Consider the following 56215-nt stretch of genomic DNA (forward strand, 5'->3'; position numbering starts at 1 on the left):
AGCGGATTGAATCACTGCGCGATCGCGTGAACGCCAGTTTGCGGACCCGTTTGCAAATCGATCGGGAAGAGGAGAGCGGCAAGTTCATCTACCGCCTGTTCGACCCGGAGACCGGCGAGGTCATGCGGCGCTGGCCGCCCGAGAAGTATCTCGACCTGATCGCTTTCCTGAAGGATCAGCAGGGCGGCGTGGTCGATGAGCGGGTCTGACCTGTCGGCAGATTTGATCTGGCGCATCGGCAAAAATTAACCATGCGTCCCGCTGACGGCCCCATGCCGTTCGGCGTCAAAATGATTCAATATACTGATTTACAACAAGATTGAGCGTTCTGGCCAAATTGGCCCATGGATTGCTCCTGTATGCGATGAGCGGCCGTCGAATGCGGCGCAGAATTGCAATCGGGAGAAGACCAATGGCGCTCAGCGTCCACACGAACACCTCGGCGATGATCGCCCTGCAAAACCTCAACAAGACCAATGAGGACATTCAGGGCGTCCAGAACAGAATCAATACCGGCCTGAAGGTCGCCGGCGCAAAAGACAATTCCTCGGTCTACGCGGTGGCCCAGGGAATGCGCTCCGACATCGGCGCCTACGGCTCGGTCAGCTCCTCTCTTGATCGCGCCGTCTCGATCGGCGACGTGGCCATGGCGGCCGGCGAGTCCATTTCGGACCTGCTGATCCAGATGCGCGAGAAGGCGACTGCTGCGCTCGACCCGTCCATCGATACCTTCTCCCGCCAGGCCTATGACAGTGATTTCAAACAATTGCTGGATCAGGTCCGGGTGGTCCTGAATAATGCCGAATTTGACGGCGCCAATCTGCTGGATGGCTCCCAGACCAATGGCATCGCCTTCCTGGCGGATGCGGACGCGACGCGCTCGGTCACGCTGGGCGGTCAGAACATGTCCATCTCCGGCTCCATCGTCACGCTGGCCAACAATGCCAGCCTGGGCACAGTGACGCTGTCCGCCAACGTGCTGACCGCGATCCAGACCAGCCTCGACAATGTGAACCAGGCGCTCGCCAATCTGGGCTCTGACCTGAAGAAGATCGAGGCCCACCGCACCTTTGTCGGCAAGCTGACCGACAGCCTGACCAAAGGGGTGGGCAATCTGGTCGATGCCGACCTCGCCAAGGAATCCGCACGCTTGCAGGCCCTGCAGGTCAAGCAACAGCTCGGCGTCCAGGCGCTTTCGATCGCCAACTCCGAGCCGCAGATCATCCTCAATCTCTTCGGCGGTTAAAGCCGGTCCTGACTTCACCACAACGGCGAACCGTCCGACTTCTCCCGATGTCGGGCGGTTTGTTGTTTTCAGGGAGGCGTGGACTCAGCACACTCTGGGCTGAGCCTCAGGGAGCAGATGCATGAGCGATTGCTTTATACCGTATGGGCGTCAGTGGATTGATGATGCGGACATCGCTGCGGTCACAGCCTGTCTGCAATCGGATTATCTGACGACCGGGCCTGCCGTTTCCGCCTTTGAGGCAGCCTTCGCCCAAACGGTTCAGGCGTCGCATGCGCTCAGTTGCCATTCGGCGACCGCGGGGCTGCATCTCGCTTATGACGGACTGGGCCTGAAACCGGGCCAGTGCGCGATTGTGCCGTCCATCACCTTTGTCGCGACCGCCAACGCGGCGCGGTATTGCGGCGCCGATGTGATCCTGGCCGATGTGGACCCGCACAGCGGGTTGATGACGCCGCAAACACTGCAGGCCGCACTCGCCGAGCTTCAGGGGCGGAGCGGCCTTGTCGCGCCCGTGCATTTGGCGGGGGTGCCCTGTGACATGCCTGCGCTGAGCGCGCTGGCGAAAGAACAGGGACTGGCCGTGGTCGAGGACGCCTCCCATGCCGTTGGCAGTCTGGATGAAAGCGGCGCGCCGACCGGTGCTTGCGCGCATTCGGATGCGGCCGTGTTTTCCTTCCACCCTGTCAAGACACTGGCCTGCGGGGAGGGGGGTATGGTCACAACCCAAGACGCCGAGCTGGCGGACATCCTTTCCCGGACGCGCTCACATGGCGTGGTGCGTGATGCGGCGCAGTTCGAGCGCGCTGAAGGCGCGGACGAACCCTGGTGGTATGAGATGCAGACGCTGGGCTGGAACTATCGCATGCCGGACATCAACGCCGCTCTGGGTCTGTCGCAGCTGAACAAGCTGGACCGGTTCGCCGGACGTCGTCGGCAGCTCTCGCAAAACTATGACGAGTTGCTTGTGGAGCTGGCGCCCCATGTCCTGGCGCCGGCCGGGCGGCCGGGCGTTGATCCGTGTCGCCACCTTTACAATGTACAGATCGATTTCGCGGCGTTCGGATTATCCCGGTCACAGGTCATGACCGGCTTGCGCGAGTACGGCGTGGGAACCCAGGTTCACTACATCCCGGTTCACCAGCATCCCTATTACAAGGCGCTGTACGGTGAGAAGGCATTGCCGGGCGCCGAGCTCTATTACGAACGGACCCTGTCACTGCCGCTTTACCCGTTGATGGCGGATGAGGATCCCGAACGGGTGGTGCGTGCGCTCGGAAGGGTGCTGGGGCTCTAGGCCGGTCGCTTTTCCATCAGGGCCCAGGTGGGATTGTCGAGACCGCTTGTGCGCTTCCACGCAAAGCCGTCCGCCACGACTTCAAGATCGGAAAAGCGATCCATGAAGAAGCCCGCGAAGTCGCGCTTCCACAAATGGTCCGTCATGCCGCGATAAACCAGCTCGACCGGATCGGGATTGAAGTATTCCGACACCAGAATGAAGCGCTTGGACACGCGATACATTTCGTCCGCGACCTGGCCCAGATTGTCCGGATGGACGTGGATAAGCACCCCATTGGTGAAGACCAGATCCATGCTGGCGTCATCAAAGGGCAAATCCTCGCCGCGACCGGCGCGGATATGGCTCCCGGGCAGGACGCCGTCCTTGATTACGGTTTCACGGGCGCTGTCATTGGGTTCAATCGCAAACAGCTCGGCGTCGACCAGCCGTTGAAGCGCGCGCTGGTTCAGGCCCAGATTGCAGCCGACTTCGCAAATGGTCTGCGGCTCGCGCGTGCCGAAAGCGTCCAGCCAGCGCGCCCAGAGGCGTGTCCGCGCACGAATGCGGAACTCTTCGGGGCTGCAGCGTTGAGTGTATTCGTCGCCAAACTCGCCTGACCAGGTGTTCACAGGATCATGGGTCATGAATCAGGCCTTCAGAGCGAGTTTTTCATTGAGAATGGTCTGGAGCGCCCGGGCGTCGAGACGCTCGGGATTGGAGTCAGACTGATATTCAAAGCCTTCCGCCACCGGAACGGCGCCGTCGGCGAACCATTCCGCGCGCAGGCGTTCGGAATTGTGCGGCAGGATCACATAGCGATCCTCCAGCTCAACCGTGGCGCGGGAATCGTCGGCGGGCACCATGACTTCGTGCAGCTTTTCGCCCGGGCGGATGCCAACCATCTTGTGCGGCAGGTTCGGTGCGATCGAGCGCGCCAGATCTACTGTGCTCATGGAGGGGATTTTCGGCACGAAGACTTCGCCGCCCTTCGCCATTTCCAATGCGGAAAGCACGAAGTTCACACCCTGCTCGAGCGTGATCCAGAACCGGGTCATGCGCTCATCGGTGATGGGCAGATGGTCCGCGCCTTCAGCCACGAGCTTCTTGAAGAAGGGCACGACCGAGCCGCGCGAGCCGACCACATTGCCGTACCGCACGACGGAAAAGGTGGGGCCGTCCTCACCGCCCATGTGCTGGGCGGCGGTGAAGATCTTGTCGGACGCCAGCTTGGAGGCGCCATAAAGATTGATCGGGCTGGCCGCCTTGTCGGTCGACAGGGCGCAGACATGCTGGACGCCGCGCTTGATTGCTGCGCGCACCACATTCTCGGCGCCGAAGACATTGGTGCGCATGCATTCGAACGGATTGTATTCTGCGATCGGCACATGTTTCAGCGCCGCGGCGTGCACAACCACGTCAACGCCGCGCATGGCCATATCGAGCCGGCCTTCATCGCGCACATCGCCGATAAAGTAGCGCATGAAGCGGTATTCTTCAGGGCTGAAGCGCTGCGCCATCTCGTACTGCTTCAGCTCGTCGCGCGAGAACACGATCAGCTTCTTGGGCTTGTACTCATTGATCACGGTCTGGACGAAATGGTGCCCGAAGGATCCGGTCCCGCCCGTGATCAGGATGGTCTTGCCATTCAGGTCGATACGGGGCGTGCGGAAGTCGCGGCCCAGAAACAGGCGATCCACGTCTTCGGACGCGCGGTTCGAGTTGTTCGGCGGCTGGCTCATCGACAACGACTTTCCATAATTCATGGATCACAATTCAGGCCACGATCAGGGGCGTCGGTTAACGGCCCGTTAGGCGGGTAAAACTGATACTCGGATTCGAAGGAAGCGACAGCTTTCCAGCCTTTGGGGGATAAGATGGGCGCGACGGTGATCGTACAGGCGGGAGGCGGGCTCAACGCTCTGCCCGATCGCGAGCTCATCTTTCTGGGTGCAAGCTCGGCCCTGAGCCATGTTCTGGATCGGGCGCGTCGCATTCCAGGCGCCGACCTGGTGGTTTGCGCTGTTCCCGATGACCGCGAGCATGATCTGGTGGCTGAAGAGGCGGCCGATTGCGCGGTCATGGTGGTGCGTGGTCCCGCAGCGGATCCGTTGGGGTTGATGGCCCAGGCGGCGCGTGAAGCCGGCGCTGAAACAGTGGTGCGCGTCACAAGCCAGTGTCCGGTGATCGATCCGGTGATCGCCGGCGGCGTGCTGGGGCTGCTGACCGACGCCAAGGCGGATTACGCCTCCAACACCATGCCGGCGCGTTTCCCGCATGGGCTCGATTGTGAAGCCTTTCCGGCGCTGCTTCTGGATGAGGCGGACCGCAAGGCGGATACCCTGGCCGAGCGACGGTCCGTGACCGGCTGGATGCGTCGTCATCCGGGGTTGACCCGGGCCAACCTTACCGGGCCGGGCGGCGGGCTGGAGCATTTGCGCTGGATGCTTGAAACGCCCGAAGACGCCGATTTCCTGCAGGCGCTGTTTGATGCGCTGGGCTCTAAGGCCGCCTCGGCGACAGCGGCGGAAATGGCGGCTCTGTGCCTGCGTCGGCCCGATCTGAGCGAGATGAATGCGGATCGCGTCGATTATGCCCGTCTCGTGTCGCCGGAGCGGGCCAGCGTCGAGACGCGTCCGATGCGGTTTCCCTTCGCCGCATAAAAGCTTGCCGTCCTGTTTACGCTAAATCCTAACGATTTGTTTGCTCGCCGGGCCGTATTCTGCGTTGCGATGCAATAGGTGCGTCGTTTGTTTGGGTTTCGGGCTTACGGCTATGGTCATTTCGTCCAACCTTCTTGGCGCCTGGTATGGCGCGCAAAGTGCGGTGGCGCTGTCGCGGACGACAGCGGTCAGCACCTCTGCGAGCAACGCCCAAAGCGCCAGCCAGTCCCGCAACTCCGATGTCCTGCCGCCCTGGGATGCCCGCGGCGAGATCGTCGCGCTGGACGTGCTCAAGCGCAGCGCCCTCGGCAATGGGGTGTTTTTCGACAAGAAGCTGGGTGATTTCGCCGATCTCGATGTGGGCGATGACGAGAAGCAACTCTTCGCCATGTATCAGGGCCTGCGCCGCTTGCAGGCTTTGGGCGCGGAAGCGGCTGAAAAATCCACTCTCGATACCCGCCGCGATTTTCTGGACCGTCGCTTCCAGGAAGGCCTGGATCAGCTGAGCAGCTTCTTTGCGGATCTCGATCTTGAGGGCGTCAGCGTTCTCAAGGGCGAGGAATTATCGAAGGCGGAAAGCTCGCTCGCCATTTCACGCGGGACCTCTGAATACACGACGCCGATCATTCACTCAGGCGCGTTTGACGCCGAGGTGGCGAATTTCCAGGGTGATATCTCGTTCACGATCAACGTCAAGAAGTCCGGGGTGAATACGCCGATCGCCATTGATCTGGCGAATATGGGCGCAACCCCGCGCACACTCGACAACGTCGCCGACCACATCAACACCGAGCTTGAGGCGGCGGGCATGCTCAGCCGCGTCGAACGCGTGAAGATCGGCGAGAAGGACGAGAACGGGATCATCCCGGGCGATAATTTCGGCTTCAAGATCAAGGGTATCCTTACCGAGACCGTGAGCTTTGAGCCGTCGGCGGGCAATCCGGCTGTTTATATGGCGGGCGTGTCCGGCGATCGGGAAGGCGCGGGCGGCCAGCTGACCAAATATGTCGATATCGCTGGCGGCGGCACAGCCGCGTTCATGCGCCGGATCGAGGCGGATGGCAGCGTCACCGAATCCACCGTCGCTGTGCCAGGCGGCGAAGAGGGGGAAACCGAAACGCGCACCTCCACCGACTCCAATCCGCTGCGCATCCTGGATTCGGTCCAGGGCCCGGACGGGGGGCTGTACATGGTCGGTTATGCCGAGAATGGCGTGGCCGGTCAGTCCATCAAGGGCGAGCAGGATCTGATCCTGATGCGCTATGACACCACTGGCAAACAGGTCTGGGCGCGTACGCTCGGGGCAGCCGGCAGTGCGGAAGGCGCCTCGATCGCCCTGGATGCGAACGGCAATGTCGTGGTCGCCGGCTCGGTCGAAGGCGCTCTGGGCGATACGACCGAACTGGGCGGCTCGGACTCCCTCGTTTCGAAATTCTCCGCAGACGGCGTCGAGCAATGGACCAAGCGCTTCGGCGGCAACAAGGATGACAGCGCGACGGCGGTCAGCGTCGGCGCAGACGGCACGATCTATGTAGCCGGGCAGACCAATGCGCCTCTGGGCGGGGTCACCAATGCAGGCGGCACGGATGGCTATGTGCGCGCCATCGATGGCGACGGCAATGTGGTCTACACCCGCGCCGCGGGCGCCAGCGCCGGCACCGACAGGGCCCAGTCCATCGCCCAGGCATCGGATGGCGGCCTGATCATCGCCAGCGAGGTGGAGGGTCGCGCTGTGCTGACAAAATACGCCGCCGGTGATGACGGTACGGGCGCTGCGGTCTGGTCCATGGATCTGGGCGATCTTGAAGGCGGTCGGATCGGCGAAGTCACCGTGGGCGATGACGGGGCCATCTATCTGGCCGGGTCGGCGGGCGGCGCCTTTGCGCCATCCGCTCCGCTCACCGCCAATTCGGGCGGGCGTGACGCCTTCCTGATGAAGATCACCGACGGGCCCACGGCGAATGTGGATTTCACCACCTTCCTGGGCTCGGCCGAAGACAATTCCGCCAGCTCCGTGACGGTCAATAACGGCGTGGCCTATATCTCGGGCAAGACCTCAGGCGCGTTGCCGGGCCAGACCCAGACCGGTGACCGCAATGCCTTCGTGGCCGGCTTTGACACCACGAGCGGGGCCGTCACCTTCACCCAGCAGCTGTCTGGCCGGGGCGGTCTGGCCGAGGCGAATGCGGTGGTGGTCGATCCCACAGGGGACAATTCGCTGGACAAGCTGGGCTTCCCGACCGGTGAAGTGCGTTACGCCGACAGCCGTGTGATCACAGCGCGCTCGAGTGTGCGCGAAGGCGACCATTTTTATATCTCTGTCGATGGCGGCCGTAAGAAGAAAATCTCCATCGACGCCGACGAGACCATGCGGTCGCTGACCTTCAAGCTGAACGCTGTCCTGGTGCTGGATGGCACGTCTGATGTGCGCCGCTCGTCCAATGGCGACATGCTGCGCATCAAGCCGCGCGAAGGCGTGAAGGTTGAACTCTTTGCGGGCGATGACGGTCGGGACGCGCTGTCCGGGCTTGGCTTGCCCGAAGGGTCGATCATCGGCAAGGCGTCGCTGCTGGACAAGGAAGAGAGCACGTCCGATGCGCCGGAGATCTTCGCCATGGAGCTGCCCGCTTCCATGTCCATTTCTTCCAAGGAGGGCGCAGCCAAGGCGCTGGAAGCGCTGAGCAAGGCCCAGTCCGTCATTCAGCGCGCCTATCGCGACCTGACGACGGACCCGGCGCTGAAGGCGCTGCTGGAGGGCCCGCAAGCGGGCAAGCGCGGCGGGACCGCGCCGGCCTATCTCACCGCGCAGGTGGCGAATTACCAGGCGGGTCTGGATCGTCTTCTGGGCGGCAGCGGCAGCACCACGCTGGGCCTGTTCTAGAGAGCCAGCATTGCGATACAAAAAAGCCCCGGAGCTTGGCTCCGGGGCTTTTTTGATAAGTCGTCCGCTCAGACCGTCTGATTATAGGCGAGGGCGGAGACGCTGGCGCTGGCGGCGCCCGGGCCATACCCGACCTGGGATTGTTTCTGGCGCGCGGCTTCATCCGCAATCGCCTTCACAAGCCCTTCGGTCAGGGTCTTCAGCGCTTCCACCGCATCCCCATTCCGCGCCAGGGCCGCCTCGAACGTCCGGGTGGAGGCCTTCAGGCGCGCCTTGAGCTCGGGATCCAGGCCGCCCAGACGTGAGCGATCCTTGCTGGCGAGCTTGGTTTCGGTGCGATACAGCGTGGCGAGCTTGGTCTTCTCGGCCTGGAAATCGACGGCCTTGTGCGGCATGTGCGCTTCAAACAGCTCGGTTTCCTGGTCCAGCAGCTCGGTCAGGCGACCGGTCAGCTGGATCAGCGCCTTGGCGCGTTCAGTCGGATTGGCGGCGGCCAGTTCGGTCATCATTCGCCTCCTTCTTGCAGGGCGAGCATTTCACGCATCACGGAGTCGGCCAGGCCGATGCCGCCTGCCTTCGCCATCACCTTGGCGTATTCTTCATTGAGCATGGACTTGAAGGCGCTTTCACCCGGCCCGCCGCCAAAGGTGGACTCGGTGGTCTCCCCCAGCATGTGCTCCATCATCTGCGCCAGGAAGACCGCTTCGAAATCCTCCGCGGTCTTGCGCATCTGTTCGGGCGTCTGCGCGCCGTTCGGCCGTGATGTCGATCCCGGCCCGCGGGCTGCGAGCAGGGCGTTCTGCATCTGGGCGTCCAGCATTCCGTCCATTACAGCACCTCGATCTCAGCTTGCAGCGCGCCGGCCGCCTTGATGCTTTGCAGGATGGTGATCATGTCGCGCGGGCTGACTCCGAGGGCGTTCAGGCCGTCCACGAGTTCACGCAGGCTGACCGTGCCATCGAGGACGCCGAACTCACGCAGCTCTTCCTCGGCGGTGATGTTGGTGCGCGGCACTTCAATGGCCTCGCCGCCTTCTGCGAAGGGCAGAGGCTGGCTCACTTCCGGGCTTTCGGTGACGGTGATTGTCAGGCCGCCCTGGGCGATGGCCACGGTGGAGACACGGACATCCTCGCCCATCACGATCGTGCCGGTGGATTCGTCGATCACCACCCGGGCGCGCATATCCGTCTCGACGCGCAGCTGCTCGACTTCGGCCAGCAGCGCGACCATGTCGCCCTCAAAATAGAGCGGGCGGGTCAGCGCAACGGTGGAGGGGTTCTGCGCCGCAGCCGCTTCCGCGCCCAGATAGGCGTTGATCGCCTGGGCCATGCGGCGGGCCGTCGTGAAATCGGGGTTGCGCAGGGCTAGCCGGATCTGCGCCTGACCGGCCAGATCCCATTCCAGTTCGCGCTCGATCACGCCGCCATTGGCGATCCGGCCATTGGTGGGCACGCCGCGGGTGATGGAAGCGCCATCGCCTTCAGCCGCAAAACCGCCGACCGCCAGCGAGCCCTGGGCCACGGCGTACACATCGCCATTGGCGGCCATGAGCGGGGTCGCGATCAGCACGCCGCCCTGCAGGCTGTCTGCGTCGCCCAGTGCCGAGACGGTCACGTCAACGCGAGAGCCCTGCATGGCGAAGGGCGGCAGTTCGGCAGTAACGATTACGGCGGCGACATTGCCGGTCCTCAGATCGGCTTCACGCACATTGATGTTGAAGCGCTCCAGCATCGAGTTCAGCGCTTGCCGGGTGAAGACGGCGTTGCGCAGCGTATCGCCCGAACCGTCGAGCCCCACGACGAGGCCATAACCGACGAGCTGGTTGTCACGAACGCCCTCCACATCCGCAATATCCTTGATTCGCGGATTGGCCTCGGCGAGCGGGGCCATAAGGCAGAACATCAGGGCGAAAGCGACGAAAAGGCGGGTCATGCTGGCGGAGTTCTCCGACATGGAAAGTTTCTACATCTGTCCCATTGCGAGAAACATGCCAGTTCGTTTGGTCTTAAGTGATTGATTTTTTGTGCCGACTGGTGGGTAAAGCTTGCCTCCCAATCAGCCTTTCCTGCGCGCTAGGCAAAACATGCCCATAGGCGTCGTTTAAGCAGTCATTAAGTTTGATTAAGCACACTGAAGACATGCTTTGAGAGGATTCGAAGGGCATCATGAAGGTCAATTCTTCCCGGCCCGTTCAGGGCGCGTCGAGCGCGAAGCGCAAGGACGCCGCATCAAGCGCTTCGGGATTCGCGCCCGAGAGCACGACTTCGTCAGGCGGCGCGGTGTCGACCACGGCGCTCAGCAGCGCTTCTGCCATTGGTTCGGTGGATGCACTGCTGGCCCTGCAAGGCGCAGGCGATTCCCTGTCCGGCAAACGTCAGGCGACTGAACGCGCCTTTTCCCTGCTCGACATCCTCGACGATCTCAAGCTGGCCCTTCTGGATGGCGTCCTGCCCCAGGAAACGCTGGCGAAGCTCATGGAAACCCTTCAGAGCCGCCGTGACGCGACTCACGATCCGCGCCTGGAAGCGGCGCTGGATGAAGTGGAGATCCGAGCCGCGGTCGAGCTGGCCAAGCTAGGCGCCTGATCTCTTTGTGACTAAGGCGAATGCGTTCGTCACATCTTGTTCATGGCGCTGTTGAAATTACTCCGCAACCGTATGAGCAGATTGACTTGACCTTGACGGTCGATATTCTCCGCCGCGCTCAGGCCGGCGGGGGCTGCATACGGAGACGGTCTCATGAGTGTTATGGATTCAAGCATCGAGCTGCCGACGGGTTACCGTCCCAGCGAGTCCGAACCCTTCATGAATGAACGCCAGAAAGAATATTTCCGGCGCAAACTTTTGGCTTGGAAGGACGAAATCCTTCGCGAGAGCCGTTCGACCCTATCAAATCTTCAAGAAGATATCGGCGCCTTGCCCGATCTCGCGGACCGGGCGTCCACCGAGACCGATCGCGCGCTCGAGCTCCGGGCTCGGGATCGACAGCGCAAGCTGATCTCGAAGATCGAAGCGGCCCTGCGCCGGATCGAGGAAGACGAGTACGGCTATTGCGAGGAGACGGGCGAGCCGATCTCTCTGGCGCGTCTGGATGCGCGTCCGGTCGCCACCTTGAGCCTGGAAGCCCAGGAGCGTCATGAACGCTCTGAACGGGTCCATCGCGACGACTAGCGATCAGTCTCTAACGTCAGACGGCTTCAGCGCTCTGCTCGGGCGCCTGTTTCAGAAATTCCAGCGCGTCTTCGGCGTTCGGGAAAGCGCGCGCCTCAATGCCCGAGGTGTTGAGCACCTTGGTTGCGCGCGCCGACACCACAAAAGTCTGTGCATTGAAGACATAGGCGAGTCTGACCCGACGCGGGAAATGCTTAATGGCGTATTCCAGCCGCTCGTTGAACTCTGTGAGCGTGTAGCTGATCTGAGACTGGCTGTGATCAAACAGCACTCCTGTCCAGTGCCGTTCAATCTCCAGACGCTTGCAGATCTGCACCAGACCGGGCTCGGTCTGGGCGTTGGTTTCAAGCCCGGTGATGTTGTATCGCAAGACCCCGATCTCCGGCATTTCAATGCGTTCAAAGGAGTAGGGTGTCATTCTGGATCTATCCGTCTGGCCGCTTGCGATTTCGAAAGAAGTCTTAATCCAGACCTTCTTGATAAAGCCTTACAGTGAATGGACTTAGCGACGTTCTATCAGCGCTTGCATGAAAAAAGCGCACCCCGCGAGGGATGCGCTTTTGAGGGGGCTTGAGAACGGCCGGACTACCTAGTCGAGTATTTTGGGCTGAACCGGACTTGCAGCCTGCACCGGGGCGGCGCTGCTGATCTCTTCCCCGGATGCAAAAGCCAGAGCGCTTTCGAAACCACCGAGCGCTCGCGCGTTCAGTCCGGCCGACTTCATCAGGCGTGTGATGTAGGCGGCGTGGATCAGATTGGTCTGGTCGTAGACATAGGCGATCCGCAAGGACGGGGGCATGCCTTCGCTCAGGATCTCGGCCACCTTCGCGAACTGGCTGACGGTGTGATCAAACCGGCAGCCCTGATAGTTCATGATCAGGCCTTCATACTCGTTATCACGGATACGGGCGCACAGCTTGGGCGCATTGGAGAGGCTGTCCTGAGCCTTGTTCAGGCCGGTAATGTGAATGCTCAGGACGCGTCCATCCGCATAATCACGACGTTCGAGCGACAGGGTCATGTGCGCTCCCTAAAACGGCCAGAGCAGGTTGTAGAGCTCCTGGCCCACGGGCGGACGCTGCATCTCTGAGATGTGTCCACGACCGCCATAGGAAATCCGCGCTTCGGCGATCTGCTGGTGATCAATCGTATTGTCCGCGGCGATGTCCTGCGGACGGACAATGCCGGAGATCAGCAGCTCGCGCACTTCATTGTTGATGCGCACTTCCTGGCGTCCATGGATGACCAGATTGCCGTTCCACAGAACGTCGACCACGATCGCGGCGGCGGTCATGGTGATGCTTTCAGAGCGATTGATATTGCCGGCGCCCTGAGTGGAAGAATTTGATCCGAAGCTCGCCAGGCTGGCCGGGTCCACCGCATCGTTGAAGAACTGGTCCAGAGCGGCCTCGCCGCCAAAGAAGTTCGTCAGGTTGGAATCCTCGGATGTGGCGCGCGAACGTGTGGTCTGATTGGAGACCTGTGCGCTGTCGGAGATGTCGATATTCACCGTCAGGATGTCGCCCACATGGGCGGCGCGAGGGTCGCCAAAGAAGGTGGTCGAGTTGGTCGCCCGCCAGAGTGAGTTGGGATTGCTGCTCTGCGCACGAGCTTCGGCGATGGCGCGAGCGCGGGCCAGCCGTGCCGCTTCGGCCTGTCCTGCCGTCGGGCCGTTGGCGCCGGACTGACCCGTCAGCGCGGCGGCGTTGTCGATGTCGTTCATGGGCGGGGTCTGGCCCACATAGGACAGCCGGTCCGTGGTGGCGCAAGCCGACAGGGAAAGGGCGCCCAGAATGGCGGCGCTGCTCAACAGGAGACGTTTGGGAAACATGGCTCAGGACTCCACGGATGAGGCGCCGGAACGGCCGCCGAGCACGCTGGCGCGGCCCGGGCCTTCGACCCAGGCTTCGACCGTGCGGTTCGATTGAAGATTGACGAAGCGAATGAACTGGCCTTCGCCGCCGTTTTCCAGCGCGCGGGCTTGCGCGCTCAGGGTCAGCGGGCCGACTTCGTACACGAGAGAGACCAGCTCGCCGCGTTCCACAACGACAGGCGGTTCCACATCATAGCTGCGCACCGGGCGGTCCGGGCTCAGCGCCCGTTTGGCGGCCATCCCGATCAGGGAGTCCTGGGCCAGAATGATTTCGCCGCGCACCTGGCTCTCGGGCAGGCGCACCCAGTCTACATCCGCTGCGGTGATGGTGTCGCCGCGTGCAATGGTGCGGTTCAGGACCGGCACGTCAGCGACGCGCTGCGCTCGCCCGGACACGGTCAGGGTCTCACCGCCCGGATAGGGCGCGATCTGAGCGCGGAACAGGTTGGAGCCGGCGTCATGGTCGAAACTGATCAGCTCGGGGCCGCCCAGCGTGTCGAGCGGCGCATAAAGGTCCTGACGCAAGTTCGACAGGTTGACCGCAAAGGCGTGGCCGGTTTCCACGAACAGGGCCTCTTCCACCATGGCCGTGATCTCAGATGTGCTGACCGTACGCGCGGCGCGTTCAACGGTGACGCGCAGGACGCCGCCGGCATTGGCCCAGTGCAGTCCTTCGCGGGCTGCGGCGTTTCTGACGAAATCAGGATCCAGCGAGATCGACCGGCCCGGCGCGGGCGCCCGGGCCAGCTGAACGTCGCCTGCGTCGCCGGCCATATCGAACAGGTCGGACAAGGTGATGACGCCGTCTGCGCTGACCAGGCGCTCCTTGAGCACCACGGACGCGGCCGTGTCCTGGGCCTGCGCCGCGCCGGAGGACAGCGCCAGAATGAGAGCAAGGGTGCGAAGCATGATCTATCGCGTCCTCAGCGCAGGTTCGAAGAGGTGGCGAGCATTTCGTCCGCGGCAGTGATCACCCGGGCGTTCATTTCATAGGCCCGCTGCGCCTGGATGAGCGAGGTGATCTCGGTCACCGCGTCGACATTGGAGACTTCCACAAAACCCTGGCGAACCTGACCGAAGCCGGGATCGGTGGGGGCGCCCAGATTGGGCGCGCCGGACGCGGCGCTCTCCAGCAGCAGGTTATCGCCGATCTGCTCAAGCCCGGCTTCGTTGGGGAAGGTCGCCAGTTCAATCTGTCCGACGACCTGAGGCTGGGGTTGTCCGTCGAGCAGGACCTGCACCTGACCCTGGGTGTTGATCGCCACCTGGCGCGCTTCTGCGGGCACCACGATGCCGGGCATCACCGTATAGCCGTCGGCGGTGACGATCTCGCCATTGGGGCTGAGCGAGAAGTTGCCGGCGCGGGTATAGGCGTCATTGCCGTCCGGCATTTGCACGCGGAAATAACCCTGGCCGGAAATGGCGACGTCATAGCGGTTTCCGGTTTCACTCAGGCCGCCCTGTTCAGCGATGCGATAGACCGAGCCGGCGTTCACGCCCAGGCCGACCTGAACGCCGGTGGGCACGATCGTGCCGGCGTCCGACGAATTGGCGCCCGGCTGGGAGACGGTCTGGTACAAGAGGTCCTCGAACTCCGCGCGCTGACGTTTGAACGCGACGGTGTTCATGTTGGCGAGGTTGTGAGAGATCACCTCGACGGCCAGAGACTGGGCTTCCATCCCGGTGGCGGCGGTAGACAGTGCGCGCATGCGAGCGCCCTCCTTCAGAATAGAAAATTATGGCCGGCCGAGGCGATCAATCGCCTTGCGGCTGAGCTCGTCGGCATCCTTGATCATGCGGGTCACCGAGGCGTAGGCCCGGCTCACTTCCATCATGGTCGTGATTTCCAGCATGGGGCGAACATTGGAGCTTTCGAGAAAGCCCTGTTTGATCTGGGGCAGGTCTTCGATGACGCGCTCGGCGTCTTCCGGCGCCACATAGCGATTGTCGCCGGTCTTGTTGAGCACGCCCTGGTCGGCGAATTGAGCCACGCCCACCTGGGCGATCTGCTGGCCGTTCTGGGTGATCACGCCGCTCTCGCCGATGGTGATCTGACCGGCTCTGGGATCCAGCAGGATCGGTGCGCCGTTATTGTCCAGAACCCGTGCGCCATCGCTGGCCACCAGCTCGCCCTGGGGGCTCAGGGTAAAGGCGCCGTCCCGGGTGAAGCGCTCTCCCGCGTCGGTTTCCAGCATGAAGAAGCCGTCGCCCTGAAGCGCCAGGTCCAGAGGCCGGCTGGTGTGGGTGAGGGCGCCCTGGCTGAAATCGCGGCCCATCGCCCATTCATCGACGAATTTGGCGCGGTCCGGGCCGTCCTGATGACGGGCGCGCATTGAGGTGTCCGGCTCGAGCATCATGCGCTCGGCCTTGAAACCCTGCGTGTTGGCGTTGGAAATGTTGTTGGCGACCACATCCATCTGCCGACGCAGGGTCAGCTGGCGGGTCAGTCCGATCAGCATGGTGTTGTCCATCGCCTGTAGTCCTTCTGAACGCGATTGCTGCGGCTTCTGGCAGCATCACCAGACTCATGGCAAACACCGTGCCATGGTTAACGCATTGAAAAATATAGAAGCGATTGGTGGGCGCGGTGGTTTGGGCGGCGAGGCTTGCCTGCTGGCGCTGCATCGAGGGGAAAAATCTGCCCACTGGCGCCGTTTCCAAACGGATCGTTAACCGCAGCACTGATTAATCGTTGGCGGAACTGTGCAAATCCGCAAGCCAAGGGAATCAGCTTGATGGCTGAAGACACCGAAGACGAAACCCGCGAAGACGGCGTTGAAGGCGAAGAAGGTGAAGAGGAAGCCAAGAAGGGCGGCCTCAAGAAGATGATCCTGTTCATCGGCTTGCCGGTGATCCTCGTTATCCTGGCCGGGGTGGCGGGCGCCTTGTTCTTCCTGGGCGGCGGCGAGGAAGAAGTCGTCGCTGAAGGCGAGCATGGCGAAGCCCATGGTGAGGCGTCGGCGGATGGCCATGGCGATGGACATGCCGAGGAAGAGGCGCATCTCGCCGAACTGTTCCGGTTTGAAGAGCCGCTGATCGTGGACATGTCCGGCCCGGACAATCGCTCAGTGCTGCTCGAAGTGCAGATCGCGCTCGCCTATTCCGACCACGATGTGGGCGAAATGCTGGCGCGCGAGGACGTCCAGATGCTGCTGCGCGACGAATATGTGGAATTCTTCCGGGCCTTGCGGGTGGAAGACATTGACGGTTCGACCGGATCACACCGCATTCGGATGGAGTTGATCCGGCGCACCAATTTGGTGCTGGCCCCGAAAACTGTGGACGGCGTGCTGCTGCCCAGTTTCGTGATGCAGCAATAGCGGAGTTCGGAATTGAGCGACGAAATCGATCAGGATGCGATGGCGGCTGAATGGGAGGCCGCGGCAGCGGGCGAACAGCCTGATTTCGACTCCCTGGGCGATGACGGCGACGACCTGGCCTCTGAATGGGAGGCGATGGTCGACGGGGATGGTGAAACCTTTCTGCCGTCCCAGCAGTCTTCCGGCCCTGAGCGCATCCTCAATCAGGAAGAGATCGACTCCCTGCTCGGGTTCTCGGTTTCCGATGATGACGCCAATGAGCGCTCGGGCATCCGGGCGATCATCAATTCGGCGCTGGTGTCCTATGAACGCCTGCCGATGCTGGAGATCGTCTTTGACCGCCTTGTGCGGCTGATGACGACCAGCTTGCGCAACTTCACCTCCGACAACGTGGAAGTGAGTCTGGACAATATTTCCTCGATCCGCTTCGGGGACTATCTGAACTCGATCCCGCTGCCGGCCATTCTGGCGGTGTTTCGCGCCAAGCAGCTCGACAATTACGGCCTGCTCACGGTGGACTCCAACCTGATCTATTCGATCGTGGACGTTCTGCTGGGCGGACGCCGCGGCACTTCCGCCATGCGGGTCGAGGGCCGCCCCTACACCACCATCGAACGTACGCTGGTGCAGCGGATGATCGAAGTGGTGCTGGCCGATGCGCGTCAGGCGTTCGCGCCGCTGACCGAAGTGGATTTCGATCTGGATCGGGTCGAGACCAATCCGCGTTTCGCCGCCATTGCGCGTCCGGCCAATGCCGCCATCCTGGTCAAGCTGCGGATCGACATGGAAGACCGCGGCGGACGCATCGAGCTGTTGCTGCCTTACGCGACCCTCGAACCCATCCGGAAAATGCTGCTGCAGCAGTTCATGGGTGAGAAGTTCGGCCGCGACAATATCTGGGAAAGCCACCTGGCGACCGAGCTGTGGTCCACCAAGATGGAGGTCAGCGCGGTCCTAGACGAAATGCGCAAGCCCTTGGGCGAGGTGATGAATCTCAAGGTGGGCGACACGCTGATGCTGGATGCCGGCCCCGATGGATTGATCGAGCTGCGATGCGGCACGGTTCCTTTGGCGCACGGCCATATGGGCCGAATCGGGCACAACATAGGCGTTCGTCTGGATCGCCCGCTCAGCGCGACGGCGAAGAAAAGTTTGATGGGGTTCTCATGACGCTCGCCGGTATCGCCTTTGAAGCGCTTGTCTGTGTTCTTTTGTTGATGGCGGTCATCATGTGTTGGCGGGTCGACAGACGGTTGCGCGCGTTGCGCAGCGGTCAGGACGGGCTGGTCGGCACGATCACCGCGCTCAATGACGCCGTGGAGCGGGCGCGCGCCACGCTCAGCGCGCTGGACCGCGCCACTCGCGATGGCGGCGAGACCTTGCGCGAAGAAGTCGATCGGGCGCGCAAGCTGGCCGATGAATTGCGGTTCCTCTCCGGTGAGGCCGATGTCAGCGCGGAGCGGTTGAGCCATCGCCCGCGCCGCGAAACGCCGCGCCCTGACGAAGACGATCCCGAAGCCACGCGCTCGCGTCGGCGACTGAATGCGTTGAAGGCGCTGCGCTGATCATGACGCCTGTTCGTCCCCTCATGCTGTTGACTGTGGTGCTGGCAGGCCTTCTGGGCCTGAAGGCGCTATCGCTGGCTGATGAGGCGGCGACGCTGATTTCCGAACGGGCTGACGCTGCTGCGGCGGCGCCGCCTGCTCAAGAAGAGGAAGAGCCCGAAGAGGAAGTGGATGAAGGCCCGGCGCCGCCGGCGGCGCCGCCGCCTTCGGCCAATCCGGCTCTGCGCGCAGCCCCCACAACGGCCCAGCTGGGCCTTGAACGGCGCCTTGCGGAACGCCGCCGGTCCCTGGACCAGCGCGAAGCCGAACTCGATACGCGCGAGCAATTGCTGACCGTCGCCGAACAGCGCGTCGACGACCGGGTGAGTGAGCTGGAAGCCCTGCGCGATGAGGTGCGGGGCCTTCTGGGGATGCTCGACGAGCGTCGCCAGGAGCAGATCGACGCCATCGTGGCGGTCTATTCCCAGCTCGAACCGCCGGCTGCCGCCGATATTCTCACCTCCATGCGGGAGACCGATCAAACCACGCTTCTTCTGGTCGCCGAGCAGCTGCAGAACACCAATGCGCGCAAGTTCGCCGCCATCATGGCGGAGATGCAGCCCAATTTCGCAGCCGAGCTGACCTATATGTTGCGCATGCGCGCCGAACCGCCTGAAACCACCGCGGAAGCGGAGGCCCGCCTTGATGCGACGGCGGGATAAGCGGCTCTCACTGCTTGCCGGAGCGGCGCTCAGCGTCGTCATGTCCGCGTCCGCGCTGGCCCAGGCGCCGGCGCGGATTGATGTGTCGCGCCAGGGCGCTACGGCGCGTGTCCAGATCATCCTGCCTGAACTGGACGGAGACGGGCTGACCGCCAATGCGGAAGTCGCGGCGGGCGCCGTGCTGGTCGCGAACCTGTCCGAAGCGATTGATGCGGACGCCACCGAGATCACCGAGGCCTTGCCCGAGTATGTCGCCATGGCGCGACTGGATCCGGATGGACGCACCTTGCGCCTGGCGCTCAACCAGACGCTGGAAGGCCGGGTTTCGGTGTCTCACAACATCGTCGCCATAGATATCGCTCCGCCCGGTACTGAGCCCTTGCCCGATGTGGTCAGCCCCTATGAGCTGGCCCAGCGTGAACGCGATCGCCAGGCGCAGGCGCGCGCCGCTGCGGCTGCCGCGGCCGCCGCCGCGCCGCCGCCCGCTCTGCCCGTTGATCTTCGTATTGGTGAAGCTGCGGAATACACGCGCCTGGTCTTCCAATGGCCCGAAGAGGTGACCTATGCCCTGGAACAGGGCGATGATCGCGCGGTGCTGACTTTTTCGCGAGCCGCTGATGGGGATTTCTCCGAACTGTTCGCGGCGCCGCCACGCTATATCGATGCTGTGACGCAGCGTGACGCAGACAGCCTGTCCCTGTCTTTCCTGCTGGGTCCTGGTGCGGAAGCGCGGGTCTGGTCCGATGAGCCGGGCCGTGTGGTCTTTGACGTATCCATGACCGCGTCCGGTGGTGCGGATTCGGTGATAGCGGCGCTTTCTGAATACGCTGATCAGCTCGAGGCCCAGTCCGGCGAGGAATCGAGCGGAGAAACGATCACTGAAGAGGCGAGCGCGCTGGATACGGATCCGGCGTCAGAGGCTGGTGAGCCGGCCATGCTCGAGCCTGCGGTCGATCCTGTGCCCGCCTCCGGCATCGTGCCTCTGGAAGCGCGGCGCAGCGGCACCGATGTGGTGCTCAGCGTGCCGTGGGAAGCACTGCCGGGCGCGGCGGTTTTTCGGCGCGGCTCGGCGATCTGGATCGTGTTTGACGCCGCGGCGGAACTCGATCTGGGCGAAATGAACGCGCTCGCTGGTCGGCATATCCGCAGTTATGACGTTCTGACCGGGCCCGACTACACCGCGATCCGCATCGAGGCGCCGAACTCGACCCAGACCGATGTCCGGGCCGTGGGTACGAGCTGGGTGTTCACCTTTGGCGAAACCGTGGACCGCCCGCCATCACCGATCCGCGTCATGCGCGAGACGGGCGTCAACCGGCCTGCACGCTTGCGCTTCAATTTCGGCGGCGCGCGCAGCGTGCGTGAAGTGACGGACCCCGTGGTGGGCGACACGCTTCTGGTCCTGACCAGTGATGGCGAGAAGTACGGGGTGATTTCCCCGCGCCAGTATGTGGAAGCGATCATGCTGCCCTCGACACAGGGCGTGGCGCTCCAGCCATTGGCCGATGATCTGGAGTTCACCGTGCGGGCGGGCGGCGCCGATCTGACCCGGCCGGGCGGGCTGGCCCTGACCCGGGCCGCCAGCCCCGGCCTGTCTGGCTCTCTGGATCGGCCGGTCACGCCGGGCTTTCTGGATCTGGCGTCCTATCGCGGCGCTCAGCCCTATCGGGACACCAAGGTGCAGCTGCAGAGGCGCGCCTCTGACCTCGACCCCGAGGCCATCCTGAATCTGGCGCGCTTCCAGCTGGGCTGGCAGCTGGCCGCGGAAGCGCTGGGGCTGGTGGAGCTCGCAGTGGAGGAAAACCCGTCTCTGGATGCGACCCCGGAGATCGCCGCTCTGCGCGGTGTGGCGAGCTATATGATGGGCCGGTATGACGATGCGGAACGGTATCTGTCCAATCCGATTCTGGTAAACGACCCGGCCGCTCAGCCCTGGCGCGGCGCGACGGCGGCCCAGCTTGGTGACTGGCCGCTGGCGCGGCGCCGCTTCGAACAGGGCCGCGAAGCCTTGTACTTCATGGATCCGGTCTGGCGAGCGCGTCTGACATCGCTGCACGCCATGTCTGCGCTGAAGACCAATGATCTGGGCGCGGTCGAGCCCTTGCTCAATGTGGTGATCGCCGAGGACTATGATCCTGAAGCGCGCGCCCAGGTCGGGCTGGTCGAAGCCGGGCTCGCCGCCGCGTCCGGTGATGCGGACCAGGCGATCGCGCTTTATGACGAGCTCACAAATTCGGACTGGCGTCCGACGCGGGCCCGGGCGCTGCTTGAAAAGGTCCGGCTGGAAGTCGCGGAAGATCGTATCCCGCTTGATGAAGCCGTGGAATTGCTCGAAAGCCTGCGCTTTCGTTGGCGCGGCGATGATGTGGAGGTCGAGGCCTCCACCATGCTGGGCGAGGTGTATGCCGAAGCTGGCCGGTACGCCGAGGCGCTCGACACCATGTCGAATGCTCTGTCGCGGTTTTCCGAAACTCCTGAGGCGCGCCGTCTGAGCGTCAGGCTTGAAACCCTGTTCCGCGACATCTTCCTGAACGGTGACGGCGACCGGATGGACCCAATGGCGGCGCTGGCGCTGTGGTACGAGCATCAGGACCTCACCCCGCCAGGCCCGGATGGTTTGCGCATGGCGCGCCGGATTGCAGCGCGACTGGTCGAGGTCGACCTGCTGGAGCCGGCGTCGGAGCTGTTGGCGCACCAGGTCTTCGAGCGTCGCATCACCATGACGTCATTGGCCCGCGCCCAGGTGGCTGCGGATCTGGCGCGGGTCTATCTGATTGATAACCGCGCCTCTGACGCCTTGCGGGCGCTTGAGAGCACGCGAATCGCCGGATTGCCTCAGGACCTTGTGGACGAACGCCGGGTGCTCCAGGCGCGCGCCCTGGCCGCGCTGGGCCGCACCGAACATGCCCTTGAGCTGGTCGCATATGATCAGGGCCCCGAAGCGGACCGGCTGCGCGCTGATATCGCCTGGGATGGGCGCAACTGGTCAGAGGCGGGCCGTCTGATGGAAGCGCTTCTGGGCGAGCGCTGGCGGCAAGAGCGTCCGCTCACGCCGGCCGAGGCCCATGATGTTCTGAGGGCGTTGATCGCCTATGCGCTGGTGGAAAACGAGGCCGGCATGGACCGGGTTGTGGCGCGCTATGGCCAGGCCATGGGGCAGACCGAACACGCCGCCGCCTTCTCCACGGTCGCCAACCGCACCGTGGCGCCGGGCGATACCCGTCTCAGTGCGATGGTGGGCCAGATCGCCAATGTGCAACGAACCGACGCGCTCATGGCCGGGTTTGGTCAGTACGACCAGGCCGGGCCCGAGAGCTAGCCGGGCGGCGGCATTCGCTCAAAGCTCTGCACCAGCGATCCGATCACCAGAGACCAGCCGTCCACAAGCACGAAGAAGATCAGCTTGAACGGCAGTGAGATGATCACGGGCGGCAGCATCATCATCCCCATCGACATCAGGATGCTCGCCACCACGAGGTCGATGATCAGGAAGGGGATGAACAACAGGAAGCCGATCTCGAAGGCGCGCCTCAATTCCGAAATCATGAAGGCGGGCGCCACCACGTGAACCGGGGTGTCCTGGGCGGTTTCGGGTTCTTCTCCGGAGATGTTCAGGAACAGGCCCAGATCTTCTTCACGGGTATGGGCCAGCATGAAGGTTTTCACCGGCTGGGCGGCGGCGCTGAAGGCTTCCTGATTGCTGATCTGACCCGCCAGCAGAGGCTCCACGCCATCTTGATAGGCCTGAGTGAAGACCGGCGCCATGATAAAAGCGGTCAGGAACAGGGACAGCGAGATCAGCACGGCGTTTGGCGGGCTTTGCTGCAGGCCGATGGCGGTGCGCAGCAGAGACAAGACGACCACGATTCGGATGAAGCTGGTGGTCATGATCAGGATGGAGGGCGCCAGGCTGAGCACGGTCAGCAGCGCAATCATCTGCAGGACGCGCTCGGTCAGCGCCGTGTCATTACCGCCCAGTGAAATGGACAGGCCCGGTCCGGCCGATGCATGTGCATCGGGGGCGCCCAGCAGCGCCAGAGCGCCGAGCGCGAGCGCGCCCGCCAGATAGAGCCAGCGCTTCATTGACCGCCTCCCAGCCGGGTGATGGATGCGGGAGCGTCATCTGAATCGGAAGCGCTGTCTTCAGGCTCTATTGGCTCGAAAACCGCTTCTTCCCTGGCCGGTCCGCTTTCGAGCACTTGCTCGCGTTCACCGCCCAGCAGCAGCACATGCTCGGTGTCATCGACCTTGACGATGACCACCTTGCGACGCGGATCGAGGATCAGGCTTTCGGTGACCGATAGCCGGCGTTTGCGCAATTGCGGCGACCAGCGATCAAAGGCGGGCAGGGCGCCGGTCCATCCGGCGCGTCTGGCCAGCACGGCGAATCCGCCTAGAAGGCCCAATACAAGGATCAGGGCTGCGAAATATCGAATGATATCAAGCTGGTCCAAAGTCGCTTCGTCCTGTGCGCGGGGCCGTGAGACACGAGCGTGTCTATCCAAGCCTCAAGCCCTAACGGGAGTCGGCGGGCGAGTTAAGCTCTCCTTAACCGGCGCAGCGCAGGGTGATGAATGCAAAGTTAACTCTGGCGGAGGCGCCGATGCGCCCGGACGACATACCGCTTCTGGCCATGCTGCGTGACACGATGGGCTATCACGGCGCCCGTCAGCGTGTGATCGCAGAGAATGTGGCCAACGCCAATACGCCCGGTTACACGCCCAACGACATCCCGCGCAGCGAGTTCGAGCGGGTGCTGGCGGGGCAACAGGCCCAGGGCGCGACCGGCCTGCGCACGACCCATGCGCAGCATTATGGCGGAGACCAGGGCGGAGGCGGTTCCGCCCAGTTCAAGACCGAGCGCGCGCCGGACAGCGAAACCACCGCCAACGGCAACTCGGTCGTGATTGAAGAGCAGATGGTGGACGCCAACGAGAACCGGATGCGGTTCGAGACGGCGCTCAGCCTCTACCAGAAAAGCCTGAACATGATCCGCATGGCGAGCCGCTCGCCGGGTCAGTGATCCTAAGCAACGCCAGAAAGGCAAACGGCTATGGTTGATCGCGTTTCTGAAACCCTGCAGATCTCTGCAGCAGGCCTGCGGGCGCAATCCTCGCGCATGCGGGTCATCGCCGAGAACGTGGCGAATGCGGAATCGACCGCGCAAACGCCCGAAGCAGACCCGTATCAGCGCCAGATCCCGGTGTTTGAATCCGAGTTCGACCGTCAGGTGGGCACCGAGCTGGTGCGCATGAACGATGTCACGCTCGATGACTCTGATTTTCGCATGGTCTACGAGCCGGGCCACCCGGCTGCGGACGGCGAGGGATATGTGAAATATCCCAATGTCTCTTCCCTGGTCGAGCTGATGGACATGCGCGACGCACAGCGGTCCTACGAAGCGAATCTGACCATGGTGGAAGGCACGCGTCGCATGCTCGAGCGGACGCTCGACCTGCTGCGTCGCTAAACACCGGATCTTTCCGGCTCTAGAAAGGGGCTGACCCATGGATCTCGCCGCCATACGCGCCTATACCGCCGCCGCCCAACAGGCGGCCGGCGTTCAACCCTCCGCCGAGACCAATCCCGTCGCCAGCCCGGAAGGCGGCGATTTCGGGGATATGGTCATGAATGCGGTGGAGTCGGTTCAGCAGACCCTGCAGCAGTCCGAGACCCTGACCTCCCAGGCCGCCACCGGACAAGCCGAGCTTGTGGATGTGGTGACCGCGGTCGCTGCCGCTGAGGTTCAGCTTGAAAGCGTGGTCGCCGTTCGTGACCAGGTGATACGCGCCTATCAGGAAATCCTGCGCATGCCGATCTAGGGCAGGGCCGCTTGAGACTTTCTGACCTGAGGGTCGACGAAAAAAAGCCCCCGGAGCCTGGCTCCGGGGGCTTCTTGTTGGCGGTTGACCGCGGTTTAGAACGTGGCGTTCACGCCGGCGAAGAAGAAACGACCCCGCGGCCCGGCCGGACGCGACAAGGTGCCCAGATAAGGCTCTTCGTCAAACGCGTTGTTGATGCCGCCATAGACTTCAAGCTTGTCGGTGAAGAGATAGCCGACCGAGAAGTCATGGACCCAGGACGACCCGGTGTGAGTCCGGTCCACGAAATCAGGGTCATTGGCGATATCCTCAAGGCCAAGGCCCGGCAGCAGCTGGTCGCCCTCAAAGCGCGCGCCCCAGCCCAGCGACAGATTGCCGATCATCCAGTCTGCGTTGAGGTTGAAGATCCAGTCCGGGCGCGTGAACGTGCCCTGCACATCTGTGATTTCATCGGGCGAGGAAACGTCACGGGTTTCATCGTTCTTGATGAAATGTGTGCCCAGCGTTGAAAGGGTGATTTCACCCGGATCCTCGAACGGCAGGAAGCTGGGCGCATCAAAGCTGTAATCCACACGCCAGTCTACGCCACTGACCTCCACGGCGGCGAGGTTGATGATGCCAGCGCGGAAATCGGTGATGAATCCGTTGACGGGATCACGATCCACAGCGGCGCAGAACTGGTTGTTGATGGTCGGTGCATCCACGCAGTTTGATGCAATGTCGAAGCCGGACAGGCTGTCGATCAGGCCGTCAATCTGGATATCGTAATAATCCAGCGTAACGATGAGGCCATCAAGGAAACCGCTGAATTCACCCTCGGGACGCCATACAGCGCCCAAGGTGAGGGTTTCCGCTTCTTCAGGGTCGAGATTGGGATTGCCGCCCGTCGTGCCCGAAACAAAGGCGGACAGGAACTGGGTGGAATCATAGGTGCCGTTAGCAACCGCATCGCCAATGAGAGCGATACAGTTGGCTTCCCGGAATTCCGACCCCGCATTGATGAAGTTCTGGTTGCACGGGTCATCGTCGGCCCCAAGCGAAGCGGCGAAAGTCGGCGCAAAGGCTTCACCGATATTGGGCACCCGAACAGCTTGTGAGTAAGTGCCGCGCAAGGTCAGCGTATCGACCGGCATCCAGCGAGCACCAACGGTCCAGGTATCGGTCTCGCCGAACGGATCGTAATCCGAGTAGCGATACGCACCTGTCAGTTCCAGATCTTCGATGAATGGCAAGTCTGACAGGACGGGCACCAGCAATTCACCGAAGAATTCGCTGACTTCATAGCTGCCCGAGGACGGGTTGGTGGGGCCGGAACGTGAGTCCAGCGTGCCGAAAGTCAGACCGGCGGCCGAGTAGTTGTCAGGCCGGAAAGAGCTCGATTCCTTACGCCATTCGTAACCCGCAGCGAAGCTGACTGGGCCGGCAGGCAGGTTCAGGAAGGCGGAGGTGTCGCCGGCAATGCTAGCGACAATATTCTCTTGTTCGATCTCGTTCTGGGATGTGGCGGGCTGATAAATAAAGTCCGCGCCTTCCTGGGAGATGGAGTTCGGCCCGAAAATGCTGATCGGCACACACTGACCGTCGCCGGCGTTGAACGTGTTGAAACCGAAATTGCTGTTAGCGGCCGGGAAGGGCGAGGTGGGCGGCACGGCTGTCGGATCCAGATCCGAGCGGCAGACGACCTCTCCCGTTGCGGGGTCAACCACAGCATCAATGGCGGCGAAGTAACGATCTTCAAGCCGGACGCGTGAGGTGATGTCAGCGTCCGTGCGGCCATAATTGTAGCTGATGGAGTAATCGAGACCCAGTTGTGGAATGAAGCCTTCAAAGCCGGTTACGATACGGAACATCTTGCGTTCAGCGACCGGGTTCGACCGTGCTGTCGTATCCAGGACGTCACGGGAGACAACCAGGTTGACCGGCACGCCTTCGCTTTGCAGCTGGCTGATCTGAGCGGACAACGCGGCCGGGATATAGGGGTTGTCCAGTGAGATCGGGATGTCATCGTTAAAGCCGTTGACCTGGTTGCTTTCCGTGGTCTCGGTGAAAACGTATTTGGCGTTTGCAAAGAACTGGATGTTGTCGGTGAGGTCATATTCCATCACCGTCTGGAACAGGGTCCGTTCGGTTTCCGGCAGGATCAGCTCGTCATCAGGCTCCGCCGGAACACCGTCGCCGCCGCTTGCGTTAAACGCAGTGATAAACACATCGCCCGGATTATAAGGGCGTAGGGTTGTGCCATCGAAATACTGACAGGTCGGAACGTTTTGAGATCCCAGCGGGAAGTCGCAGCCCGGCACACCGCCAGACAAGGCGGCGTCCAGGAAGGCGCTGCCGGAAAGAGAGATGACGCCGCCGCCTGAGGAGATCGGCAAGCGGAAATCGGGGACCCAGGTATTGGCGAAGCGCGGGTCCACGCCGAAAGCGTCCACAGTTGCCTGATTGTTGGGCACAAAGCTGAACAAACCGGAGCCGGCGAAGTCACGATCTCCGGCAAAGATCGCTTCAGTGGTCTGATATTCCCCGGCGAAGACTATGGAGCCGCGACCATCGGCGGTCTCAAAGCCGTTAGCGACGGACACGAAGAATTCTTCGGCGTCGCTTTCATCTGAAATGCCAGCCTGCGTGCGCACTTCCAGGCCGTCAAACGAGCTGCCATCCCGCAAAATGAAGTTCACAACCCCCGATACGGCGTCTGCGCCGTAAACGGCCGATGCGCCACCAGTCAGAACTTCCGTCCGGGCCAGCAAGCCGGTTGAAATGGTGTTCACATCGACCGAAGCGGTGCCCTCAATCGCTGAGACATGGCGCCGACCATCCTCGATTACCAGGGTTCGAACAGTGCCCAGATTGCGCAGGTTCAGAAGGCTCGCGCCCAGCGGTGTGCCATTGAAGGCAGAGAAGCTTCCCGGCAAAGACGCCTGAAGCTGCGGGGATTCACGCAACAGAGCGCCGATATCCAGCTGGCCTGAAGTGCGGATGTCGTCGCCGCCCAGCGCGACGACCGGGCTGGGCGCATCCAGCGTGTTGTCGGTCTGGATCCGAGAGCCGGTCACAACAATCGTATCAGTTGATGAGCGCGTTTCGGCCGATTCCTCATCTGATTGCGCGTAGGCGGGCGCTCCCATGAGCACGCCCAGTGAAGCGCCAGCGAGGGCGAAAGCGCGCAGCCCGAGTGTTTTGGTAGTCTTTGTCATGCTGTTCCCCATCTGAGCCCGGTTCCATTGAACTTCAGGCGAAAATTAAAATTTGGTCAGGTTGGGGTTTGGGGGGCAACCGGAAATTTGTCCGTATGTATAGAAATATACGTCATGCTCGAGTTTGTGGCGCCCTTGCTCGCAAAGCGAACATGAAAAACCCCGCAAGGCTGCAGTCCTTGCGGGGCTTCACGTGTGAAAACGGGCAGGTTTGAGGGGGCTAACCCGCCTTCACGCTGTCGATCCAGGCGTTCACGCGCTCTTCCAGCATGGGAAGCGGCAGCGGACCGGCAGTCAGAACCGCATCATGAAAACCGCCCCAGGTGAAATCGTCGCCGAGTTCGTCCTGAGCGCGGAAGAGCAGATCCTGGATGAACATCATACCGGTCTTGTAGGATACCGCCTGGCCCGGCCAGACGATGTAACGCTCGACTTCAGGCGTAATGTCACCTTCCGTCATTGGCGTGTTTTCCAGCATGTAGTCAATGGCTTGCTCGCGGGTCCACTGATAATGGTGGATACCGGTATCCACCACCAGGCGCACGGCGCGGAAGACTTCGTAGGAGAGACGGCCGAAGTCCGAATACGGATCTTCGTAAAAGCCCATCTCCTTGCCCAGCCACTCGGTGTAGAGCGCCCAGCCCTCGCCATAGGCGGAGTTCCAGGCGAAGCGCTGGAACATCGGCACGTTTTCCAGTTCCTGGGTGAGTGCGATCTGGAAGTGGTGGCCCGGCGCGCCTTCGTGCAGGGACAGGCTTTCCAGCAGGTAGGTCGGATTGTCCTGCATCTGGGACAGGTTGACGTAGTAATAGCCCGGGCGGGAGCCATCGAGCGCAGGCTGGTTGTAGAACGCGCCGGTGGCGGTGGCTTCGCGCCAGGGTTCGACCGCACGCACTTCCAGCTCGGCTTCGGGCAGGGTGTCGAAATAGGCCGGTGCGACCTCCATCACGTCCGCGATCACCGCGGTGGCGCGATCAAGATATTCCTGGCGGCCTTCGGGCGTGTTGGGCAGCTGGAATTGCTCGGCGGTGCGCATATAGGCGAAGAAGTCCTGCAAGGAGCCTTCAAAACCCACCTCAGCCATGATCTCGCGCATTTCGCCATGAATGCGTTCGACTTCCGACAGGCCCCGTTCGTGGATCTGCTCGGCGGTCATCTCCGGGATGGTCGTGAACTGGGCCAGGGAGGCGGCGTAGGCGGCTTCGCCATTGGGCAGTTTCCACACGCCGGCGCGATCATCAGAGATCGCTTCCATGCGGTCGAGCGCCGCCATGTAGCGCTCCATCGCCGGCACATAGACGTTCAAAAGGGCGTCTTCGGCGGCCATGATCAGCTCGGCCTTGGCCGCGTCATCAATATCCAGCGCATCCACCTTGGACTTGAAGTCCGCAAACAGGGCGCTGTCCTCTTCACCTTCCTGGAACGGCGCGCCGGTCAGCTGGGACTGGGCGGCGGCGGTCAGGCGCGGATAGGCGAAGAGCGGCAGGGTAACGCCGTTCTCGGCGCGTTCCTCGGCCTGTGCGCTCAGGGTGTCGATGACCGTGCCGATGCCTTCAAGCCGCGACACATAGGCCTGGGCGTGTTCGGGCGCGTCCACACGGTGATTGTTGATCAGGAAGGTGGTCAGGCTCGAAACGGCGTCTCCCATGGGCGAGAAGACATAACGGCTGTCGCGCACTTCGAATTGGCGGGCGTCGTTTTCCGCAATCTGGATCGCGAAATCATAAGAGACCTTGCCCGCATCGGTGAGGGCGTCCCGGTCAAACTCGGCCTGCATCTGTTCGGTGCGACGCTGACCGCGTTCGTAATTCTCGATCTGGGCGGCTTCGGACATGTCATCCCATTGGCCGTAAGCCTCGGTGTCGGCGATCATGCCCAGATAGGTCTGGGTTTGCGGCGAACGCGACACCTCGTCCATGAACGCTTCCTGGAAGAAGGCGTACAGGCGTTCGGTTTCGGTCTGCTCAGCCTCGGCCTGGACGGATGTTGCATGGGTCGCGGCGGCGCTGACGGACATATGGGCGCCGTCATGCGCAACAGCGCCGGCGGTCATGAGCGCTGCGGTGGCTGCGCTGCAAAGAAGCATCTTGATCATGTGTTGGTCTCCCCTTTGGCGGTCACAGCCGCTCATCGCGCGACATGCTGCACCTTTGAGAGCGCTGCGCCAATCTGAGCGAACATGACAAATTCTTTAGCCGGGCCAGCATTTCACACTTACGGCCTTACGCTTTGCGCTCGAGACCAGAATCCGTGCATGAGTATCAGACCAGTGGGCGCGCATCAGAAGGAAGCGCATCATGACGGCGGGCGAAGTCCTTGATATCGGCGCAGAAGCGATCTGGGTCATGCTGGGCATGGCGGCGCCCGTCATGTTGATCGGGCTGGCCGTCGGCGTCTTGATCGCCCTGTTTCAGGCCCTGACGCAAGTACAGGAGATGACGCTGGTCTTCGTGCCGAAAATCATCGTGATCTTTCTGGCGCTGTTGATCTTCCTGCCCATGATGGGCGCGCTCCTGAACGGCTTCATGCAAACCATCGCCGACCGAATCGTCGCAGGCTGACGGCCATGTTGGCCGGTTTCGACCTTTCCCTGACCATTTTCGCCGCCGCGATGGTCTTCGCGCGCATGGGCGGCATCCTCATGCTGATGCCGGGGATTGGCGAAACCTCGATCCCGGTGCGCTTGCGCCTGGCGTTTGCGCTGGCCTTTTCCTTCGTGATCGGGCCCATCGTGGCGCCGTCCCTGCCGGCGCCGCCGGAAACGCTCGCCGGCATCGGCATCATCGTCGGGCTTGAAACCCTGATCGGGGTGATGATCGGCGCCGCGTCGCGCATATTGCTGACGGCGGGTGCGATCGCCGGCCAGATCATCGGCTATCAGACCGGCCTGGCCATGGCGCAATCCTTTGACCCGGCCCAGGGGCAGGCGGGCGTGCTGCCGGCCCAGTTCCTGAACCTCATTTTCATCGTCATCGTCCTCGTTACGCCCCTGCATCAGGAAATGCTGCTGGCGGCGGCCGGCTCATACGAGCTGATGCCGGCGGGCGAACCGCCCATGTGGGGGGATGCGGCCTATTGGGCGCTCGACCTGTTCATCGACGCCTTCATCATCGGGGTGCAGATCGCGAGCCCGCTGATCGTGTTCGGCCTCGTCTTCTATCTGGGGCTCGGCGTGCTTTCGCGCCTGATGCCGCAGGCGCAGATCTTCTTTATCGCCATGCCGCTCAACATCCTGATCGGCTTTTCCATCATGGCCATGTCGCTGGGCGCCATGGTGATGCTCTGGGCGGACCGGTATGAACGGTTCGCCTCGACTCTGAACTGAGGCGAGCGCGATGGCGGAAGGCGAAGACAAGTCAGAAAAGACAGAAGAGCCGACAGACCGCAAACTCCGGCAGGCGCGGGAAGAAGGCGACGTTCCCAAATCCCAGGAAGTGTCCGGCTGGTTCACTCTGGCCGCGGGGCTCGCCATGCTGGCCTTTCTGGCGCCGGGCATGTCGCGCAGCCTCGCCGAGATGCTGCAGGTGTTCCTGGCGCAGCCCCATGAGCTGGCGGTGGACCCCACGGGGGCGCTGACCCTGGTGGCGGCGACGGCCATGCGACTGGTCATGGTGGTGGGGCTGGCTTTCGTCATGCTCCTGATCGCGGCGATCTTCGGCAACATCGTCCAGACGGGGGTGATGTTCACGCCCAAGAAGATCGCGCCCAAGATCGACAAGCTTGATCCGATCAAGGGCGTCACGCGCATGTTCGGCCCCGAGGGCTGGATGAATTTCTTCAAGGGCGTGGGCAAGATGACCATTGTCGGGCTCGCCATTGCGGCGGTGCTCTGGCCCCGGCGCAATGAATTGGCCGTGCTGCCTGGCGTCGCGCCGGTGGGCATCTTGCAGGAAGTCTATTCCGCCGCCATCCAGCTGATGATCGCGGCGCTCATCGCCTACACCGTCATCGCGGTTCTCGATTTCCTGTTTCAGCGCAAGCAGTACATCGACCGCAACAAGATGAGCCGGAAGGAAATCCGCGATGAGATGAAGGACACCGAAGGCGACCCCATGATCCGCGCCAAGCTGCGCCAGATCCGGCAGGAGCGGGCGCAGCGCCGGATGATGGCGCGGGTTCCGGACGCTGCAGTGGTGATCACCAACCCGACGCACTATGCCGTGGCGCTGGAATATGAGCAGGGGCGCACGCCCGCGCCGATCTGTATTGCGAAAGGCACCGACGAGGTCGCCCTGCGCATCCGGGCGCTGGCCGAGGAACACGATATCCCGATCGTCGAGGACCCGCCGCTGGCGCGCGGTCTGTTCGCCAGCGTGGAGCTTGAAGAGGTCATCCCCGCCGAACATTTCACTGCTGTCGCCAAGGTTATCGGTTATGTTCTCATGCTGGCGGGCAAGGGACCGAAATCCTGAGCGCGCGAGTGAAAATGCGCAGGACGGTCATTTCCGCCACTCACGCTGAAGTATGGTTAACTTTAACCTGTGATGCTGCGCGCTCGAATCGTGGACTCGCCACCGCGCCGATCCCGGCCTGAACTCATCGGAGCCTGTCATGTCAGACCTCCCGCTTTCTGCGCACCGCGCGCCTTCCGCAGCAAATCCGGCGCCCGATGGCGCGCCTGCTTCCGAAACAGACGCTGCGCAGGCTGAAAGCCCGCTGACACGGCCCTTGACCCGACTCATTTTCTGGACGGCCAGCCTGGGGGCGCTGATTGCAGCGGCGGTCGCGATTTTCGCCGGGGCAGGCGCCGGCTGGAACGGAGTCATCCTTCTGTCGGGCATCGCTTCTGTGGCCTTGTTGTTGATGTACGCGCTGGCGGCGGGCGAGACCGCCGGACGCTCACTCATCGAAAGCGGTGAACGCAAGCGCGCCAATGCGGGCCAGGCGGCGCACGCCATGGCGGTCTGGCCGGACCCGGTGCTTATCACCGACCCGCAAGGGCGCGTGTCCTGGGCCAATGCGGCTTACGTGAAACTCGCCGAAACGCTGTCCGGCGCAACAGGCAAGGGCGCGCCGGCCGCGCCCGAATGCCTGTTCAGCGGCGCCGGCGCCGGGGCGATCTATCGGTTGAACCGCGCCGCAGGCGCGGGCCTAGCCGCGCGCGAAGTGGTGGGTCGCATCCCGCTGGGCGGCGGCGAAAGCGTGGTCTATGCCGCCGATGTCTCCGTGCTTGATGATGGCGGCGTCCTGTGGCGCTTTTCCGAACTGCGCGATGAGGGCCCGTTCGAGCCCGAAGACACGCCCGACTGGGCCGATCACGCGCCGGCCGGTCTGTTCAGCGCCGATGCGGAAGGGCGCATCCTGGCCGCGAACGCCACCCTGCGCCGCTGGCTCGGCGTCAGTGAAGAGGCTGCGCTCAAGCTTCAGGACATCACCTCGGGCGACACTGCCGCAGCCTTTGCGCAATCGCGCGGCGCGGAAGGCGTGATGCGTCTGGATGCCCGGCTCAAGCACGCCGATGGCGAAGAAAGCCCGGTGGTCATCTGCGTGAGTTGGAACGAGGACCGTCCCGCCAAGGCGCGGGCGGTGGTCTATGAACTGTCTGCGACCGGTGCGCCGCCGGCGGTTGCTGGCCCGGCCTCTGTTCAGGACGCCTCACCGGTCGGCACGGCGCTCGCCGGCGGCTCGTTTGATGAAATGTTCGCCACCGCACCGTTCGGCGTGGCGCGGCTCGATGACGCCGATCCCGCCGTGGCGGTGGTCGAGGACGCCAACCCTGCGCTGTTGAAGCTGTCCGGCGGCGCGGCCGTGCCGGGCGCCGCGTTTGAATCCCTGTTCGAGATTGGCGGAGATGGTCGCATCGACAATGTGCTGGGCTCTGCGCTCGCGGGTCGGGGCGAGCCCAGCGAGGTGCGCCTGAAGGCCGGCGAGGATGGCGAGCGCGCGGTCCAGGTCTTCCTGTCGCCCTCACGCGAGGGCAAGCGCGTCGCCTATGTGGTCGACATTTCGTCCTGGAAAGCGCTGGAGCAACAGGTCGCCCAGGCAGGCAAGATGCAGGCTGTGGGCCAGCTCGCCAGCGGCGTGGCGCATGATTTCAACAACATGCTCACCGCCATTCGCCTCAATGTGGGCGAGCTTCTGAACCGCCACCCGGTGGGCGATCCCTCCTATCAGGACCTTCAGCAGATCAATTCCACAGTGACGCGCCAGGCGGGCCTGGTGCGCAAGCTGCTGGCCTTCTCGCGCAAACAGACCTTCCGCAATACCGTCTTTGATATTTCCGACGTGCTGTCGGATTGCTCGATCATGCTAGGGCAGATTCTCGAAGAGACCGTGCGTCTGGACATCAAGCATGGCCGGGATCTGCCGTTGGTGCGCGCAGACCGCAACCAGATCGACAACATTCTCGTCAATCTCGCCACCAATGCGCGCGACGCCATGAAATCACAGGGCGGCGGCGTTCTGACCATCACCACCGAGGCGGTCAGCGCGGCGGATGTGGCCCGCGCCGGGGCGCCCAATCCCAAGGATGGCGACTGGGCCGCGATCCATGTGTCCGACACCGGCACCGGCATGGATGAGGCGACGCTGAAGAAGATCTTCGAGCCCTTCTTCACCACCAAGGAGGCCGGCCAGGGCACCGGGCTGGGCCTCGCCACCGTCTATGGCGTGGTCAAGCAATCGGGCGGCTTCCTGTTTGTGGATTCCGAGCTGGGGCAGGGCACCACCTTCCATATCTATCTGCCCGGCCATGTGCCGAGCGAAGAGGAAGAGACCGAGCTGGCGCGGGAAGAGGCTGCCAAGACCGCCGAACCCGAACCCTCCGATCTCGCCGGCAAGGGGCGGATCCTGTTCGTCGAGGACGAGGATGCCGTGCGCGCCATCGCCGCCAAGACGCTCGTGCGTCGCGGCTATGAGGTCGTGGAGGCCTGTGATGGCGAGGAAGCGCTGGAGATTCTCGAGGAGGAGCCGGAAAGCTTCGACCTTCTGATTTCCGACGTGGTGATGCCGGGGCTGGATGGCCCGGGCCTGCTCAAGCAAGGGCGTCATCTGCTGGGCAATGCGCGAATCGTCTTCATTTCCGGCTACGCCAAGGAAGAGTTCTCCGACACCTTGTCGGACGATCTCGAGATTTCCTTCCTGCCCAAGCCGTTTGATATCCAGCAGCTTGCAGAACGGGTGAAAGAGGAGCTTGCGGCGCGCCAGCGCGCCTAAGGCTCTGATTGCATTCACAAGGCATGGCTTGCCCGCGTCGGCCATAAATGTTCTGCTTGCGTTCCGGGAACAAAATAAGTACGGTCGCCTTCATTGCTCGACTCGGTCGGGCGTGAAATAAGGAGGGCCGACCTGATGGCACAGTCAAATCTGCGCGTGGTGAAAGACGGCGACATGGATAAACAAAAAGCGCTTGAAGCGGCCCTGACTCAAATCGATCGCGCCTTCGGCAAAGGCTCGGTGATGAAGCTGGGCGCCAAGCCGAACCAGGACATTCAGGCGATCTCCACCGGCTCTCTGGGCCTGGACATCGCATTGGGCGTGGGCGGTCTGCCCAAGGGCCGGATCGTGGAAATCTACGGCCCGGAAAGCTCGGGCAAGACAACGCTCGCCCTGCACACCGTGGCGGAATGCCAGAAGGGCGGCGGCACCGCGGCCTTTGTGGACGCCGAGCACGCGCTCGACCCGGTCTATGCCCGCAAGCTGGGCGTGGATGTGGGCGAGCTCCTGGTGTCCCAGCCTGACGCGGGCGAACAGGCGCTTGAAATCGCCGATACCCTGGTGCGTTCGGGCGCCATTGACGTGCTGGTGATCGACTCCGTGGCCGCGCTGACCCCGCGCGCCGAACTGGAAGGCGATATGGGCGATTCCCTGCCCGGTCTTCAGGCGCGTCTGATGAGCCAGGCGCTGCGCAAGCTGACCGCCTCGATCTCCAAGTCCAACTGCCTGGTGATCTTCATCAACCAGATCCGCATGAAGATCGGCGTGATGTTCGGCTCGCCCGAGACCACCACCGGCGGCAATGCGCTGAAATTCTACTCTTCGGTGCGTCTTGATATCCGCCGCATCGGCGCGATCAAGAACCGCGACGAGGTGATCGGCAACCAGACCCGGGTCAAGGTCGTGAAGAACAAGGTCGCGCCGCCCTTCCGCGAGGTGGAGTTCGACATTCTTTATGGCGAGGGCATCTCCAAGACCGGCGAACTGCTCGATCTCGGCGTGAAGGGCAATATCATCGAGAAATCGGGCTCGTGGTATTCCCATGACTCCGAACGGATCGGCCAGGGCCGCGAGAATGCGCGCCAGTTCCTGCTCGACAATCCCCAGATCGCCGACAAGATCGAAGCCCAGGTGCGCAAGAATGCCGGCCTGATCGCTGACGAATTGCTGGTGGGTCCGGGCGAGGATGATGATCTGGACGACGAAGCCACCGGCTAGGCTGCGTTGAAACTGCCGCATCACCCCTGATTTCGGTGATGAATCTACAACGGGCGCTTGGCTTGACCGGGCGCCCGTTCGTATATGGGGGTGAACCGACTTTCAAAGGCCGCCGCGTGAGCGCGCGGCCTTCCTCTCAAACGCCGCGCGCCAGCGCCCGGAGTGCCCCACATGACCGCCTTGCGCGATATCCGAAGCCAGTTCCTCGATTTCTTCGCCAAAGAAGGCCATGAGATCGTCCAGTCCGCGCCTCTGGTGCCGCAGGATGATCCCACCTTGCTGTTCGTGAACGCGGGCATGGTGCCGTTCAAGAATGTCTTCACCGGCGCCGAGCGTCGCGACTATGTGCGCGCGACCACGTCGCAGAAATGCGTGCGGGCGGGCGGCAAGCACAATGACCTTGATAATGTGGGCTATACGGCGCGCCACCACACCTTCTTTGAAATGCTGGGGAATTTCTCCTTTGGCGACTATTTCAAGGAAAACGCGATCGAGTTCGCCTGGAAAATGGTCACCCAGGAATTCGCCCTGCCCAAGGACAAGCTGCTGGTCACGGTCTATTCCGAGGATGACGAGGCGGCGGCGCTGTGGCGCAAGATCGCCGGGCTTTCCGATGACAAGATCATCCGCATTTCCACCTCGGACAATTTCTGGTCCATGGGCGATACCGGTCCGTGTGGTCCGTGCTCAGAAATCTTCTTTGATCACGGCCCGGATATCTGGGGCGGCCCTCCGGGCACGCCGGAAGAGGATGGCGACCGGTTCATCGAGATCTGGAATCTCGTCTTCATGCAGTACGAGCAGCAGGCGGGTGGTGAGCGTATCAATCTGCCCAAGCCCTCCATCGATACCGGCATGGGTCTGGAGCGGATCGCGGCCGTGCTGCAAGGCGTGCACAACAACTATGATGTCGACCTGTTCAAGACGCTGATCAACGCGTCCGAAGACGCGCTGAAGGTGAAGGCCGAGGGTGATGCGCTGGCGAGCCACCGGGTGATCGCCGACCATATGCGCTCGTCATCGTTCCTGATTGCTGACGGCGTCACCCCCTCCAATGAGGGTCGGGGCTATGTGCTGCGCCGGATCATGCGCCGCGCCATGCGCCATGCGCACCTTCTGGGCGCCAATGAGCCGGTTCTGTACGGCCTGGCGAAAACCCTGTCGGACGAGATGGGCGAAGCCTTCCCCGAGCTGCCGCGCGCCCTGCCGGTGATCGAGGAAACCCTGCGGGGTGAGGAAGAGCGCTTCCAGCGCACGCTGGGCCGCGGCCTGACCCTGCTCGATGAAGCCACCGCCAATCTCAAGGAAGGCGATGCGCTGCCGGGTGAAACCGCGTTCAAGCTCTATGACACCTATGGCTTCCCGCTCGATCTGACCGAGGATGCGCTGCGCACCCGCGGGCTCAATGTGGACCATGCCGGGTTTGACGCCGCCATGGAGCGCCAACGCGCGGATGCGCGCGCCAGCTGGACCGGCTCGGGGCAGGCGGCGCCCGAAGCGCTCTGGTTTGAGGTGCGGGACCGTCTCGGCGCGACCGATTTCACCGGCTATCAGTCCCATGACGGGCAGTCCGAGCTCACCGCCATCGTCGCCGAGGGCGCTGAGCAATCTGAACTGTCCGCTGGCGCGGGCGCCGAGCTGATCTTCAAGTCCACGCCGTTTTATGCCGAAGGCGGCGGTCAGATCGGCGATGCGGGCGTCATCACCTTTGACAATGGCGCCGTGTTCACGGTCAACGATGTCCAGAAACGCGCCGGCGAGATCTACGCCCATATCGGTGTGCTCGAGAGCGGCGCCATCAAGATCGGCGACGCCGCCAGCCTGAAGGTGAATGCGGAACGCCGCACCAAGGTGCGCGCCAATCACTCCGCCACGCACCTGCTGCATGCCGCTTTGCGCGATGTACTGGGCCCGCACGTCACCCAGAAGGGCTCCTATGTGGGCCCCGATAGGCTGCGGTTCGACTTCTCCCATGCCAAGGCGCTGACGGAGGCGGAAACCGCCGCCATCGAGGCGCAGGTCAATGCGGTGATCCGGCAGAATGCGGCGGCGAAGATTGCTGAAATGTCGCCGGAAAAGGCGATTGAGGCCGGCGCGCTGGCTCTGTTCGGTGAAAAGTATGGCGAGAGCGTGCGCGTGCTGGCCATGGGCGAGTCCCTCAAGGACGACGACAAGGCCTATTCGGTCGAGCTGTGCGGCGGCATCCATGTGGACCGCACAGGCGATATCGCCCTGTTCAAGATCATTGGTGAAAGCTCTGCTGCTGCAGGCGTTCGCCGCCTGGAAGCCGTGACCGGTGAAGCCGCCCGTCAATGGCTTGAAACCGAAGCGAACAAGGCCAAAGACGCCGCCGCGGCGCTCAAGGTGCCGACTGTCGAGCTAGTCGAGCGCATCGAAGGCCTGCAGGCCGAGCGCAAGATGCTCGAACGCCAACTGGCCGAAGCCAAGAAGCAACTCGCCATGGGCGGGGGCGGCGGCGCGGCGCCGGCGGGCCCGGAAGAGATCAACGGGATCAAGCTGATTGCGCGCGTCGTCGAAGGTGTTGGCGGCAAGGATTTGCGCGGTCTTGTGGACGAGGCGCGCAAGCAGATGGGTTCGGGCGTGGCCGCGTTCGTCGGCGTCAATGAGGGCAAGGCGGCGCTCGCCGTGGGCCTGACCGAGGATCTGACAGGCTCGATGAGCGCGGTCGATTTCGTGCGCGCCGGCTCCGCTGCCGTGGGCGGCAAGGGCGGCGGCGGTCGTCCCGACTTTGCCCAGGCTGGCGGGCCGGATGGCGACAAGGCCGAAGACGCGTTGGACGCCATTCGTCAGGTTCTGGCGGGCTGATGGTCAAGCGAGCCAAACCCGGCGCGGTTGTTCAGCTGACAGGTGACAAGGCGGCGGCGAAACAGATCGCCGCCGCCCGCACCGCGTTCAATCAGGCGCTGAGCGATCGCGATTACAGCGGCATCGAAGCGGCCTTGTGCGAAGATTGCACGCTGGTGCCCGGCGATGACGCCGAGCTGATGGCGGGGCGTTCGGCCCAGCTTGATGCCTGGCGCTCCATTATCGGTCAGGCGCCCGATGTCAGCTATGTGCGCACGCCCATGCGGATTGATGTGGGCGAGGACGGTTTGCTCGCCGCCGAGACGGGTCGCTGGAAAGGCCAATGGTCCGCTCACGGCGTCGCTGTGCGCTATTCGGGGCGCTATTTCGCCAAATGGCGTCTGGACGGGGATGGCTGGCGTATCGCGTCGGAAGTCTTCGTGACGCTGAAGCGGGGATAAATACAGCCCCGCCGTCACAGCCGGACAGGCTGATCCGTCAGATCTTCCAGCAAAGGGAGACTGACATGTTTTCACGACTGACCGTATACGCCTGCGCCCTGATCCTGATTGCGCTCGGGCTGGCCATGCTGCTGGACGGCGCGCTCTGGTACGCGCTTACCCCTGGCGTCATCGCGACGGGACCATACAACCCGCATTTCGTTGCCGATATCGGATTTGCGTTTCTGGCGTCGGGCATGGTGCTGGGCATCGGCGCCTGGATGGGCCATCGCGCCTTGATGCTGGCCGGGATCAGCTGGCCTGCGCTTCATGCGGGGCTTCATGTGTTCGGACTGGTCACCATGGGCCCTGCCAGTACAGCCGCGCTCTGGGCCGAGCTCCTGGGGGTGATTGCGCCTGTCATCGCGGCCGGCATCGCCCTCTTTCGTGTGCCGGCTTTCAGCCCGGGCTTTGGCGGACGAACCCTGCAGCACAGGCTGACGGAACAGTTTGAACGTCAATGGTCCTACGACGCCAGCTATCTGCACGAGATTTCCGAAATGGCGCCGGACACCCTGGTGCGATTTCAGACCTTCCAGGGGCTTGCAGCTTATCAGGGCGCGGCGCCGTCGCTTCTGCTGGCGGGCGCGACGCTGGGCGCAATGCTGGAAGAAGATTGTGGTCCCTGCGCCCAACTGACTGTGGACATGGTGCTGGCCCGGGGCGTCAGTCCGTCAGTCGTGCGCGCGCTCATTGATGGCGATCACGAGAACACCGAGCCGAGTGCGGTACTGGGGTTTCGCTTTGCACAGGCGCTGATGCAGGGAAATGAGGCTCTTCCGGAATTACGACATGCCATTACTCGGCAATACGGCAAGAGCGCTGTTTTGGCGGCGGCCTATGCGGTGCTGGTCGCGCGGAGTTATCCTCTGCTCAAGCGCGCGCTTGGTCATGGACAGGCATGCCTGCGTCTGAGCGTGGATGGTGAAACTCTCAATGTGAAACCCTCATGAGCCAGAATACGTCCGTTTCTGTCTTTGAAGCGCAGCGCCCCGCGCTTGTGGCGCTGGCCTATCGGATGCTGGGCGAGCGCGCGCTTGCAGAGGATGTCGTCCAGGAGGCCTGGTTGCGCTGGCGCACGGTCGAGGTGGAGGACCTCGACCAGCCCGCCGCCTGGTTGCGGACCGTGACGACGCGCCTTGCGATTGATGCCTTGCGGCGCGCGCGATCGCGTCGTGAAGCCTATATCGGTCCCTGGTTGCCCGAGCCCTTGATGGAAGATCCGGCCAGCGACTTCACCGCGCGGCTGGAAACCGTCCAGCAGGCCGAGCTTGCGCTTGTCTGGGTGATGGAGTTCCTGACGCCGGACGAACGCGCCGCCTTTGTCCTGCACGACACCTTCGAAGAGCCCTATTCGGCGATCGCAAGCGTGCTGGACAAGAGCGAGGCGGCCTGCCGCAAGCTTGTCAGCCGGGCGCGCGCCAAGACCGGCGCTGCGCCCATGCAGATCGGCGCCTCGCGTGAGGTAGTGATGGGCTTACTGGACAGGCTGATGCAGGCGAGTGCTACCGGTGACCTTGCAGTGATCCGTGATGTGCTGGCCGAGGATGTGGTGGCCATCTCTGATGGTGGGGGCAAGGCGCGCGCCGCGCTACGACCACTCTATGGCGCGGATGAAACCGCCCAGGTCATGCATGCGCTTGCGACCCGCAAGCAAATCGGCGCCGCGCCGGTATGGGTCAGCGTCAATGGCGCGCCGGCCATCGCCATTCTGGAGGGCGGTTCGCTGGACCATATTACCACCCTGGCGCCGTCACGGACTGATCCTGCGCGCATTGGCTGGCTCTACACCATGCGCAATCCGGACAAGCTGCCCGTGCGGGCTGCTGACTAGCGCCGGGGCGCTTTCGTCGCAGTCTTTTCGTACCCTGCGTTCATAAAGCGTCTGGATTTTCCCGTTTAAGGTTAACCTCAAGGCCAAATCGGGCGAACAGGGGCGCATTATGGAACACGGACACGGCTATGAAATCTGGTTGAAGGATGCGGTGGTCTTTCTGATCGCCGCCGGCGTCGTGGTGCCGCTCTTCCGCCTGTTCAAGCTCAGCTCCGTGCTCGGTTTCCTGATCGCCGGGCTGGCCTTGGGGCCGTTCGCTCTGGGCGGTCTTGCGGAGCGCTTCACCGTGCTCGAATGGGTGACCATTTCAGAGCCGGAGGCCGCCAAGCCCTTCGCCGAACTGGGCGTGCTCTTCCTTCTGTTTCTGCTGGGGCTCGAGCTGTCCTTCAAACGGCTCTGGCAATTGCGCCGCGCTGTCTTCGGCGCAGGCGGGCTTCAGGCTTTTGGCAGCGCGGCTGTCTTGGGCGTGGCCTGTTTTCTGATCGGTCAGACAGCGCCCACAGCATTGGTCATCGGTCTGGCGCTGGCCCTGTCTTCTACAGCGATCGTCATGCAGATCATGGCTGAAGAGCGTCGTACGGCGGCGCCCGTGGGGCGCGCCTCCCTCGCCGTGCTCCTGATGCAGGACATTCTGGTCGCCCCGATTCTGATCCTTGTAGGGTTTCTGACCCGGGATGCGGGCGCGGATATTGGCGCAGCGCTGTTGAGCGCCCTGTTCCAGGGTTTGCTGGCGCTGGCCTGGATCTTGTTGCTGGGGCGTCTGGTGCTGCGCCCGGTGTTCCGTCTGGTCGCCAAGGCGGGCGGCCGGGACTTGTTGATGGCGCTGACCCTGGCCGTGGTGGTGGGCGCCTCCATGCTGACGGCGGGCGCCGGATTGTCGCTGGCGCTGGGGGCGTTTCTGGCTGGGTTGATGCTGGGCGAGACTGAATTCAAGCATCAGGCCGAGATTGATCTTGAGCCCTTCAAGGGGCTGCTTCTGGGCGTTTTCTTCATGACCGTCGGCATGGGGCTCGACCTCGGCGCGGTCTGGCAGAATGGCGCCGTGGTGCTTGCCGGGCTTGTCGTGATGCTGCTCGTCAAGGCCGCGCTGGTCTATCTGGCGTGCCGCCTGTTTGCGGGCGACCATCGTCTGTCGCTGGAAGCTGCGTTCCTGCTCGCGCCGGCGGGCGAGTTCGCCTTCGTCGTGCTGGCCGCGGCGAGCAGCGGGGATGTCATTCCCGCCGAGGTCTCGACCCTGGTCGCCGCGATAGCGGGGCTGTCCATGCTGATGACCCCGGCGCTCGCCGCCATCGGGCGCAAGCTCGCCGCCGAGCCCGATGACACCACCGGGCAGGGGGAGTTGCCCGCGGACCTGGTGGAAATGGAAGGTCATGTGATCATCGCAGGCTTTGGCCGGGTCGGCCGCACCATGGCGCGGGTGCTGGAAACCGAGAATGTGTCCCTGATCGGTCTGGACATGAATACCCAGAAAGTCGCCGATGGCCGCAAGGAAGGCTGGCCGGTCTATTACGGCGACGCCGGTCGGGAGGAGTTTCTCGAACGGGCGGGCGCGGCCCGGGCGGACATGTTCGTGGTGACCGTCGACAATCCCCAGAAGGCGTCCGACATGGTGCGCGTTGCGCGCAAGCTGCGCCCTGACGCCCTGATCCTCGCCCGTGCGCGCGACCGGCGTCACGCGCGTGAACTGGAAGCGGCGGGCGCCAGCCATGTCACGCTGGAAACCGCCGAAGCGGCCTTGCAGCTGGCGGGACGCGCGCTGGAGGATATGGGGCTGACCGCGGATACGGTGCGCGACCGGCTCGCCGCCGAGCGCGAGGATGTCTACGCCTCGGAGACGGCCTGATGAGCGAACCCGTCAGTTTTCAGGGAGTGGCGAGCGATGCGCTGGTCTTCTGGGAGCGTGGACGCGTCTTCTACAACCTGCTCCTGCTTGTTGCGGTGGTCGCCGTGCAGGGGCTCGATGTCATGCACTGGAACGCGGACGGCCTGAGCCTGCCCGAGCTGATCGTCATGGCGATGGGCGCCAATGTGCTCTATTGCGCCGGCTACCCGGCAGACCTTCTGGTACAGATGTCGCGATTTCGCGCCCCGTGGCGGCATGGCCGCTGGTTGCTCTGGGCGCTGGGAACCGGGTTCGCGCTGATGCTGGCCTTGATGATCCTGCTCGCGCAGCAGCCCGAAGGCCTCTCTAGCTAGTTCTGGCTGTCATCCAGTATGTCGCTGGGGCGACGTCCTGCGAGGTCTTCGGGCACGCCCATGGCGCGATCGCGGGCATAGCGATCCTCGAACTCTTCACGGCGTCGCTGGGCTTCTTCCGCCGCTTCATAGCGCTCGTTCCGGGCGTCCGCCATAGTGCGGTCGATGCACACATCCCGCGCTGCCTTGTCGCTGATCTCACGACACTCGCTATAGGCGGCGCGTCGGTCATAGGTGTCCACGGACACGCAGGCGCCCAGGGCGAGCGGGAGGGTGAGACTGGCGAGGAGAACGGTGCGAGCGGCCATGGAACACTCCTGTCGATTAAAGTCAGACTTTAACATGTGGGGCCCGGACTCTGGCGAATTAATTCTTGTTCAGCTCACCTGCGGTAACAAAAAAGGCCGGGCGATCGCCCGGCCTTTTCCATTCAATATGTGAGAGGCGAAGCGCCCTACACCTTGTCTTTCATGACTTCGGCGAAACGCTCGGCCACGGTGTCCAGGAAGCCCTCGGTGGACAGCCAGCCTTGCTGGTCGCCGACCAGAAGCGCCAGGTCCTTGGTCATGTAACCGGCTTCCACCGTCTTGATGATGGTGTCTTCCAGGCTCTCGGCGAAGGCTTCGACCTGCTCGTTGCCGTCCATCTTGCCGCGATATTTCAGACCGCGGGTCCAGGCGAAGATCGAGGCGATGGAGTTGGTAGAGGTCTTCTCGCCGCGCTGGTGCTGGCGATAGTGACGGGTCACGGTGCCGTGGGCGGCTTCCGCTTCCACGGTTTTTCCATCCGGCGTCATCAGCACGGAGGTCATCAGGCCCAGAGAGCCGAAGCCCTGCGCCACGGTGTCGGACTGCACGTCGCCATCATAGTTCTTGCAGGCCCACACAAAGCCGCCGGACCATTTCATGGCGGCCGCCACCATGTCGTCGATCAGGCGGTGCTCATAGCTGATGCCCAGCTTTTCGAACTCGGCCTTGAACTCGCTGTCATAGATTTCCTGGAAGATATCTTTGAAGCGGCCGTCATAGGCTTTCATGATGGTGTTCTTGGTGGACAGGTAGACCGGCCATTTGCGGTCGAGGCCGTAGCGCAGCGAGGCGCGGGCGAAGTCCTTGATGGACTCGTCCAGGTTATACATGCCCATGGCGACGCCGGCGCTCGGGAAGTCATAGACCTCGTGCGTGATCGGCTCGCCGCCGTCGGACGGGGTGTAGGTCATGGTCAGCTTGCCCGGACCCGGCACTTTCATGTCGGTGGCGCGATACTGGTCGCCGAAGGCGTGACGGCCGATGACGATCGGCTTGGTCCAGCCCGGCACAAGCCGCGGCACATTCTTGATCACGATCGGCTCGCGGAAGACCACGCCGCCCAGAACGTTGCGGATGGTGCCGTTCGGGGACCGCCACATCTTCTTGAGGTCGAATTCCTCGACGCGGGCTTCGTCGGGGGTGATGGTGGCGCATTTCACGCCGACACCGTAATGCTTGATGGCCTCGGCGGCCTCTACGGTGATCTTGTCGTCTGTCTCATCGCGCTTCTGCACCGACAGGTCATAATATTTCAGGTCGATGTCCAGATAGGGCAGGATCAGCTTTTCCTTGATCAGCGCCCAGATGATGCGGGTCATCTCGTCGCCGTCGAGTTCGACGACCGGATTGTCGACTTTGATCTTGGCCATGAAGCGTGTCTTCCATGTTCTGTGGGCATGAGGTGACGCACATGGGATGTGCGACATGCCGCGTCGAGGGGTGGACGAATGTGTGGCGGGTGTCTAGCACCGCCTCGCGCGAAGAGAAAGAGGGCCAGCCCAAGTCATAACGCTAGCTTGACACCTCACATCTCGCGAAGCGCCTCATCGGTGAGCCTGGGCTTGAAGCCCGCATCCATGTCACCGATGGAGAAGGGGGTGTATTCTCCCTGAATGCGCAGGAACAGCGTGACGCGCAATCCCTCCTGATCGTCAGGCAGATCGAAACTCTGGGCGACCGGAAGGGCCGCCGCATCCTCCTCCCCCTGGCAGGGTTGGAAGGTGCGTTTCTCATCTACCGTGTCTGCACCGCGCCGCAAGGCGATATGGATCTGGAAGGTGCTGTCAGCGGGGCAACTTGCATCAAAGCTGACCCGAAAGGCTTCCATGTCTCCAGCTGGAACCGGGAAGGTGAAGTCCAACCTGTCCTCATCCTGCAGCCGGGAGTCCTCCCGGCTTTGGGCGATAAAGTCCGCAGTGGTCCGGTCACCCATGCTTTCGACCGGGTAGGCGATGGAGTTGTCCATGAGGAAGACGAGATGGTTATCGTAATCCAGGACCGTCTCGGCATGCGCACGCAAGATATCGTAATAGCTCACGTTCAGCCATCCGCGCCTGCGATGGGTTCCCATCACGATGGCGTCGGGCGCCAGACTCTGCAGTGTGGCGAGGACGGTTTCTTCGGAATCCGCGCGGTACAGGTCTTGTCGGGTTCGGAAGGTATACCAGCCGTCCTCGAAATTGGTTGCGGCGGAAGGGCCAATCTGCGTGGACAGGAACAGACGGCGATCCACGCCGCCAGGCCAGTTGTCCAGCATTCGGTTGATCAGGGCGATTGGCGCGTGTTCCGCCTGCAGCCTGTGCGCCTGATCGGGAAAGAGAGCCTGACCCAGATGCGGGCGCGTCAGCGCGACGCCGCCTGTCGGCAGCAATGCCAGCTGACCCATGACGGCGACCCAGATCGAGGCCTGCGCCAGTCTGCGTGAAGGCGTCCGGGTCTGGCTGGCCGCGATCACGATGGCGGCGGACAGGGCGTACAGGCTCGCCATGACCGTCCAGAGCAGGCGCAAATCATTCTGCATCAGGCTGAGCAAGACCCAGGTCAGGGTGAGCACGCTGAGAATAAAGGCCCAACGCCTTAAGCCCGGCGTCAAAACGCCGCCGATCAGGGCGGGAAGAATGAATACAAGGCCCAGCCCGGCAGCGCCCCGCAGGTCCAGGGGGGAGAAGCGACGCGTGTCAAAGATCGCCGCCAGCAGCATATCCCAGTCGTGATAGCCCTGATGGGGCGTGAAGTGTTGTTCGAAGGCATAGAACGGGGATTCAAATATCTGATTGTAGTATGGAAATACCGGGTTTCCGCTTTTCAGGTAAGCGACGATCACCAGCGGCAAGACCAGGACCGCCATGCCCGCTACGCCCGACAAGATCAGGGTGAGCAGGCTGCGCACGGGCCGGTCGTGACAGGCGAAAAAACTCACGGCCGCCGCTGTCCCCAGGGTCACGGTCATGATCCAGGCCGTATGCTTGGTCGCCGAGGCGCCGCTCAGACACAGGGCGAAGGCCAGGATATAGACCGCAGACTGTGCTGATGACCGGTCCTTCAGACTGCTTGCCCACGCAAGCACGGCGCTGGTCATGAACAGGGTGACGACATTGTCGTAATAAAAATCACCCGTCAGTTTCAGAAGGAGCGGTGCAGTGCCGGCCAGCGCTGCAGCGGCCCAGAAGCCCAGACGGGAGCCTGCAATCAGGCGGCCCATCTGTCCGGCCGCCAGCACATATACGATGAGACAGGCCAGATTGAAGAAACGCGGGCCTTGCTCACCGCTGATCAGAAATTGAGAGCCCGCGAGATGCAACCCGCCCAGAGGCTGCAATCCCCAGGCGGCGAGCGCAGGGTTGTGATGCCAGTGCAAATGCGCCTGAAGATGTTCGAAATAGGCGGCGTAGGCGGCGGTGCTGTCGGCGCCCAGCTCAGGCAGGGCGGCCAGTCCGGTGAGCGTGAACACGATCACAAGAGCCGGCGCGGCGAGCCAGGGCAGCCTGGACTGAAGCGAGGGCAGAAGGGCCTTGGGCAACGCCGCGAGGCCGGCGCGAACGTGTGGGGCCATAAGCCATAAGGCGATCAGCCCTGTTGCGGCGTGCAGCAGGATATGGCTGGCGCGTGTGTTGACCGGAAAGTGGGTGAGCGCCCAGAGCATTCCCGATTGCAGGGCCAGTCCGACGCTGAGCGCCAGGATGCCATCCCCGGGCTGGAGCGGTTGGTTGGCGAGGCTCGTCCTGAACCGGGTCAGCAGCAATAAGCCGAGCAGGAAGGCAGATCCCAGTTGCAGGATCAGTCCCGCCAACACGCCCAGACCGGCGAAAATGGCGGCCAGCGCCAGAGGCGGCAAGAGGGCGAAGGCCCGGTTCCCGCCGACGGGCCAATGGTTCAGCGCATAGCTGGCCAGCATGGTCAGGACGGCTAGGCCGACAAAAGAAGTGATGTTGTCGGGGCCGTCGAGCCAAATCGACAGCTGGGGCGAAGGGGCGAGGACATAGGCTGCAGCCGCGGCCAGGATGACAACAAGGCTTGCCCCGCCCGTAAGCGATGCGCGGTTCAATATCTGTGTGAGATCACGCATCGTCATTCGTCTTTTCAAACTGGGGCAGGGGGCGGGCGGCGCGATGCTTCAGCCGCGATGAAATGGCGGTCCTCGGCTCGCGGCTGATGTCAAAATTCAGAAATCCGACAAGGAATATCGCCGCCAGAATGATGAGCACCTCGACCATGGCCAGGGCGCCGCCAGAGCGGGGGATGCCGGTCACGGTGCTCTGGAACCAGGCGATAAGAGCGCCGCCGACGCCGAAAAAGCCGCAAACGAGCCCGGCTAGCAGGAACAGGCTGCCAACATTGAAGTCACGCAACGCGTACTGATAAAACAAGCGTTTGAAATACGTTGATAAATTGCGGCCTAAAAAGCTCAGGAATTCCTTGCGCGCATCCAGGCCGCTTTCTTCGTCGCCATAAAACGCCTTGTGCGGCACTTCCAGCACGCGCGCGCCCAGTGTGTTGATGCGGAACAGAAGATCGGTTTCGAAGAAATATCGCTTGGCGATCTTGTGAACGGGCAGGTTCTGAGCGAGCGGCGCGGATATGGCCAGATACCCGTTCGTGGGGTCGGACGCGGAAAAATAGCCCGTGGAGAAGCGGCTGATGAAGGTCAGGCCCAGATTGCCGATGCGCCGTGCGATCGGCATGGTCTCGGACGCATCCATATAGAAGAACCGATTGCCCTTCACGTAATCGGCGTCACCCTCGAGAATGGGTTCTGCAAATTGCGGGGCGAGCTGGGGGTCCATCTGGCCGTCGCTGTCTATCTTGATCAAGACATCGGCGCCGTGTTCAAGGCCGGTCTTGAAGCCTGCCAATACCGCGCCGCCAACGCCCTGGTTTTCCTCAAGGCGGACTAGCTTCAGGCGGGGATCGTGGAAGTTTTGCTCCACATAGTCTCCCGTCTGCACCGGGCATGCATCATCGACGACAATGATGAGCCCGATCTCCTCCGGCATCCGTGTCAGGACGCCCAGAATATGATCGCGCGCCTTGTAAGCGGGGAGAACCGCGCACAGAAGCGGAGGCGTTGCAGAGGCGGGAGCAGAGACTGTCATAGGGTGCGGGCAAGCCATTCAGAGTGGGGAAGTGGCCGATCCATATTCCCCTCAGGAGCGCTCTTTAAAGAAAGAAAATACAAGATTAAAGAGTTCGCGCCTTGCCATCGCCAGGTTTTTCAACGCATTGAGGCCTGTCGGCGCGCGCGATGGGGACGTTTCATGATCGAATATCTCAAACTGCTGGGTTTCTCCTGCCTTCTGGCCAGCGGTCAGGTCGCGTTCAAATACGCAGCGATCGACATCAAGGCGCGTCTGGCGGAGTCACAAGGCCTTTGGGCGTTTGTCTCCGTGCCGTTGATCGGAGCTCTGGCCCTTTACGCCGTCGCGACCGGATTGTGGGTCTGGATCCTGATGAGCACGCCTCTGTCCAAGGCCTACCCGTTCGCACTGCTGGGCGCTGTATTTGTCCCCATCGCCTCGGTCCTGTTGTTTGGCGAACGTTTGTCGCTCACCTATCCAGTGGGTTTGTTGCTGGTCTGTGTCGGCGTGTATCTGTGCGTGCGCTGAGATCGGGCTCTTGATCAGCTGGATGGCTCGCGGCAAGAGCTATGCATGAGTGATCCAATGCAGACATCCGAAGCCACCCCTGTATTCATCCTGGTCGAGCCCCAGATGGGCGAGAATATCGGCGCGGCGTGCCGGGTGATGGGCAATTTCGGGATTTCCGAGTTGCGGATCGTCAAGCCTCGTGATGGCTGGCCGAACCCCAAAGCCGTGTCCATGGCGACCGGGTCTCCGGTGCTGGATAACGCTCAGGTCTTTGAGACGCTCGAAGAAGCGGTGGCCGATTGCCAACTGCTCTTTGCGTCCACCGCCCAGCCGCGCAACATGGTCAAACCGGCCTTCACCGCACGTGCGGGCATGGCCGAGATCCGGGGGCATATTGAGGCGGGTCAGCGCGTGGGCGTTCTGTTCGGGGCGGAAAAGTCCGGCCTGCCCAATGCCGCGATCACCTTGTCGAACGCCATTATCACCTTGCCTGTGGATCGCAGCTTCAGTTCCTTGAACCTGTCGATGGCGGTTGGCGTGTTCGCCCATGAATGGCGCGCCGGTGATCCGGCGCCGGCTGAGTTCAAGCCGCTGGACGAACGGGCGCCCGAGCAGGAAATGACCGCGTTCTATAACCATCTTGAAGAGGAACTGGAGCGGGCCGGCTTCTTCTATCCGCCCGAAAAGACACCCCTGATGATGCAGAACCTGATCAACGCGTTTGCACGCGGAGGGTTAACGCAGCAGGAGGTTCGCACCCTGCGCGGTGTCATAAAAGCGCTCGCAATTGGACGCGGAAAAGCCCGTATTGAACGCGATTAATCAAGCATATCCAGAAGTTGAGTATTTCGGGCGAGTGATCGTTTAGGGCGATCCCCTGCTGCGTGAACCTGCGCAGGTGATTTACAATCCTGAGCCGAATTTGCGTCATCCTGCAAGCCTGTGAAGTGCTTACAGGGAGAGCACCGTGTTAAACGCATTGTCGCTGCGGACCCAGCTGTTTGGCGGGTTCGGCATGATGGCTTTTATCGTCATCATCATGGTTGTGGTTGGATTTTTGTTCGCTTCGAAAAGCGGTTCCAATTTTGACCGCTTCCGAACGATCTCCCAGGTTTCTGTGGACATGGCGGACATTCAGGAAACGGTCGCGAGCTTCCGAAATGACACCTATGTCTATCGCGTGACCGGTGACCCGTTAATCGCCGATCAGGCGCGGAACCAGCGCGAATTGCTCGAGACCGAAATTGTCGCGGCCCAGAGCCGTCTCGCCAATGACACGGTGCGTGAAGATCTGGCGCGCGTGGAAGAGTTTGGCGATCAGTATGCGGAAGCCTTCGAGCAGTATATCACCCGACGGCAATTGCTGGACGACGAAATCAATGCGTTGACGGATTTCGAGGATCGTCTTCTGGGTCAGCTTGGCGACACGCTGGCCGTTGCGGAGATGATGGGCGCGGACCAGTCGATGCTGCTCATGGCGGAAAGCATCCGCTCTCTCCTGCAAGCGCGGTATTACGGCCGCCGCGCGCTCACTGAAGGATATGGCGCCAGCTTTGACCGTTCTCAGTCCGAGCTTGAAACCACGCAGCGCATGCTCTCCCGCGTGCTGCAGTCTGATGGACAGATCATGAATGGCGCGGTCCAGCCCATTCTCGATGATGTGGTGACGTATACGGCCCGTTTTGAAGCCGCAGTGAACATTACCGAGGAGCTCAATGCCCTTGCGCGCAATGAGCTCGACCAGCTGGGTCCGCAAATGGCGGGCGCCGTGAGCACGGTCGTGAGCGATGTCGTGCATCTGCAGGACCAGACCGGCAATGAAATCGAGGCGGCCTTCACCCAGCAGAAATTCGTCAGCACGGTTTTGGGCTTTGTGGGCCTTGGCCTGGCGGTGCTGGGCGCCTTTATGGTGGTTCGCCTGATCATGTCGAATGTGAAGGCGGTGGTGAACGGGATTGCGCGCGTACGGCGCGGGGATCTCGAATTTGAAGTCACCGGCGCCGAGCGACAGGACGAGCTTGGAGACCTGTTCCGGGCGGTCGAGGATCTGCGCAAGGGCGAGATCAACCGGATCCGGATGGAAGAAGAGGCGTTGGCGTCCTCCAAGGAGCGTGAGGCGCGCTCGCTGGCGACCCACAACGCCATCGATGTCTTCCGCAACAAGGTTGAAGCCATTCTCAAGGTTCTGGGCGAACGCACACACGAGATGCGTCACACGGCCGGCCGTCTGAACTCGCAGGCGACCTTCGCCAACGAGCAGGCCAAGACCGCGGACGGCGCGGCCAGCGAAACCGCATCCAGCGTCGAGACGGTGGCGGCGGCGGCCGAGGAACTGGCCAGCTCCATCCAGGAAATCGCGCGTCTGACCGAGAGCGCCTCGGAGAAAGTCTCTGATGCAGGGGAGCGGTCCCAGCAATCGGTCAACCAGATCGAGGCTCTGGCTGATCGGGTATCGAGCATCAACGACGTCATCGACCTCATCAATGACATTGCCGAACAGACCAACCTGCTGGCGCTGAACGCGACAATCGAGGCGGCGCGTGCAGGCGACGCCGGCAAAGGCTTTGCCGTGGTGGCGAGCGAGGTGAAGGATCTCGCAGAACAGACCAGCAAGGCGACCGACAGCGTGGCTGGCCTGGTCCGCGATATTCAGAATTCCATGAGCGGATCGGTGGATTCCATCCGGGGCATCGCGAAGATGAGTGAGGAGATCAACGAAGCCACGGCTTCGATCGCCAGCGCCATCGAAGAGCAGGGCGCCGCGACGCGGGAGATTTCCGCCAGCACGTCCCGGGCGGCGGACAGCACGTCCACCCTGGCCAAAGGCGTGCGTGATGTGGGCGAGGCCGTCGCGGACACGGAAAGCGCGGCGGGCATGCTGGAGCAGACCTCGGATGCCTTCACCAGCCAGTCCGACACGCTGCGCGAGGCGGTCGAGCAATTCTTCGAAGCAATCAAGGAAGGCCCGCTCAATCGCCGTGAGGGCGATGACCCGAGCTATGAAGGGCCTGAACGTCGAAAGTCGAAGCAGCCCGAAGCCCGGACAATTCCTTCAGCCGCCTGACCCCCGAAAGGTGATGCTGCAGACAGGCCGTTCTTTCCTTGAAAGGGCGGCCTGATGCGTGCTGACGCCAGGTTGCGCCAGACGGTATCCAGACGCACCGATATCCTTTACGAAGGAAGGCTTTGAAGGATCCGCTGCCCGCGTCATGGCCCAGACTGACACTTCCTCGCCGAATTGGCTTACCGCACTTGTTCGCCGCTCGGGCCGCTGGTCGCCGCCCGACTGGGTGTTCCTGCCTGCATCCGTTGTGGTGACGGCTGCGTTGATTGTGCTGGCGTTCAATCTGCGTCCGGGGACCGTGGAGCCGGAAATCAGCGACTCTCAATTCGTGATGGAGGCCGAAGCGCTGGCCCAGCTTATTCCTGGTCCGGGCACGCGGTTTGAGCTGACTTACGGCCCGGCGGGCGAACCGCTTGCACGGCTCAGCGCGACTGCATCCTTCGAGGCGGCAGGCCTTTTGTCTGCAGGAGTGGGCGCAGCGCTTCCAGCAGAGTGGGAAGCGAACGCCATTGGCCGGATCGTTCGGTTCGAAGTGGAAGCGCAAGCGGCCCAGGATTCCGATGTGGACCAGATCCGTCTGGGATACTTCACGGTGGGGCATGGTGATTCCGAACGCACCCTGCGACCGGTGAGCCGTGGCTGGTCCACGACCGGCATCTGTTATCAGATCTCTGCGTCCGCCCAGCCCAATGGCGCGGAATGGCTGGGCATCTGGCCCGGTGATGCAGGCGACGGGCAGGGCGTGCTGGTGCGCTCGATCCGGCTGACCCTGGAACCGGAAGGTGAAACACTGGCGCAGTGTGAAGCGCGCCTGACTGAAAGCTGAAGCGCAGGAGCGTAGCATGACGCTCTGGCGCGTCGCGCTGGCGACAATCAATCATGGTCTCGGCCCCGCCTGGCGTCGCATGCTCCTGGGCGTGTTTCTGGCAGGGCTGGGCTATCTTGCTTTTCTGCCAACCTTCGAAGCGCGCCAGGAGGCGGCTCATACAGCTGCGCTGATCGCTTTCACGACCAACGGTCATATTGCTCTTGACCAGAGCGACGCCTTGCATCCTGACAGCCTCGGCTTCGCAGGGCCCTGGCCAGCCGGTCTCACCGGGCCGGGGCGCCTGGGCTATGCGGGAGAAGAGGACACCCTTTCGAATCAGCTCTTGGACGCTCCCTCTCAGAGATATCGGGCGCATCCCTTGGCCCTGGTGTTCCTGGCGCCTGCGCGCCTGGTTGCTCAGGACTGGAGCTGGCCTGCCCAGGTCCGGTTTTACAGGCTGCTGATCTGGACGATCGCCATGTTGGGTTTCGGTCTCGGCGTGGCCAGCGCATTGCGGTTTGGGTATGTGGATCGCAATGCGGCCGTGGTTATGGCGGCCTGGCCCTTCCTGTTTCCGCATTTCTTTTCACAAATGACAGCAGTCAGCGGCGCTGGGATCGCTCTGGGCTGCTTCGGGGTCACGAGCGCTGCGTTGATGGCTTTGTCGCGGCGCAATGATCTGACCGCGAGTCTGGTTCTGGGGCTGGCGCTGGGACTGAGCATCTGGGCGGATACGCTCATGGTGACGGTCTGGGCGGGACTGGCGCTCTATCTGGGCTGGCGTGGCTGGCGACTTCACAAATACGATGCGCTCGATAGTGAATGGCTGATCCTGCGCATCTTCCCCATGGGATTGGCGCTGCTGATCGGGTCGGGATGGCTGATCTATCTCGTCACAAGCGGCGAGGGACAGACCATGACACCGGTTCTGGGCGAGGGGATCCTGACCCGCCTGTGGTCGAACCTGGCGAGCTTCTCCGCCGATGGCGGCGCTTCCCTGATCCTGCCTGGGCCGGGATGGCGTCTGGTCTCGCTTCTCCTGTTGCTCCTGATCCTGATGCGCTGGGAGTTTCATTGGAGAGCGCTGCCCGACCTGGCAAAGGCGCCGGCTTTCATCCTGCCGATCTTCACGCTGTCCGTGCTGCTGATGGGGTTGCAGGGGTATGCCGCCGGCTTTGACGATCTGCATATGCTCGCGCCTGTGTTGGCGCTCATCGTGGGCCTGTGTTGCCGTTCATCCGCGCTGGTCATTGCGCTGGTGGTGCTGGGTCTGTTCGGGGCTGTCGCCCATGGAGCGTTCCAGGCCTCGGTTTATGCCGGCTGCGCCCTCTATGATCCGCAACTGGGGCGGTATGGATATGGCGCGGCGGAGTGTTTGCTGGATTGGGCGGCGCTGGAGCAAGTCAGCGCGCCGGGGTTTGCGCTCAAATCATTTGCTGTGGGCGGGTTGAGCGCTCTGACTGCGCTTTATAGCCTGTGGCGGCAGGCCTCATGGCAGCACGATGATTGACTCAAGGCCTGTGTTTGCTCATAACCCGCGCTTCCCTCGCTCGCCGGCTTGCCGGACGAGCCTTGTTTTCATGGCAACGGACGATGCGTGGACCGCCGTTTGAATTGCTCTGACCGAGGGATCAGGGCCGGGCCGCGTCATGAAGGAAAGACTATGTCAAAGCGTCATTCGCAGAAATACAAAATTGACCGCCGCATGGGCGAGAACATCTGGGGCCGTTCGAAGTCCCCGGTGAACAAGCGCGCCTACGGCCCGGGTCAACACGGCCAGCGCCGCGCCGGCAAGATGTCGGACTTCGGTCTGCAGCTGCGCGCCAAGCAAAAGCTCAAAGGCTATTACGGCAACATCACCGAGAAGCAGTTCAAGCGCATCTACACCGAAGCGCAGCGCCTCAAAGGCAACACGGCTGAAAACCTGATCGGTCTGCTGGAAAGCCGTCTGGACGCGATCGTGTATCGCGCCAAGTTCGTGCCGACCGTTTTCGCCGCTCGCCAGTTCGTCAACCACGGCCACGTCCGTGTGAACGGCAAGCGCGTCAACATCGCTTCCTACATGGTCAAGCCGGGCGATGTGGTTGAAGTGCGCGAAAAGTCCCGCTCCATGGCTCTGGTGCTCGAAGCACTGGGCTCGCCGGAGCGCGACGTGCCGGAATATCTGGACCTCGATCCGAAGGGCATGAAAGCCACCTACACCCGCAAGCCGGAATTCAATGAAGTTCCGTACCCGGTGAAGATGGAACCGAACCTCGTGGTCGAATTCTACTCCTCGTAATCGCTCGAGGACGAAACGACTTGGAAAAGCCCGCTGCCACGCAGCGGGCTTTTTCTTTGAGCGCAGTCCGTCAGATACGAAAAAGCCCGCCTCAGGAGGCGGGCTCTTGCTTGGCAAGGTGAGGCGGTTACGCCTCCACGAGGCCTTTCTCCTTGAAGAGCTGTTGCAGCTCTCCGGCCTCGAACATCTCCTTGATGATGTCGCAGCCGCCCACGAACTCACCCTTCACATAGAGCTGGGGGATGGTCGGCCAGTCCGAATAGACCTTGATGCCTTCACGCACGGCGTGGTCTTCCAGCACGTTCACGGCGGCGTATTCCACGCCCACATGATCAAGCACGCGCGCCACCACCGAGGAGAAGCCGCATTGCGGGAAGGTGGGGGTGCCTTTCATGAACAGGACGACGTCGTTCTCGGTGACGGCTTTCCTGATCGCTTCCTGGGTGGCGTCGTCAGACATGAGAGAGGTTCCTTATGGTGCGTTCGCCCTGAAATGGGTGGGCGGACGGGAAAGTTCAATTGCGCGGCGTCAGTCCGGCGTGCGGGTCTCCAGCGCCAGGGCATGCAGTTCGCCGCCCATCCGGCCTTTGAGCGCGGCATAGACCATCTGGTGCTGTTTGACGCGGGGCATTCCGGCGAAGGCGTCAGAGATGACCACGGCCTTGTAGTGGTCGCCATCGCCCGCAAGATCGGTCAGTTCAACCTCCGCGCCGGGAACGCCTTCCTTGATCAGGCTGACAATATCAT

The 56215-nt window shown here is 62.6% G+C and carries 53 protein-coding genes (2 of these 53 cut by a window edge); 32 read left to right on the forward strand and 21 right to left on the reverse strand.

What is annotated here, in order from left to right; all coding sequences use genetic code 11:
• The 3 genes from RBA95_RS10060 to pseC form a co-directional block, all read left to right on the forward strand.
• On the forward strand, positions 1–209 hold the 3' portion of the coding sequence (locus tag RBA95_RS10060) for a flagellar protein FlaG (RefSeq protein ID WP_306016720.1). The gene continues 175 nt to the left of window position 1, outside the view; only the last 209 of its 384 coding nucleotides appear in the window; its start codon lies beyond the left edge, outside the window; its stop codon occupies positions 207–209.
• A 203-nt stretch (positions 210–412) separates the two neighbouring features.
• Entirely contained in the window at positions 413–1246 is an 834-nt protein-coding gene (locus tag RBA95_RS10065; protein WP_306016721.1) for a flagellin, read from the forward strand.
• A gap of 121 nt (positions 1247–1367) precedes the next feature.
• The gene (gene pseC, locus RBA95_RS10070) at positions 1368–2543 is read left to right on the forward strand and encodes a UDP-4-amino-4,6-dideoxy-N-acetyl-beta-L-altrosamine transaminase (protein WP_306016722.1); all 1176 of its coding nucleotides are present in this window, start codon (positions 1368–1370) and stop codon (positions 2541–2543) included.
• Here the strand turns inward: pseC and RBA95_RS10075 are convergent.
• Together RBA95_RS10075 and pseB are read right to left on the reverse strand one after the other, a co-directional pair.
• Positions 2540–3169 carry a pseudaminic acid biosynthesis-associated methylase gene (locus tag RBA95_RS10075; RefSeq protein ID WP_306016723.1) on the reverse strand — a complete coding sequence of 210 codons (630 nt, stop codon included), beginning with the start codon at positions 3167–3169 and terminating at the stop codon, positions 2540–2542. The two genes, pseC and RBA95_RS10075, sit on opposite strands and share 4 nt — an antisense overlap.
• Positions 3170–3172: 3 nt before the next feature.
• Positions 3173–4264 (reverse strand): UDP-N-acetylglucosamine 4,6-dehydratase (inverting), encoded by a 1092-nt coding sequence (gene pseB, locus RBA95_RS10080; protein WP_306016724.1) that lies wholly within the window; start codon positions 4262–4264, stop codon positions 3173–3175.
• A gap of 135 nt (positions 4265–4399) precedes the next feature.
• Here pseB and RBA95_RS10085 point away from each other — a divergent pair, with 135 nt between their 5' ends.
• On the forward strand, positions 4400–5185 hold the full coding sequence (locus tag RBA95_RS10085; protein ID WP_306016725.1) for a glycosyltransferase family protein: 786 nt from the start codon (positions 4400–4402) through the stop codon (positions 5183–5185).
• A gap of 112 nt (positions 5186–5297) precedes the next feature.
• A complete protein-coding gene (locus tag RBA95_RS10090; RefSeq protein ID WP_306016726.1) occupies positions 5298–8066 on the forward strand; it encodes a hypothetical protein in 2769 nt (922 codons plus the stop codon).
• A 68-nt stretch (positions 8067–8134) separates the two neighbouring features.
• Here RBA95_RS10090 and RBA95_RS10095 read toward each other — a convergent pair whose 3' ends face one another.
• Genes RBA95_RS10095 through RBA95_RS10105 form a run of 3 tightly spaced genes read right to left on the reverse strand, consistent with a single transcriptional unit; the run spans position 8135 to position 9998 of the window.
• Positions 8135–8572 (reverse strand): flagellar basal-body protein FlbY, encoded by a 438-nt coding sequence (locus tag RBA95_RS10095; protein WP_306016727.1) that lies wholly within the window; start codon positions 8570–8572, stop codon positions 8135–8137.
• Complete coding sequence (locus tag RBA95_RS10100; RefSeq protein ID WP_306016728.1) at positions 8572–8895, reverse strand: rod-binding protein; 324 nt, start codon at positions 8893–8895, stop codon at positions 8572–8574. Before RBA95_RS10100 ends, RBA95_RS10095 begins: the two co-directional genes overlap by 1 nt.
• Positions 8895–9998, reverse strand: coding sequence for a flagellar basal body P-ring protein FlgI (locus tag RBA95_RS10105; RefSeq protein WP_306016729.1), 1104 nt, complete (start codon positions 9996–9998; stop codon positions 8895–8897). The genes RBA95_RS10100 and RBA95_RS10105 overlap by 1 nt, the downstream gene beginning before the upstream one ends.
• A 233-nt stretch (positions 9999–10231) precedes the next feature.
• Between RBA95_RS10105 and RBA95_RS10110 the strand changes: the two genes are divergently transcribed.
• Together RBA95_RS10110 and dksA are read left to right on the forward strand one after the other, a co-directional pair.
• Entirely contained in the window at positions 10232–10651 is a 420-nt protein-coding gene (locus RBA95_RS10110; protein WP_306016730.1) for a flagellar assembly protein FliX, read from the forward strand.
• A 162-nt stretch (positions 10652–10813) separates the two neighbouring features.
• Entirely contained in the window at positions 10814–11236 is a 423-nt protein-coding gene (gene dksA, locus RBA95_RS10115; RefSeq protein WP_306016805.1) for an RNA polymerase-binding protein DksA, read from the forward strand.
• 16 nt (positions 11237–11252) lie between these two features.
• Here the strand turns inward: dksA and RBA95_RS10120 are convergent, their stop codons facing one another.
• The 6 genes from RBA95_RS10120 to flgF form a co-directional block, all read right to left on the reverse strand.
• Complete coding sequence (locus tag RBA95_RS10120) at positions 11253–11654, reverse strand: hypothetical protein (protein WP_306016731.1); 402 nt, start codon at positions 11652–11654, stop codon at positions 11253–11255.
• A gap of 171 nt (positions 11655–11825) precedes the next feature.
• Positions 11826–12257 (reverse strand): hypothetical protein, encoded by a 432-nt coding sequence (locus RBA95_RS10125; RefSeq protein ID WP_306016732.1) that lies wholly within the window; start codon positions 12255–12257, stop codon positions 11826–11828.
• 9 nt (positions 12258–12266) lie between these two features.
• A complete protein-coding gene (gene flgH, locus RBA95_RS10130; RefSeq protein ID WP_306016733.1) occupies positions 12267–13067 on the reverse strand; it encodes a flagellar basal body L-ring protein FlgH in 801 nt (266 codons plus the stop codon).
• Positions 13068–13070: 3 nt separating this feature from the next.
• Complete coding sequence (gene flgA / locus RBA95_RS10135; protein ID WP_306016734.1) at positions 13071–14018, reverse strand: flagellar basal body P-ring formation chaperone FlgA; 948 nt, start codon at positions 14016–14018, stop codon at positions 13071–13073.
• 14 nt (positions 14019–14032) lie between these two features.
• Positions 14033–14818, reverse strand: a complete 786-nt coding sequence (flgG, locus tag RBA95_RS10140; RefSeq protein ID WP_306016735.1) for a flagellar basal-body rod protein FlgG — start codon at positions 14816–14818, stop codon at positions 14033–14035.
• A 27-nt stretch (positions 14819–14845) separates the two neighbouring features.
• The gene (gene flgF, locus RBA95_RS10145) at positions 14846–15580 is read right to left on the reverse strand and encodes a flagellar basal-body rod protein FlgF (RefSeq protein WP_306016736.1); all 735 of its coding nucleotides are present in this window, start codon (positions 15578–15580) and stop codon (positions 14846–14848) included.
• A 264-nt stretch (positions 15581–15844) separates the two neighbouring features.
• Here flgF and fliL point away from each other — a divergent pair, with 264 nt between their 5' ends.
• Genes fliL through RBA95_RS10170 form a run of 5 tightly spaced genes read left to right on the forward strand, consistent with a single transcriptional unit; the run spans position 15845 to position 22014 of the window.
• The gene (gene fliL / locus RBA95_RS10150) at positions 15845–16429 is read left to right on the forward strand and encodes a flagellar basal body-associated protein FliL (RefSeq protein ID WP_306016737.1); all 585 of its coding nucleotides are present in this window, start codon (positions 15845–15847) and stop codon (positions 16427–16429) included.
• Positions 16430–16441: 12 nt separating this feature from the next.
• A complete protein-coding gene (gene fliM, locus RBA95_RS10155) occupies positions 16442–17599 on the forward strand; it encodes a flagellar motor switch protein FliM (protein WP_306016738.1) in 1158 nt (385 codons plus the stop codon).
• Positions 17596–17994 carry a DUF6468 domain-containing protein gene (locus tag RBA95_RS10160; RefSeq protein ID WP_306016739.1) on the forward strand — a complete coding sequence of 133 codons (399 nt, stop codon included), beginning with the start codon at positions 17596–17598 and terminating at the stop codon, positions 17992–17994. The genes fliM and RBA95_RS10160 overlap by 4 nt, the downstream gene beginning before the upstream one ends.
• A gap of 2 nt (positions 17995–17996) precedes the next feature.
• Positions 17997–18695 (forward strand): MotE family protein, encoded by a 699-nt coding sequence (locus tag RBA95_RS10165; RefSeq protein WP_306016740.1) that lies wholly within the window; start codon positions 17997–17999, stop codon positions 18693–18695.
• A complete protein-coding gene (locus RBA95_RS10170) occupies positions 18679–22014 on the forward strand; it encodes a lipopolysaccharide assembly protein LapB (RefSeq protein ID WP_306016741.1) in 3336 nt (1111 codons plus the stop codon). Before RBA95_RS10165 ends, RBA95_RS10170 begins: the two co-directional genes overlap by 17 nt.
• Here RBA95_RS10170 and fliP read toward each other — a convergent pair.
• Entirely contained in the window at positions 22011–22778 is a 768-nt protein-coding gene (fliP, locus tag RBA95_RS10175; RefSeq protein WP_306016742.1) for a flagellar type III secretion system pore protein FliP, read from the reverse strand. The genes RBA95_RS10170 and fliP overlap by 4 nt on opposite strands.
• A complete protein-coding gene (locus RBA95_RS10180; RefSeq protein WP_306016743.1) occupies positions 22775–23149 on the reverse strand; it encodes a flagellar biosynthetic protein FliO in 375 nt (124 codons plus the stop codon). The genes fliP and RBA95_RS10180 overlap by 4 nt, the downstream gene beginning before the upstream one ends.
• Before the next feature lie 149 nt (positions 23150–23298).
• Between RBA95_RS10180 and RBA95_RS10185 the strand changes: the two genes are divergently transcribed.
• From RBA95_RS10185 to fliE, 3 genes are read left to right on the forward strand one after another with little or no spacing between them, the layout of a single operon-like run.
• Entirely contained in the window at positions 23299–23718 is a 420-nt protein-coding gene (locus RBA95_RS10185; RefSeq protein ID WP_306016744.1) for a flagellar basal body protein, read from the forward strand.
• A gap of 30 nt (positions 23719–23748) precedes the next feature.
• A complete protein-coding gene (gene flgC / locus RBA95_RS10190) occupies positions 23749–24165 on the forward strand; it encodes a flagellar basal body rod protein FlgC (RefSeq protein ID WP_306016745.1) in 417 nt (138 codons plus the stop codon).
• Between the two features lie 37 nt (positions 24166–24202).
• Positions 24203–24517, forward strand: a complete 315-nt coding sequence (gene fliE / locus RBA95_RS10195) for a flagellar hook-basal body complex protein FliE (RefSeq protein WP_306016746.1) — start codon at positions 24203–24205, stop codon at positions 24515–24517.
• 95 nt (positions 24518–24612) lie between these two features.
• Here the strand turns inward: fliE and RBA95_RS10200 are convergent, their stop codons facing one another.
• A complete protein-coding gene (locus RBA95_RS10200; protein ID WP_306016747.1) occupies positions 24613–27714 on the reverse strand; it encodes a TonB-dependent receptor domain-containing protein in 3102 nt (1033 codons plus the stop codon).
• Positions 27715–27934: 220 nt separating this feature from the next.
• Entirely contained in the window at positions 27935–29809 is a 1875-nt protein-coding gene (locus RBA95_RS10205; protein ID WP_306016748.1) for a DUF885 family protein, read from the reverse strand.
• Between the two features lie 202 nt (positions 29810–30011).
• On the opposite strand from RBA95_RS10205, the gene fliQ reads away from it, so the two are divergent.
• The 11 genes from fliQ to RBA95_RS10260 all read left to right on the forward strand — a co-directional run bounded on the left by fliQ (position 30012) and on the right by RBA95_RS10260 (position 43422).
• Entirely contained in the window at positions 30012–30275 is a 264-nt protein-coding gene (gene fliQ / locus RBA95_RS10210; protein ID WP_009801362.1) for a flagellar biosynthesis protein FliQ, read from the forward strand.
• Between the two features lie 5 nt (positions 30276–30280).
• Positions 30281–31039, forward strand: a complete 759-nt coding sequence (gene fliR, locus RBA95_RS10215) for a flagellar biosynthetic protein FliR (protein ID WP_306016749.1) — start codon at positions 30281–30283, stop codon at positions 31037–31039.
• Between the two features lie 10 nt (positions 31040–31049).
• On the forward strand, positions 31050–32126 hold the full coding sequence (gene flhB / locus RBA95_RS10220; protein ID WP_306016750.1) for a flagellar biosynthesis protein FlhB: 1077 nt from the start codon (positions 31050–31052) through the stop codon (positions 32124–32126).
• A gap of 256 nt (positions 32127–32382) precedes the next feature.
• Positions 32383–34869 carry a PAS domain-containing sensor histidine kinase gene (locus tag RBA95_RS10225; RefSeq protein WP_306016751.1) on the forward strand — a complete coding sequence of 829 codons (2487 nt, stop codon included), beginning with the start codon at positions 32383–32385 and terminating at the stop codon, positions 34867–34869.
• A 135-nt stretch (positions 34870–35004) separates the two neighbouring features.
• Positions 35005–36087 (forward strand): recombinase RecA, encoded by a 1083-nt coding sequence (gene recA, locus RBA95_RS10230; protein WP_371933604.1) that lies wholly within the window; start codon positions 35005–35007, stop codon positions 36085–36087.
• Positions 36088–36258: 171 nt separating this feature from the next.
• Complete coding sequence (gene alaS, locus RBA95_RS10235) at positions 36259–38913, forward strand: alanine--tRNA ligase (protein ID WP_306016753.1); 2655 nt, start codon at positions 36259–36261, stop codon at positions 38911–38913.
• The gene (locus RBA95_RS10240; protein WP_306016754.1) at positions 38913–39353 is read left to right on the forward strand and encodes a nuclear transport factor 2 family protein; all 441 of its coding nucleotides are present in this window, start codon (positions 38913–38915) and stop codon (positions 39351–39353) included. Before alaS ends, RBA95_RS10240 begins: the two co-directional genes overlap by 1 nt.
• A 65-nt stretch (positions 39354–39418) precedes the next feature.
• Entirely contained in the window at positions 39419–40345 is a 927-nt protein-coding gene (locus RBA95_RS10245) for a hypothetical protein (protein WP_306016755.1), read from the forward strand.
• A complete protein-coding gene (sigJ, locus tag RBA95_RS10250) occupies positions 40342–41226 on the forward strand; it encodes an RNA polymerase sigma factor SigJ (protein WP_306016756.1) in 885 nt (294 codons plus the stop codon). The genes RBA95_RS10245 and sigJ overlap by 4 nt, the downstream gene beginning before the upstream one ends.
• Before the next feature lie 109 nt (positions 41227–41335).
• A complete protein-coding gene (locus RBA95_RS10255; protein ID WP_306016757.1) occupies positions 41336–43069 on the forward strand; it encodes a cation:proton antiporter in 1734 nt (577 codons plus the stop codon).
• Positions 43069–43422, forward strand: coding sequence for a hypothetical protein (locus RBA95_RS10260; protein WP_306016758.1), 354 nt, complete (start codon positions 43069–43071; stop codon positions 43420–43422). Before RBA95_RS10255 ends, RBA95_RS10260 begins: the two co-directional genes overlap by 1 nt.
• Here RBA95_RS10260 and RBA95_RS10265 read toward each other — a convergent pair.
• The 4 genes from RBA95_RS10265 to RBA95_RS10280 all read right to left on the reverse strand — a co-directional run bounded on the left by RBA95_RS10265 (position 43419) and on the right by RBA95_RS10280 (position 48823).
• A complete protein-coding gene (locus RBA95_RS10265; protein ID WP_306016759.1) occupies positions 43419–43730 on the reverse strand; it encodes a hypothetical protein in 312 nt (103 codons plus the stop codon). The genes RBA95_RS10260 and RBA95_RS10265 overlap by 4 nt on opposite strands.
• A 146-nt stretch (positions 43731–43876) precedes the next feature.
• Positions 43877–45100 (reverse strand): NADP-dependent isocitrate dehydrogenase, encoded by a 1224-nt coding sequence (locus RBA95_RS10270; protein ID WP_306016760.1) that lies wholly within the window; start codon positions 45098–45100, stop codon positions 43877–43879.
• A gap of 155 nt (positions 45101–45255) precedes the next feature.
• Positions 45256–47796, reverse strand: coding sequence for a hypothetical protein (locus RBA95_RS10275; protein ID WP_306016761.1), 2541 nt, complete (start codon positions 47794–47796; stop codon positions 45256–45258).
• The gene (locus tag RBA95_RS10280) at positions 47789–48823 is read right to left on the reverse strand and encodes a glycosyltransferase family 2 protein (RefSeq protein WP_306016762.1); all 1035 of its coding nucleotides are present in this window, start codon (positions 48821–48823) and stop codon (positions 47789–47791) included. The genes RBA95_RS10275 and RBA95_RS10280 overlap by 8 nt, the downstream gene beginning before the upstream one ends.
• A gap of 162 nt (positions 48824–48985) precedes the next feature.
• Between RBA95_RS10280 and RBA95_RS10285 the strand changes: the two genes are divergently transcribed.
• From RBA95_RS10285 to rpsD, 6 genes are all read left to right on the forward strand, one after another.
• Complete coding sequence (locus tag RBA95_RS10285; protein ID WP_306016763.1) at positions 48986–49333, forward strand: EamA family transporter; 348 nt, start codon at positions 48986–48988, stop codon at positions 49331–49333.
• Positions 49334–49378: 45 nt separating this feature from the next.
• Entirely contained in the window at positions 49379–50137 is a 759-nt protein-coding gene (locus RBA95_RS10290) for an RNA methyltransferase (protein ID WP_306016764.1), read from the forward strand.
• 145 nt (positions 50138–50282) lie between these two features.
• Positions 50283–52379 carry a methyl-accepting chemotaxis protein gene (locus RBA95_RS10295; protein WP_306016765.1) on the forward strand — a complete coding sequence of 699 codons (2097 nt, stop codon included), beginning with the start codon at positions 50283–50285 and terminating at the stop codon, positions 52377–52379.
• 145 nt (positions 52380–52524) lie between these two features.
• Positions 52525–53205 carry a hypothetical protein gene (locus tag RBA95_RS10300; protein ID WP_306016766.1) on the forward strand — a complete coding sequence of 227 codons (681 nt, stop codon included), beginning with the start codon at positions 52525–52527 and terminating at the stop codon, positions 53203–53205.
• Positions 53206–53221: 16 nt separating this feature from the next.
• The gene (locus tag RBA95_RS10305; protein WP_306016767.1) at positions 53222–54697 is read left to right on the forward strand and encodes a hypothetical protein; all 1476 of its coding nucleotides are present in this window, start codon (positions 53222–53224) and stop codon (positions 54695–54697) included.
• 153 nt (positions 54698–54850) lie between these two features.
• Positions 54851–55468 (forward strand): 30S ribosomal protein S4, encoded by a 618-nt coding sequence (gene rpsD, locus RBA95_RS10310; protein WP_306016768.1) that lies wholly within the window; start codon positions 54851–54853, stop codon positions 55466–55468.
• Positions 55469–55595: 127 nt separating this feature from the next.
• On the opposite strand, the gene grxD is transcribed toward rpsD, so the two are convergent.
• Together grxD and RBA95_RS10320 are read right to left on the reverse strand one after the other, a co-directional pair.
• Positions 55596–55928 (reverse strand): Grx4 family monothiol glutaredoxin, encoded by a 333-nt coding sequence (gene grxD / locus RBA95_RS10315; protein WP_306016769.1) that lies wholly within the window; start codon positions 55926–55928, stop codon positions 55596–55598.
• 69 nt (positions 55929–55997) lie between these two features.
• A protein-coding gene (locus tag RBA95_RS10320; protein WP_306016770.1) for a BolA family protein crosses the window boundary here: on the reverse strand, positions 55998–56215 show its 3' portion. It continues 16 nt past the right edge of the window; only the last 218 of its 234 coding nucleotides appear in the window; its start codon lies off the right edge, out of view; its stop codon occupies positions 55998–56000.

This window comes from Oceanicaulis sp. MMSF_3324 (genome assembly GCF_030733545.1).
Classification (GTDB): Bacteria; Pseudomonadota; Alphaproteobacteria; order Caulobacterales; family Maricaulaceae; genus Oceanicaulis.

Bases quoted from the DNA above. Each gene is read 5' to 3' on its own strand.
- RBA95_RS10270 (WP_306016760.1), bottom strand. From the start codon at position 45,100: ATGGCCAAGATCAAAGTCGACAATCCGGTCGTCGAACTCGACGGCGAC.
- RBA95_RS10300 (WP_306016766.1), top strand. From the start codon at position 52,525: ATGGCCCAGACTGACACTTCCTCGCCGAATTGGCTTACCGCACTTGTT.
- RBA95_RS10275 (WP_306016761.1), bottom strand. From the start codon at position 47,796: ATGCGTGATCTCACACAGATATTGAACCGCGCATCGCTTACGGGCGGG.
- pseC (WP_306016722.1), top strand. From the start codon at position 1,368: ATGAGCGATTGCTTTATACCGTATGGGCGTCAGTGGATTGATGATGCG.
- RBA95_RS10255 (WP_306016757.1), top strand. From the start codon at position 41,336: ATGGAACACGGACACGGCTATGAAATCTGGTTGAAGGATGCGGTGGTC.
- sigJ (WP_306016756.1), top strand. From the start codon at position 40,342: ATGAGCCAGAATACGTCCGTTTCTGTCTTTGAAGCGCAGCGCCCCGCG.
- RBA95_RS10125 (WP_306016732.1), bottom strand. From the start codon at position 12,257: ATGACCCTGTCGCTCGAACGTCGTGATTATGCGGATGGACGCGTCCTG.
- RBA95_RS10185 (WP_306016744.1), top strand. From the start codon at position 23,299: ATGCGCCCGGACGACATACCGCTTCTGGCCATGCTGCGTGACACGATG.
- flgF (WP_306016736.1), bottom strand. From the start codon at position 15,580: ATGGACAACACCATGCTGATCGGACTGACCCGCCAGCTGACCCTGCGT.
- RBA95_RS10105 (WP_306016729.1), bottom strand. From the start codon at position 9,998: ATGACCCGCCTTTTCGTCGCTTTCGCCCTGATGTTCTGCCTTATGGCC.
- fliQ (WP_009801362.1), top strand. From the start codon at position 30,012: ATGACGGCGGGCGAAGTCCTTGATATCGGCGCAGAAGCGATCTGGGTC.
- RBA95_RS10120 (WP_306016731.1), bottom strand. From the start codon at position 11,654: ATGACACCCTACTCCTTTGAACGCATTGAAATGCCGGAGATCGGGGTC.
- dksA (WP_306016805.1), top strand. From the start codon at position 10,814: ATGGATTCAAGCATCGAGCTGCCGACGGGTTACCGTCCCAGCGAGTCC.
- recA (WP_371933604.1), top strand. From the start codon at position 35,005: ATGGCACAGTCAAATCTGCGCGTGGTGAAAGACGGCGACATGGATAAA.
- RBA95_RS10170 (WP_306016741.1), top strand. From the start codon at position 18,679: ATGCGACGGCGGGATAAGCGGCTCTCACTGCTTGCCGGAGCGGCGCTC.
- RBA95_RS10260 (WP_306016758.1), top strand. From the start codon at position 43,069: ATGAGCGAACCCGTCAGTTTTCAGGGAGTGGCGAGCGATGCGCTGGTC.
- RBA95_RS10095 (WP_306016727.1), bottom strand. From the start codon at position 8,572: ATGACCGAACTGGCCGCCGCCAATCCGACTGAACGCGCCAAGGCGCTG.
- fliL (WP_306016737.1), top strand. From the start codon at position 15,845: ATGGCTGAAGACACCGAAGACGAAACCCGCGAAGACGGCGTTGAAGGC.
- RBA95_RS10305 (WP_306016767.1), top strand. From the start codon at position 53,222: ATGACGCTCTGGCGCGTCGCGCTGGCGACAATCAATCATGGTCTCGGC.
- alaS (WP_306016753.1), top strand. From the start codon at position 36,259: ATGACCGCCTTGCGCGATATCCGAAGCCAGTTCCTCGATTTCTTCGCC.
- RBA95_RS10290 (WP_306016764.1), top strand. From the start codon at position 49,379: ATGAGTGATCCAATGCAGACATCCGAAGCCACCCCTGTATTCATCCTG.
- RBA95_RS10065 (WP_306016721.1), top strand. From the start codon at position 413: ATGGCGCTCAGCGTCCACACGAACACCTCGGCGATGATCGCCCTGCAA.
- fliE (WP_306016746.1), top strand. From the start codon at position 24,203: ATGGATCTCGCCGCCATACGCGCCTATACCGCCGCCGCCCAACAGGCG.
- fliP (WP_306016742.1), bottom strand. From the start codon at position 22,778: ATGAAGCGCTGGCTCTATCTGGCGGGCGCGCTCGCGCTCGGCGCTCTG.
- RBA95_RS10090 (WP_306016726.1), top strand. From the start codon at position 5,298: ATGGTCATTTCGTCCAACCTTCTTGGCGCCTGGTATGGCGCGCAAAGT.
- flgA (WP_306016734.1), bottom strand. From the start codon at position 14,018: ATGCTTCGCACCCTTGCTCTCATTCTGGCGCTGTCCTCCGGCGCGGCG.
- pseB (WP_306016724.1), bottom strand. From the start codon at position 4,264: ATGAGCCAGCCGCCGAACAACTCGAACCGCGCGTCCGAAGACGTGGAT.
- RBA95_RS10205 (WP_306016748.1), bottom strand. From the start codon at position 29,809: ATGATCAAGATGCTTCTTTGCAGCGCAGCCACCGCAGCGCTCATGACC.
- flhB (WP_306016750.1), top strand. From the start codon at position 31,050: ATGGCGGAAGGCGAAGACAAGTCAGAAAAGACAGAAGAGCCGACAGAC.
- flgH (WP_306016733.1), bottom strand. From the start codon at position 13,067: ATGTTTCCCAAACGTCTCCTGTTGAGCAGCGCCGCCATTCTGGGCGCC.
- RBA95_RS10200 (WP_306016747.1), bottom strand. From the start codon at position 27,714: ATGACAAAGACTACCAAAACACTCGGGCTGCGCGCTTTCGCCCTCGCT.
- RBA95_RS10100 (WP_306016728.1), bottom strand. From the start codon at position 8,895: ATGGACGGAATGCTGGACGCCCAGATGCAGAACGCCCTGCTCGCAGCC.
- RBA95_RS10245 (WP_306016755.1), top strand. From the start codon at position 39,419: ATGTTTTCACGACTGACCGTATACGCCTGCGCCCTGATCCTGATTGCG.
- RBA95_RS10160 (WP_306016739.1), top strand. From the start codon at position 17,596: ATGACGCTCGCCGGTATCGCCTTTGAAGCGCTTGTCTGTGTTCTTTTG.
- RBA95_RS10285 (WP_306016763.1), top strand. From the start codon at position 48,986: ATGATCGAATATCTCAAACTGCTGGGTTTCTCCTGCCTTCTGGCCAGC.
- flgC (WP_306016745.1), top strand. From the start codon at position 23,749: ATGGTTGATCGCGTTTCTGAAACCCTGCAGATCTCTGCAGCAGGCCTG.
- RBA95_RS10075 (WP_306016723.1), bottom strand. From the start codon at position 3,169: ATGACCCATGATCCTGTGAACACCTGGTCAGGCGAGTTTGGCGACGAA.
- fliR (WP_306016749.1), top strand. From the start codon at position 30,281: ATGTTGGCCGGTTTCGACCTTTCCCTGACCATTTTCGCCGCCGCGATG.
- RBA95_RS10280 (WP_306016762.1), bottom strand. From the start codon at position 48,823: ATGACAGTCTCTGCTCCCGCCTCTGCAACGCCTCCGCTTCTGTGCGCG.
- grxD (WP_306016769.1), bottom strand. From the start codon at position 55,928: ATGTCTGACGACGCCACCCAGGAAGCGATCAGGAAAGCCGTCACCGAG.
- RBA95_RS10265 (WP_306016759.1), bottom strand. From the start codon at position 43,730: ATGGCCGCTCGCACCGTTCTCCTCGCCAGTCTCACCCTCCCGCTCGCC.
- RBA95_RS10085 (WP_306016725.1), top strand. From the start codon at position 4,400: ATGGGCGCGACGGTGATCGTACAGGCGGGAGGCGGGCTCAACGCTCTG.
- RBA95_RS10110 (WP_306016730.1), top strand. From the start codon at position 10,232: ATGAAGGTCAATTCTTCCCGGCCCGTTCAGGGCGCGTCGAGCGCGAAG.
- rpsD (WP_306016768.1), top strand. From the start codon at position 54,851: ATGTCAAAGCGTCATTCGCAGAAATACAAAATTGACCGCCGCATGGGC.
- RBA95_RS10165 (WP_306016740.1), top strand. From the start codon at position 17,997: ATGACGCCTGTTCGTCCCCTCATGCTGTTGACTGTGGTGCTGGCAGGC.
- flgG (WP_306016735.1), bottom strand. From the start codon at position 14,818: ATGCGCGCACTGTCTACCGCCGCCACCGGGATGGAAGCCCAGTCTCTG.
- RBA95_RS10240 (WP_306016754.1), top strand. From the start codon at position 38,913: ATGGTCAAGCGAGCCAAACCCGGCGCGGTTGTTCAGCTGACAGGTGAC.